This window comes from Rhodococcus sp. 5G237 (assembly GCF_053764735.1).
Genome location: NZ_JBSNCD010000002.1, coordinates 114,007 through 170,115 on the forward strand (window position 1 = coordinate 114,007; position 56,109 = coordinate 170,115).

The following is a 56,109-nucleotide window of genomic DNA, read 5'->3' on the forward strand; positions in this document are numbered from 1 at the left end:
GCAGCGACAGACCGCGCTCGTTGGACGCGGTGCTCATCGCGACCCGCCAGCCCTCGTTCACCGCACCGATCACTCCGGATTCGCCGGGGCGCTCGGGATCGTCGGGGACGAAGACGTCCTCGAGGAAGATCTCCGCGAAGCCCGGTTCGCCGTCGAGTTGCGGGATGGGGCGAACGGTGACCCCTTCGGCGCGCAGATCGAACATGAAGTACGTGATGCCCTTGTGACGTTGCGCCTCCGGATCGGACCGGAACAGGCCGAAGCCCATGTCGGCATAGGAGGCGCGCGAGCTCCACGTCTTCTGGCCGTTGAGCAGCCAGCCACCCTCGACCTTCGTCGCGGTCGAGCGCAGCGACGCGAGATCCGAACCGGATTCGGGCTCCGACCAGGCCTGCGCCCAGATGTCGTCGGCGCGGGCCATACGCGGCATGATGCGCGCGAGCTGCTCGGGATGAGCGTGCTCGAAGAGGGTGGGGGCGAGCAGGAAGATGCCGTTCTGGCTCACGCGTCCCGGGGCGCCCGCACGGTAGTACTCCTCTTCGAAGACCACCCACTGTTCGAGCGTCGCGTCGCGTCCGCCCAGTTCTTCGGGCCAGGAGACGACCGACAGTCGTGCGTCGGCCAGGCGCCGTTCCCACTCCCGGTGCTGTTCGAAGCCCTCCGCGGTGTCCATCGACTTCAGCGGTGTGCTCGGAACGTTCGCCTCGAGGAAGGCGCGCACTTCGTCGCGGAACGCGACGGTGGCGTCGTCGAGTTCGAGATTCACTACTTGGACCCTTCCTGGACCGGGCGCGCGCTCGCGGCCATCGACTTGGCGTTCATGCCGCCGAGGGAATCGGTGCCGACCTCGGCGTTGTAGGAGTGGGCGAAGTGGTGCAGGCCGAACACCGAGTCCATGCCGTTGCGCATGCCCATCTGGTCCTCGCACTGGTTGACCGCACGCTTGGTGAGCGCGAGCCCGAAGCGCGGCATCTCCGCGATGCGGGCGGCGAGGGCGAGGGTCTCGGACTCGAGCTCCTCACGCGGGACGACCCGGTTGACCATGCCCACCTCGTACGCGCGCTGCGCCGAGAACCGGTCGCCGGTGTAGAGGATCTCCTTGGCGAAACGAGTGCCGAGAACCCAGGGATGGGCGAAGTACTCGACACCGGGGATACCCATGCGCACCACGGGATCGGAGAAGAACGCGTCGTCGGAGGCGACGATGAGGTCGCACACCCACGCGAGCATCAGACCGCCGGCGATGCAGGCGCCCTGGACGGACGCGATGGTGGGCTTGGGGATCTCGCGCCAGCGACGGCACATCCCCAGGTACACCTCCATCTCACGGGCGTAACGCTGGTCGCCGCCTTCCTTGTCGACGTGGTCCCACCACATGACGGCCTTGTTGTCGTAGTGCACGTGGTGATCGCGTCCGGGGGTGCCCAGATCGTGACCGGCCGAGAAGTGCTTGCCGTTGCCGGCCAGCACGATCACCTTGACCTCGTCGTCCTCGACGGCCTTCTCGAACGCCGCGTCGAGCGCGTAGGTCATGACCGAGTTCTGGGCATTGCGATAGTCGGGGCGATTCAGGGTGACGATCGCGACGCCGTCACGCACCTCGTAGGTGACGACATCGGGCTCGAACGGGACGGTCATGACTTCTCCTCACGCAGAACGTTCTTCAGTACCTTGCCGGACGGATTTCGGGGCAGCGCGTCGACGAACCGAACCGAGCGCGGCGCCTTGAAGTTGGCGAGTTTGTCTCTGGCATACGCGATCACGTCGTCCGCGGTGAGCGGATGTCCGTCCAGCGGGACGACGAACGCCCTGCCGACCTCACCCATGCGCTCGTCGGGAACGCCGATCACGGCGACCTCGTGGACCCCCGGCAGGCGCAACAGCGCCGCCTCGACCTCGGCGGGATAGACGTTGAAACCGCCGCTGATGTACATGTCCTTGAGGCGGTCGGTGATGTCGAGATAGCCGCGGTCGTCGAGGACGCCCACGTCGCCGGTGTGGAGCCAGCCGTCCTCGTCGATCGTCTGCGCGGTGGCCTCGGGATCGTCGAGATAGCCCAGCATCACGTTGGGGCCGCGCAGCAGGATCTCGCCCTTGTCGCCGATACGCACCTCGAAGTCGGCCGTGGCGCGGCCCGACGAGTTCGACACGGTCACGGGGTCGTCGTCGATGCGGCACATCGTGGCGACTACGGCCTCGGTCTGTCCGTAGGCGGTGAGCACGGCGTCGAAGCTCAGTTCGTTCTGCATGCGTTCGACGAGCGAGACGGGAACCGGTGCGGCACCTGTGACGGCCACGCGCAGATTCGACATGTCGTAGTCGCCGCGGCGCGGGTGGTCGAGGATGCTCTGATAGATCGTCGGTGCGCCGGGCAGCACGCTGATGTTCTCCTGCGCGACGATCGCCATGACCTTCTCGGTGTCGAAGACGGCCATCGGGACGACGGTGGAGCCGGCGAGCAGTGCGGCGACGAAGCCCGCCTTGTAGCCGAAGCTGTGGAAGAACGGGTTGATGATCAGATAATTGTCGTCGGGGGTCAGCGCGGCGCAGTCGGCCCAGGCCTGTGCGACTCCGATGAGCTGGCGGTGTGCGCTCAGCACGCCTTTGCTGCGACCGGTCGTGCCGGAGGTGAAGAGGATGTCGCAGACGTCGTCGGGACGTACCGCCGATGCGCGCTCGTCCGCCTGCTCGAGCATTCCGTCCGTGGCGAGGGTGAGGAAATCCTCCCACCCGAACACGTCGTCGCTCGGGGTGTCGTTGCCGCCCAGCGGGATTCGTATCACCGTCGGAACATCGAGGTGAGGCGCGGCTTCGCGCAGGGCGGCGTACCGGTCGGTACCGAGGAAGTCGCCGGCGACGACGAGAGCGGCGGCCTGCACCCGCTCGACGATGTCGGCGGCCTCGCTGCCGGTGTAGCGGGTGTTGACGGGGACGAGGACCCCGCCCGCCCAGTGCACGCCCAGGGCGGCGATCTCCCAGTGGAACGTATTGGGTGACCAGACCGCGACGCGGTCGCCGTTCTTCAGGCCTTGTGCCACGAGCGCCGCAGCGAAGACCCGGACGCGTTCGTGCAGTTCGGTGAAGGTCAGCCGGGTGTCGCCGTCGACGAGGGCGAGCCGGTCCGCGTGGTCGCGAGCGGCACGGATGAGGGCGGCCGGCGTGGTTCCGGGTGTTGTGTTCACGTAGCTCCCTACCTAGCAATTGCTTGGTAGGTTATCGTACAGACGTGCACCAGAGCGAGAGCCAGGACAATGCGGAGTTCGCGGCCACCGTACGACAGTGGCTCGAAGACAATCTGACCGGAGAATTCGCCGAGCTCAGAGGCAAGGGCGGACCCGGCAGCGAACACGAATTCTTCGAACAGCGACTCGCGTGGGATCGTCACCTGGCAGAGTCCGGATGGACCTGCATCGGATGGCCCACCGAGTACGGCGGACGTGGCGCGACGATGGATCAGCGCGTGATCTTCCACGAGGAGTACGCGAAGGCGAATGCCCCTGCGCGCGTCAACCACCTCGGTGAAGAACTGCTCGGCCCCACCCTCATCGCCTTCGGGACCGAGGAGCAGAAGAAGCGCTTCCTGCCCGGAATCCGCAACGTCACCGAACTGTGGGCGCAGGGCTACTCCGAGCCCGGAGCGGGCTCCGACCTCGCCAACGTCTCCACCACTGCCCGTCTCGAAGGCGACAAGTGGGTGATCAACGGCCAGAAGGTCTGGACGTCGCTCGCACACGTCGCGCAGTGGGCCTTCGTCGTGGCCCGCACCGAACCGGGCTCGACGCGGCATCACGGACTGAGCTTCCTTCTCGTCCCGCTCGACCAGCCCGGCGTGACGGTCCGGCCCATCCAGCAGCTCACCGGCACCTCCGAGTTCAACGAGGTCTTCTTCGACGACGCCGTCACCGACGCCGACCTCGTCGTCGGTGCCCCAGGTGACGGGTGGAAGGTCGCGATGGGACTGCTGACCTTCGAACGTGGCGTCTCGACGCTCGGCCAGCAGATCGGCTTCGCCCGCGAACTCGACGGCATCGTCGAGATCGCCCGCGAAAACGGCGCATTAGACGACCCGCACATCCGTGAGCGGATCGCCCGGGCCCGGATCGGGTTGCGCGTCATGCGCGCTCACGCCCTGCGCACCCTGGGCGACGCCGATCCCGGCCAGGCCTCGGTGGCCAAGCTGCTGTGGGCCAACTGGCATCGCGACCTCGGTGAGCTGGCGATGGACGTGCAGGGCGCGTCCTCGCTCGTCGGACCCGACCACGACCACGCCGGGAATCCCTCCGACATCACCGATCCCGAACATCTCGAACTCGCGCAGTGGCAGCGACTGTTCCTGTTCACCCGCGCCGACACCATCTACGGCGGATCCAACGAGGTCCAGCGCAACATCATCGCCGAGCGCGTGCTCGGCCTTCCCCGGGAGGCACGTCCGTGACCGCTACACCCCAGACCACCTCGCCCCTCGCGACCCCGCCCGTCGAGACCCCCGGCCACGGCCTCCTCGCAGGCAAGAAGGTCGTCGTCACCGCCGCCGCGGGCACCGGGATCGGGTTCTCGTCCGCACGACGAGCACTGCTCGAGGGCGCCGACGTGCTGATCTCGGACTTCCACGAGCGTCGTCTCGGAGAAGCCGCGGACAAGCTCGCCGCCGAGTTCCCGGAACAGCAGGTCGCGTCGATCGTGTGCGACGTCTCGTCCACCGAGCAGGTCGACGCGCTCATCACCGGGGCGGCCGAACAGCTCGGCCGCATCGACGTCCTCATCAACAACGCGGGCCTCGGCGGTGAGACGCCCGTCGTGGACATGACCGACGACCAGTGGGATCGCGTCCTCGACATCACCCTCACCAGCACATTCCGCGCAACCCGCGCTGCGCTGCGGTACTTCCGATCGGTCGACCACGGCGGTGTCCTCGTCAACAACGCCTCGGTCCTCGGCTGGCGCGCGCAGCACTCGCAGGCGCACTACGCCGCCGCGAAGGCCGGCGTCATGGCCCTGACCCGCTGCTCGGCGATCGAGGCCGCCGAGTACGGCGTGCGGATCAACGCGGTCGCCCCGTCCATCGCACGTCACGCCTTCCTCGCGAAGGTCACCAGTGAGGAACTGCTCGATCGGCTCGCCTCCGACGAAGCGTTCGGGCGCGCAGCCGAGGTGTGGGAGGTCGCGGCGACGATCGCGATGCTCGCCAGCGACTACACCACCTATCTGACCGGCGAGGTCGTATCGGTCTCCTCCCAGCGCGCATGATCTCGCCCTCCTGTCGGCTTGAAAGGATGTCCGTATGACTCCTGCTCGTGACGACAACAGCGGCAAGTCCGGGCGCCGCGCGGAACTGCTCGACATCGCTGCCGAGCTGTTCGCCTCGCGAGGCGTCCGGGCGACGACCGTGCGCGATATCGCCGATGCCGCCGGCATCCTTTCCGGCAGCCTCTACCACCATTTCGATTCGAAGGAGTCGATGGTCGACGAGATCCTGCGCGCGTTCCTCGGCGACCTGTTCGACAGCTACCGCAAGATCGTCGCGTCCGACCTGCCGTCGCGTGACACGCTCGCAGCGCTGGTGACGACCTCCTACGAGGCGATCGACCGGTCGCACGCCGCCGTCGCCATCTACCAGGGTGAGGCCAAGCATCTCGAAGGCGACCGCTTCGCCTACATCGGTGAACTCAACATCGAGTTCCGCGACCTGTGGGTGGGCGTGATCGAACGCGGCGTCGCCGACGGTTCCTTCCGTCCGGATCTCGACGTCGAACTCGTCTTCCGGTTCCTGCGCGACACGGTCTGGGTCGCGGTCCGCTGGTACCGCCCGGGGGGCGCGCTCAGCATCGACCAGGTTGCCCAGCAATACCTTTCCATCGTTCTCGACGGACTGTCGAACCAGAATTCTTCCTAAGGAGACATCATGACCGAGGCCTACATCGTCGACGCGGTGCGCACCCCCATCGGCAAGAAGAAGGGTGGGCTCGCGGACGTGCACCCGGCCGACCTGGGCGCGCACGTGATCAAGGCGCTCGTCGAGCGCACGGGCATCGACCCCGCCGACGTCGACGACGTGGTGTTCGGTTGCGTCGACGCCATCGGCGGCCAGGCCGGCAACATCGCCCGCACCGCGTGGCTGGCCGCCGGTTACCCGCAGCACGTACCCGGCGTGACCGTCGACCGTCAGTGCGGGTCGAGCCAGCAGGCCCTGCACTTCGGCGCCCAGGCGATCCTCAGCAACACCGCCGACCTCATCGTCGCCGGCGGCGTGCAGAACATGACGCAGATCCCGATCTCCGCAGCCATGATCGTCGGACAGCAGTACGGCTTCGACACCCCCTTCGGCGGGTCGACCGGCTGGACCGAGCGCTACGGCAGCGACGAGGTCTCGCAGTTCAAGGGCGCTGAGATGATCGCCGAGAAGTGGGACCTCAGCCGCGAGGAACTCGAGAAGTGGGCGCTGCAGAGCCACGAGCGCGCCAAGGCTGCCATCGCCGAGGGACGCTTCGAGAACGAGATCGTGCCGCTCGGTGATGCGGCCGTCGACGAGGGCCCGCGCGAGACCAGCCTCGAGAAGATGGCGTCGCTGCAGCCGCTCGTCGAGGGTGGTCGTCTCACCGCCGCCGTCGCCAGCCAGATCTCCGACGGTGCGTCCGCGGTGCTGCTCGCCTCCGACGAGGCCGTGAAGAAGTACGGATTGAAGCCCCGCGCGCGCATTCACCACCTCAGCGCCCGCGGCGACGACCCGATCTTCATGCTCACCGCTCCCATCCCGGCGACGCAGTACGCCCTCGAGAAGACCGGCCTGACGATCGACGACATCGACCTCATCGAGATCAACGAGGCCTTCGCGCCGGTCGTCCTGGCGTGGATCAAGGAGATCGGCGCCGACCCGTCGAAGGTCAACGTCAACGGGGGCGCGATCGCCCTCGGTCACCCGCTCGGCGCGACCGGCACCAAGCTCATGTCGACGCTGCTCAACGAGCTCGAGCGCACCGGGGGCCGCTACGGCCTGCTCACCATCTGCGAGGGTGGCGGCACCGCCAACGTGACCATCATCGAACGCGTCTGATCCACCCCTTCACATCCGCGCGCCCGTTCGTCATCCGCTGCAGCAATTGCCGTAGCGGATGGACAGCGGGCGCGCGGATGTTCGGTTCGGCACTGTATGGTCCGGTCCTCGAGCGGCGTCTACCCTCGAAGCATGTGCCGGAACATCACGGAGCTGCGCGGGCTCGAGCCGGCTGCGACCGCCGAGGAGATCGAGGCGGCCGCGCGGCAGTACGTCCGTAAGGTCAGCGGGATCCACAAACTCTCCGACGCCACCCGGGAGTCGTTCGAACAGGCCGTCGCCGAAGTGACCGCGACGACGACGAGACTGCTCGAGTCCCTTCCCGAACGGCGGCAGCCACCGCCGACGGTTCCCCCGCTGCGTCGGCCCGAGGTGCAAGCCAGGATCGCCGCACGCGGCTGATCGATTCCGGTTCCTTCATCGACGCGCGCGGGTAGCGTGACGCTGGTCGAGATTCGAGCACGTTCGAGGCCCGTCGCGACCTCCGCGGATCCGCGGCGAGCCTGGTGAGGAGCCGATATGGCCGTGGACCCGGCGCCGCCGACCAGCAGCGAAGTGGAATATCTCCGGACCGACCCCGATCTTCCACCGGTCGGTGTCGTCGACCGGACACCGATATCACCCACCGCGCGGATCGTCTTTCTCGTACTCGCGATTCTGGGGGCGGTCGCCTGGTCGATGATCGCCCTGGTCCGCGGCGAGGAGATCAACGCCGTCTGGTTCGTCATCGCCGCCGTCTGCACCTATCTCGTCGCCTATCGCTTCTACGCGAAGTTCATCGAACGCAAGATCGTGCAGCCGCGCGACGACCGTGCGACACCCGCGGAGGAGCTCGAGAACGGCAAGGACTACATGCCGACGGACCGTCGGGTGTTGTTCGGCCATCACTTCGCCGCCATCGCCGGCGCGGGCCCGCTCGTCGGCCCGGTGCTCGCCGCACAGATGGGATATCTGCCCGGCACGATCTGGATCATCGTCGGCGTCGTCTTCGCCGGTGCGGTCCAGGACTTCCTCGTCCTGTGGATCTCGTCGCGGCGCCGCGGGCGCAGCCTCGGCCAGATGGCCCGCGAGGAACTCGGACCGATCGGTGGCGTCGCGGCGCTCATCGCGGTCTTCGTCATCATGATCATCCTGATCGCGGTGCTGGCATTGGTGGTCGTGAACGCGCTCGCCGACAGTCCGTGGGGCCTGTTCTCCATCGCGATGACCATTCCCATCGCGCTGTTCATGGGCGTCTATCTGCGCTACCTGCGACCCGGCAAGGTCGCGGAGGTGTCGCTGATCGGCGTCGTCCTGCTGCTCGTCGCGATCATCGCGGGCGGCTGGGTCGCCGAGACCGACTGGGGCGCCGACTGGTTCACCCTCTCCCCGGTGACGATCTCGTGGCTGATGATCGCCTACGGATTCGCCGCGTCGGTGCTGCCGGTGTGGTTGCTGCTCGCCCCGCGCGACTATCTGTCGACCTTCATGAAGGTCGGCACCATCGTGCTGCTGGCCATCGGCATCCTCGTCGCGCGTCCGGCCCTGGAGATGCCCGACGTCACGTCGTTCGCCATCGACGGTGACGGCCCGGCCTTCGCGGGGTCGCTGTTCCCGTTCCTGTTCATCACCATCGCATGCGGCGCACTGTCGGGATTCCATGCGCTCATCTCCTCGGGCACCACCCCGAAACTGCTGGAGAAGGAGAAGCAGACGCGGCTGATCGGCTACGGCGGCATGCTCACCGAGTCGTTCGTCGCGATCATGGCCCTGGTCACCGCGTGCATCATCGACCAGCACCTGTACTTCACGCTCAACGCACCGGCCGCCCTCACCGGCGGCACCCCGGAGACGGCCGCCGCCTACGTCAACGGACTCGGCCTGGGGTCGCCGGACATCACTCCCGAGCAGATCTCCGCCGCCGCGGAGGGTGTGGGGGAGGACTCGATCATCTCCCGTACCGGTGGTGCCCCGACGCTCGCGTTCGGCATGTCGCAGGTGCTCAGCGATCTGTTCGGCGGCGACAGCCTCAAATCGTTCTGGTACCACTTCGCGATCATGTTCGAGGCGCTGTTCATCCTCACGACCGTCGACGCGGGAACGCGTGTCGCGCGGTTCATGCTCTCGGATTCGCTCGGCAACTTCGGCGGTCCCGCTCGTCGCTTCAAGGATCCGTCCTGGCGTCCCGGTGCGTGGCTGTGCTCCGCCGTGGTCGTCGGCCTGTGGGGTGCGATCCTGCTGATGGGCGTCACCGACCCGCTCGGTGGCATCAACACTCTGTTCCCGCTGTTCGGCATCGCCAACCAGTTGCTCGCCGCGATCGCCCTGACGGTCGTGCTCACCATCGTCGTGAAGAAGGGTCTGGTGAAGTGGGCCTGGATCCCCGGTGTGCCATTGGTGTGGGATCTGATCGTGACCATGACGGCGTCGTGGCAGAAGATCTTCTCCGGCGACCGCGCGGTGGGGTACTGGGCCCAGCACCGGGCCTTCGTCGACGCGAAGAACTCCGGCGCAACCACATTCGGTTCGGCGAGGACGGTCGACGAAATCGACGCCGTCATCCGCAACACGTTCATCCAGGGCACCCTGTCGATCGTGTTCGCGAGCCTCGTGCTGATCGTCGTCGCGGCCGGGGTGGTGGTGTGCATCAGATCGATCCGCGCCGGAGGTATGCCCACCACCGAGACACCCGATGTCCCGTCGAAGATCTTCGCGCCCGCCGGCTTCGTGCCCACACCGGCCGAACGGGAACTGCAGAAGGAGTGGGACGAGCTGATCGCATCGGGCAAGGTCCGGGCTCCGGGGGCCGCGCACACCCATGCCTCGCACCACAAGGACGGAGACGGGTCGTGATCGCCGTGCTGCGTCGTGCGTGGTGGTGGATCGGTGCCGTCATGGGCGACCACGACTACACGCGGTACGTCGAATTGCACCGCCGGCAGCATCCGGATCGACCCCCGCTGAGCGAACGCGACTACTGGCGGGAGCGGCACGCCGCGGCCGACGCGAACCCGGGAAGCCGATGCTGCTGAGAGCATCGTCTCGATCCAGCCATGCTCGAGAGCCACCCGGAGGACGTCGGTCGAATCGATCCCGCAGTCCTGGCCGCGTGTATCGAGGCCTGCGCTGCGGCCTGCCGGGCGTGCGGCGACGAATGTGCCCGGCACAGCTCGCACCACGAGCACTGCCGGATCTGCGCCGAGGCGTGCCGTCGGTGTGAACAGGCGTGCAAGGAGTTGCTCTCCGTTCTGTAACAGGAATCCTGCAGACGGAGTCACGGCCGTCCGTCGGCGAGTAGGGTCGATTCCCGGATCATGGGAGGCGCCGTGAACGAGTTCCCTGCTGACGACTGGCCGAGTCTGCGCACGGCGGAATGGACGGCCACCCGGGACACCCTCCACATGTGGTTGCAGATCGTCGGCAAGATCCGGATCGCCCACGCGCCGATGATCAACCACTGGTGGCAGGCGACGCTGTACGTCACGCCGCGAGGGCTGAGCACCTCGTCGATCCCGTACCGGAACTCCGTCTTCGACATGGAGTTCGACTTCTTCGAGCACCGGCTGCACATTCGTGCGAGCGACGGTCGCAGTCGTTCGGTGCCCCTCGTCGCACAGCCGGTGGCGGAGTTCTACACCCGCACCCTCGGAGCGCTGGACGAGCTGGGCATCGCGACCCGCATCCACAGCACGCCCAACGAGGTGGATCCTGCGATCCCGTTCGCCCGGGACCATGAGCACGACAGCTACGACGGGGAGGCCGCTCACCTCTTCTGGCGGCAGCTCGTGCAGGCCCAGCGTGTCCTGCAGGTGTTCCGGGCGGAGTTCCTCGGCAAGGTCAGTCCGGTGCACTTCTTCTGGGGAGCGATGGACCTCGCGTGCACCAGGTTCTCCGGACGCACCGCCCCGCCGCATCCCGGTGGGATCCCGAACTGCCCCGACCGGGTGATGACCGAGGCCTACTCGCACGAGCTCAGCAGCTGCGGGTTCTGGCCGGGCGGCGGGGACGAAGGAGCGTTCTATTCCTACGTCTACCCGGGGCTCGACGGCTTCGGCGATTCCCCGGTGCGACCGGACGCCGCCCACTATTCCGCCGAGCTGGGGGAGTTCGTGTTGCCCTACGAGGCGGTGCGGACCGCGGCCGATCCCGATGCGGAACTGCTGGACTTCCTGCACAGCACCTACGAGACCGCTGCCCGGCTCGGTGCGTGGGATCGGGACACTCTCGAGCGTCGACCCGGCGACCGGTGACAGGTATCGTCACGAAACTCGGTGCAGCAGGGTAGGTTCGGGGCTGTCGGGACTTCAGAATTGCTGAACGGGAGAGGGCGGGAATGACGCAGTACGAGTCGATCCGCGTCGAGACACGCGACAGGGTGACGACCGTGATCATGACCCGTCCCGAGCGCCGGAACGCGGTCGACGGTCCGATGGCCGCCGAACTCGCCGACGCGTTCCGGGCCTTCGACACCGACCCCGACGCCGATGTCGCAGTCCTCTACGGCGACGGTGGGAACTTCTGTGCGGGAGCGAATCTCAAGGCCATCGGCACCGAGGAGCAGAACGTCCTCGATGAGGACGGCGACGGACCGATGGGGCCGACACGCATGACGCTGTCGAAACCGGTGATCGCGGCGGTGGAGGGCTACGCGGTGGCCGGCGGACTCGAACTGGCGATCTGGTGCGATCTGCGGGTGGCGTCCGCCGATGCGGTGTTCGGTGTCTTCTGCCGACGATGGGGCGTGCCGTTGATCGACGGCGGGACCGTTCGGTTGCCCCGCCTCATCGGCGAGAGCCGGGCCATGGACATGATCCTGACCGGCCGCCCGGTCGATGCCGCGGAAGCACTCGATTTCGGTCTGGCCAACCGCGTCGTCGAACCGGGAACCGCGCGCGAGGCCGCCGAAGACACGGCGCGGGAGATCGCCGGCTTCCCCCAGACGTGTATGCGCAACGACCGCCGGTCGGTCCGCGCCCAGTTCGGCCGCTCCGAATCGGAGGCGCTCGCCTTCGAGTTCACGGTCGGCATGGAGTCCCTCGAGAGCGATGCGGTCGGTGGGGCTGCCCGCTTCGCGTCCGGGGAGGGGCGGCACGGGTCGTTCTCCTGACTCCGATCCCTCGACCCGGCCGAGCGGAACGTCCCACCTGCTAACTCGCGACCGGAAGCGTCACGAAACTCGGCGCGGCAGGGTTCAGTTCGAGATGCTGTGGTCGCAGTCCGCTCTCGACCAGCATCGGACCGAGCGGCAGCGAGCGCGGGACGCTCGCGGCGTAGACGTCCACCCGGATGCGGTGGCCCGGTTGCAGGACCGCCTCGGTCGGCAGCGTGCTGATGTCGAGGGCCGTCGGTTGCCCCGGGACGATCGGCTGCCGGGACTCGAGGGTCAGCACCGGATGTGCCTGCGCGTAGTCGCCGTCGGTAGTGAACGTGCTCTTCGAATCGTCGATCGCCCGCAGCGACGAGACGAGGGAACCGGTGGTGAACACGGTGGACCGTCCGTCCGGAGCCACGTCGTTCACGGAGACCGACCAGAATCCGTCGGTGGCGTCGAGGACGGTCTCGAGGTGCACGTTGACCGGCCCCGACAGCACGGTCGGTTCGGCGACCGGCCCGCTGGTGAAGGTGAGGCCCTCGGCCTCGTTGAACCGGGCGTCCTTCGTGCATCCGGCGCCCAGCAGTACCGCGATTCCGGCGGTGCCCTGCGCGGCCTCGCGGGAGCAGAAGCCGCGCAGTCCCGGGGCGACGGTGAGTCGTTGCGCGGTCTCGGGCGCCGACGTCGCGAGCGTGCCGTCGTGGAGGGCGTGCCCGGCCGTGCCGCTCGGAGCCGCCGACAGGAAGAGCTTCTCGTGGTCGACGGTGCTGCGTGGGAACTCGTCGTTCGTGACCCAACCGCCGCCCTGCTGCAGCAGGGTGACCGGGCCGTACTCGTCGATACCGTTGTCGATGTCCTTGAGCCAGCGGTCGAACCAGGCGTGCTGGAGCGCTGTGATGTTCGGGGGATGTCCCGGTGTGCCGAATCCGGTGCCGAGGATCGCGTGGTAGCCGTCGCCCATCACCAGTTGCTTGCGGCCGGGTTCGACGGGAATCCGGTTGTAGATGCCGGGCTCGCTGTTGGCGAAGATGTCGTGCCAGTTCCCGAACACGAAGGTGGGCACCTCGATCGACTCGAGTCGGGCCTGCCGTTCCTGGTAGAACGGGCCGTCCTGAGCGACCGCGAGGGCGTCGGGGGAGACACCGTCGATGCTCGGTGCGGTGAGGACCTCGAAGAGTTCGGGGATCTTCGTGGCGGGGTCGGCGAGCCTGTCACGCAACCACTGCGCGTCGAACCGGCCCTGGAGGAGGGCTTCCATGTCGGGAACCCACTTGAGCCCGTTGACGAGCCCGAGCCAGGCGGGCATGAATCCCACACCCACGGCGCCGCCGGTGCCCACGATGTCGCGCAGCAGGTCGTTGCCGGGCTCGACGGCGAAGACCGCGTCGAGTGCCTCGGGCCGCAGACCGGCGGCCTGGATCTGGTTGATCGCCGAATAGGAGACACCGGTCGTTCCGACGCGTCCGTTCGACCACGGCTGCTTCGCCGCCCAGTCGATGACCTCGACGGTGTCCTGCTGCTCGCGCGGACCGAGGACGTCCCACTGTCCGTGGGAGAAACCGGTGCCCCGGACGTCGACAATCACCTGCGTGTACCCGTTCTGCACGAGATCGCGGTTGAGTCCGAAGGCGCGGCCGAGTTGCGATGCCGGGGCGGCGAGTTCGGTGATGCCGTCGAAGGGGGCACCGAAGTTCAGGACGGATCCGAGTTCGTCCACGAGCGGGGCGAACTGCGGGTCCTCCATCGCCACCGACGCCAGCGTCGACAGCAGTTTCGTGTACGGCGTGAGACCGAGGACGACCGGGGTGGGTTCGTCGATCGGGGTTCCGTCGGCATGTGCGGGACGGAAGACGTTGGCGCGGAGCACCGTCCCGTCGCTCAGCGTGATGGGTACGTCCCACTCGACGGCCGTGTTCGGATAGGCGTCGGGGGCATCGACGAGGCTCTGCCAGGATGCGCCGGAGGCGCCACCGCTGGGATCGGCGGTCGCCGGTGCTGTGGATGTGATGGTGCAGGCGGCCATTGCCGCCACGACGAATGCGACCGTGCGTGATCTCACCGGGCCCCCATGCCTGCGGTAAACAGTTCCGCGCACGGTAACGCGAGGTCGGCGGATCCGTCAACGACCGTAGTCGGTCGGATCGGAACCGACGTTGTTGTCGTTGATCCCGTGAAGGATCGACAACAACGTCGGTTCCGATCGTGGGAACTATCCGGACTCCGCCATCCAGAGTTCCTCGGGCAGGGGCGACCCCAGCGCGTACATCCGGACGCCGTGGATGTCGGAACTGTGGATCACCGACGGTGCCGCCCGCACGTACCAGATGCCGACGTCGAGATCGGCGAGTCGTTGCTGGACCGTCGTGTAGGCCTCGACCCGCTCGTCCGGTGAGGTCGCCAGTCGGCCGGCCTCGAGGGCGGCATCCAGTTCGGGGTCGGCGATACCTGCGACATTTCCCGACGACCCCGAATGGAACTGGTGCCACAGCGTGGTGTGCGGTTCCTGCACGTCGGCCGACCAGATGGTCGCATCGAAATCACGCGCTGCATACCGCGGCATGAAGGCCGCGTAGTCGAGTACTTCGACGTCGACCTCGACGTTGTCGTAGGCGGCGAGTTGCGCCTGAACCGTCTCCGCGACCGTTCGGATCTCGACGAGGGAGGTGGCCAGGAAGGTGAACTCCACCGGCTTGCCCTCAGCCGCGAGTTCGTCGAAGAGACGCTGCGCCTCCTCGGGATCGTGCTGCTGCAACGGTATGTCCGCGAAGAACGGGGACGACTCCTGGAACAGGGTGCCCGGCACTTCGCCGTTGCCTTCGAAGACCGCGCTGTTGATGCCGTCGAGTTGCACCGCGGCGGCCACGGCCTTTCGCGCTCGGACGTCGTCGAACGGTGCCCGGCGGGCGTTGAGGGCGATGTACTGCCCACCGCCTTCCGGGACGATCTGCGTCGGCAACCCGGCCTGCTCCGCCCGTGTCAACGCTGACCAGCTCGACTCCGCGACCAGATCCACTGCGCCACTGGCGAGCACGTTCGTGCGCTGGTTGACGTCGCTGACGGTGATCAACGTGATGTTGTCCAGGTACGGCCGCGGTGCATCCCAATAGTCCGGATTCCGTTCGAGTTCCATACGATCCTGGCGTGCCCACTCGGTCAGGACGAAGGGACCGGCGCCGACAGGTTCCGCATTGAACGCCTCCAGGCCCTTCGCGAGGGCGGTGGGGGAGGCGATCCAGTTCAGGGAACTCGACGTGATCGCGTGCGCGAAGTGGGGATTCGGCGAGCGCATGGTGATCGTCAGGGTGGTCTCGTCCACGACTTCGGTCGACGCGATCTGCGACGCCTGTGCAAGCGCATTCGACGCGACGGCCGGGTCCCGGTGCCGGTTCCAATTGAATGCCACCGCCTCCGCGTCGAGCGGAGTTCCGTCCGAGAAGACGAGATCCGGCCGGAGCGTCAACGTGAACGTGGCTCCACCGTCGGTGGTCGAGAAGTCGGTGGCGAGTTTGTGTTCCACCTCGAGTGTCGCCGGGTCGTCGACCATCAGTGTTCCGAACAACGCGTTGCCCAGCATCGACTGCCCGACCCAGTTGTTGGCGAGGACCGCCGGGTCGAGGCTGACCGGCTCGCGAACCTGGACGAGCCGCGCGGATCCGCCGACGACGGGGTCTCCGACGGGCTCGGCGGCGGCGGAGCCCGAGCCCGCACCGGAGCTGCCGCAGGCAGTGATGAGGAACAGCGTCGAGCACAAGGCGACGAGCGCGAGGTACGACGATCTCCGTCGACTCATATGGGTCCTTCCTGTGATCCGAGAACCGAACAGTTCGCCTACGCCCACCGGGCGGGTGTCGGCGTGTCCGCGAGCAGGGGGCGTCGATAGGACAGGTCGTCGGTGTCCCGCGTGCCCGTCGGGAAGCCCTGACGGAGGAAGTACGGCGACGCCAGGATCGAGGCGTCGGCGGCCGCGCTCCATTCGACGGTGGATCTGCGGACTGCGATCCGCCACGTGCCGTCGCGCTTCTCGAGCCGGTCGATGTACCGCCCGCTCATCAGCTGGACCGTGCGTGCGTCCGGTCCCAGCAGGCCGACGAGCACATAGCTCTCGCAGTGGGCGGTGTCGCCGTCGATCTCGCAGAGGTGGGTGGTGACGTTGTGGGTGTGTGCCCGTGAGGTGGCGGCGTGCACGGTGTTCGCCCACTGCGCGTAGTCCGGACCGCTGTTGACGGAAGTGCCGTGCTCGTCGATCCCGTCGTCGTGGTAGGTGCTGCAGAGCAGGTCGGCATCGTGCCGGTCGCATCCGCGGGCATGTGCTGCGATGCAGTCGAGGATGGCGGTGCGGTCGAGGAGGTACCGGACGTCGCGTTGGAGGGCGTCGAGACCGCTCACGCGACTGCCTCTTCACCGACGAGCGTGGTCCGGTGCATCAACCGAGGAGACGTGGGGGAGTAGGGGACTGCTCGATGCAGCATGCCGGTGTTGTCCCACAGCACCAGATCGCCCGGACGCCAATGGTGCCGGAGCGAGAAGCGCGGTTGTGTGGACCAGGCGAGAAGCCGGGCGACGAGGCGTCGTCCCTTCTCCTCCGGCCACCCCACCACATGGGATGCGGTCGCGCCGATCAGCAGCGACTTGCGCCCGTTGCGTCGGGTCCACACGAGCGGATGATCACGCTCGGGAACTCGCGCCCAGGCTGCTTCCTGCCTTTCGGTCGGGTCCGGGTTCGCGAGCCGCTGTGCGTTCGCGAAGCTGTGGACGACGCGAAGGTTCTCGAACTCCGCTTTGTCCCGGTCGGACAGTGCCTCGTACGCCGCATAGGTGTTCGCGAATTCGGTGTCGCCACCTTCGTCCGACACCCGGAGCGCGGTGAGCAGAGTTCCCTTCTGGGGGATCTCGTCGGTGGCACCGTCGATATGCCAGTGGAAGGTGCCCTGGTTGTACGACGCGAGCACGGTCTCGGCCGGGTCGAGGCTGATGGCCGATACCTCGGGATGATCCTGATGGCCACCCACCGGAGGGACGACGACCTCGCCGAGCATCCTGCTCAACGCCACGAGATCGGCATCGCCGATGCCGGTTTCGCGGAAGACGACGACACCGTATTCATCGAGGAGTTCACGGCATCGCTCGGCCACGCGTGAATGGTTGAGGGAGCGCCCGTCGACGCCGGAGATCTCGACGCCGATCTCTGCGGAGATCGGCTTGGTATCGGCAAACACGGTGGTCTCCTCTGTCCAGGAAGTAATACTCTCTTTCTGGGAGAGTACTGTTCTCGGCGTTGAATGGGAATGCGATTGCGGAGGTGTTCGATGCGAATCGGGCTCACGGGCGGAGCGTCGTCCACGGACAGGATCGTGAAGCAGGCGCAGAAGGCGGAGGCCGAGGGATTCACGTCCCTGTGGTTCGCGAGCACCGTCGTGGGCGACCCGCTGGCAGCTCTCGCGGTGGCCGGTCGAGAGACAGGATCGATCGAGCTCGGCACCGCCGTGCTCCAGACCTACCCGTGCCATCCGCTGCTGCAGGCGAACCGCGCCGCGGCCGTCGCCGAGGCCATGGGCCGGCCGGGCTTCACGCTCGGATTGGGACCGTCGCACGAAAGCCTGGTCCGGGACGTCTACGGACTGTCGTACGACACCCCGGGGCAGAACACCGAGGAGTACATCCGGATCGTCACCGCACTCCTGCGCGGTGAGGAGGTGGACTTCCGGGGAGAGGCCTGGTCCACCCGCAGCGCGGGACGGATGGTCGATGTCGCGCACGAGGTGCCCGTCCTGCTGTCCGCCATGTCGCCGCGGATGCTGCGGGTCGCGGGGGAGTGGGCCGACGGCACGGTCCTGTGGATGGCGGCGCCGAAGGTGATCGAATCGCGGATCGCCCCCGCGATCCACACGGCCGCCGCGCGGGTGGGCCGGCCGGAGCCGCGCATCGTGGCGGGACTGCCCGTCGCGGTCCACGACGACGCGGACGCCGCGCGTGATGCGGTCGCCGCGACCGCCACGTCCTACGCGGCGATGCCCAGCTATCGACGGGTCCTGGAGGAGGCGGGCGCGAGTACCCCGGCGGACATCGCGATCGTCGGCGACGAGGAGTCGGTGCGCCGGCAGCTGCAGGGCTTGCTCGATGCGGGCGTCACCGACGTCTGGGCGGCGGTCGTCCCCGTCGGCGACGACCAGCGAGCATCGCTCCGTCGCACCAGGGCTCTTCTGAGTGCACTCACCGCGGAATAGCAGCGACCCCGCCCATCCGCTTCCATTCCGGCCATCCGCTACGGAAATTCGCTGTAGCGGATGACGAATCGGCGAGCGGACGGGCGGGGTCGAAGGGAGAGCTCGGAATCAGGCGGCGGGACGCCCCTGATCACGCAGGGCCGAGAGGGCGTCGATGCGCTCGACGGCCTCGGCGACGATGCGGTCGATCAGCTCCTGGCAGCTCGGCAGGTCGTCGAGCATGCCCACGACCTGACCGGAGGCGAGCACACCGGCGGCGGTGTTGCCCTCCACCAGGCCGGCCTTGAGGAGCATGGGGGTGTTGGCGGCCATGATGATCTGCTGCCAGGTGCGGTCGCTCGCCTTCTTCATGGCGAGGCCGTCCTTGACGATGGTCGACCACTTCATGCCCGTCATCGACTTGAACTTCGTCGCGTTCCGCGCGGCCGCGAGCAGTCCCTTCGCGTAGCTGGACTTCTCGAGGCTGTTCACCAGGTCGGTGTTCAGGACCCGGTGCGGCATGCCGTCGACCTTGAGTGACACCGTGGTGTCCTGCAGTCCCCGCGAAAGGTACTGCTGCTTCACCGAATCGGGAACGGCGCTGTCGCTCGTGAGCAGGAACCGCGTGCCCATCGCGACGCCGGCAGCACCGTAGGACAGCGCGGCCGCGAGCCCGCGACCGTCGAAGAAGCCACCGGCCGCGATGACCGGGATGTCGACGGCGTCGAGGACGCTCGGCAGCAGCAGGGTCGTCGCAACGGGGCCGGTGTGGCCACCGCCCTCGCCGCCTTGCACGATCACCGCGTCGGCGCCCCACGAGGCGACCTTCACGGCGTGCTTGGCGGCACCGATCGACGGGATCACGACGATGCCGTGATCCTTGAGCTTGGCGATCAGCTCCTTCTTCGGTGCGAGCGCGAACGAGGCGACTTTCACCTTCTCGCGGATCAGCAGGTCGATGCGCTCTCCGGCGTCCGAAGCGTCGGCGCGCATGTTCACACCGAACGGCTTGTCGGTCAGCGACTTGGTCTTCGCCACCGCCGCTTCGAGCTCGGGATAGGTCATCGTCGCCGACGCGAGGATGCCGAGGCCACCGGCGTTCGACGTCGCGGCGGTCAGCCGCGGACCGGACACCCAGCCCATGCCCGTCTGGACGATGGGGTGCTCGATGCCCACGAGCTCCGTCAGTGCCGTGCGCAGGGTGGTCACAGCGCAACCTCGCGATCGCGGAGTCCCTTGGGGTCGATCACCTCTCGGATCAGACGCAGTTCCTCGGCGGTGGGTTCGCGGGTCCCACCGGCCTCGTCGAGACCGGCGACCTCGAAGGAGGTGTTCTCGGCGACGGTCTCGGCCTCGACACCCGGGTGCAACGAGAGCGCCCGGAAGCTGTGGCCGGGGCCGCCGAAGTCGAAGACACCGAGGTTGGTGACGACCCGCGCGATGTCCAGGAAGCGGTACGCCGGGTTCTCGGGATCGACCTTGTCGTATCCGACACCCGAGACGATGTCGACCGTGTCGACGAAGACACGCGAGGAATGCTTGCCGACCCAGTAGCTGGTCGCATGGTTGATCGTGTTGCCGGGAGCGCCGCGCACACCGAACATCTGACGCGTCGGCTGCTGGAGCGGACCGAAGGCCGACAGGTTCTGGTTGCCGTACCGGTCGATCTGGTTGGCGCCCATCACGACGTGACGGCGACCCGACGCGACGACGTCGAACACCTTGCGGAACGGCATCCAGCCTTCGATCGGTGCCTTCGCGCCGAGGGCCGGGACGTCGGCGAGGATGAGTGCTTCACCGTCGGTGATCAACAGGTCGGGCTCGGTGGTGAGCTTGGCCAGGCGTGCGCCGATCTGCGGCAGTGTCGCCATCGGGCTCGCCATGATCTCGCCGGCACCCGAGAAGATGTCGGCGCATGCGATCGCGCAGTACTCGGCGCGGGTCACGGTCTCGGTGGTGGTCATGCCTGCTCCTGTGCGAACTTCTGGACTGCGGCCTGGTAGTCGTCCTCGCTGCCCGAGAGGAAGCGGTCGACGAATGCCTGCCACGCCTCGGGGTCCTTGGCGGACTCGGCGTAGTGGCGCTGGAACTTCTCGTCGCGGCCGTAGCTGTCGCCCGCGAGAGTGAAGTGCGCCCCGTTCGGCGCTTCGACGATCCCGTCGACCATCATGCGGTTGAGCAGGAGCTGCTGGAGCGGAACCTCTTTCACGAGCTGCTCGGTCTCGACGATCTTCTCGACCGAGACGTAGCGCCGCTCGGCGGCCATGCAGTAGAGGTCGTCGAAGTACGGGTCGACACCCTGGTAGCCGGCGTTGCCGTGCTTGTCGCCGATGTTGAGGTGCACGAACGCAGCGTCGAGGTTCAGCGCCGGCATGGCGATGAGGGTCTCGGTGCCGTCCGGGCCGGGATACGGCGAGGTGACGGTCTTCAGTTCGCCTTCCCAGAAGTCGACGACGGCCGAGCCGAGTCCTGCGCGGATGGGCAGGAACGGCAGGCGTGCCGCGGCGGCCTCGAGACCGCACTTGATCATGCCCTCGTCCATCTCGCGGGCGACGATCTCGCCGCCCGTGCGGGCCTTGGCGAACCACGGATCGTAGAACGGTGCCGAGTCGAGCGAGACGAATCCGTAGTAGGCCTTCTTCACCTTGCCCGCCGAGCACAGCAGGCCCAGATCGGGGCCGCCGTAGGTGACGACGGTCAGATCCTTCACGTCCGAGCGGAGGATTGCCCGCACGAGGGCCATGGGCTTGCGGCGCGACCCCCAGCCACCGAGGCCGATGGTCATTCCGCTGCGCAGCTCGCCGACCACGTCGTCGAGCGACATTCTCTTGTCACGCATGGTGTTCCGAACTCCTGGTGGTGTGAGGCGTCAGCTGTTGCTGCGCGGCTTTCCTGTTGCGACGAACTCGTCGCGGTGCTCGTCGGCGATGCCGGCGAGATTCAGCTCGAAGGTGAAACCCTGCTCGAGGCGGTAGCTCGTCTTCACGTCGACGGGGTCGATGCGGTTGATGGCTTCCTTCGCGCGGCGGATGACGCGGGTGTCCTTCGCGGCGATCGTCTCGGCGACCTCGCGTGCGGTGGCGTCCAGTTCGCTGCGCGGCACGACCTTGTACACCGAACCGAAGTGCTCGAGCTGCTGCGCGGTGACGTTCTGCGCCGTGTAGTAGAGGGTGCGCATCATGTGCTGAGGGACGAGGCGCGCGAGATGCGTTGCGGCGCCGAGCGCACCGCGGTCGACCTCGGGCAGGCCGAAGACGGCGTCGTCGGAGGCGACGATGACGTCCGCGTTGCCGACGAGGCCGATGCCGCCTCCGACGCAGAAGCCGTTGACGGCGACGATCACCGGTACCTCGCAGTCGTAGACGGCGGCGAATGCGGCGGCGCACCCGTGGTTGGCGGCGATCAGGGCGTCGAACCCTTCGGTGGCCTGCATTTCCTTGATGTCCACACCCGCGTTGAAGCCTCTGCCCTCGGCGCGCAGGATCACCGCGTGGGTGTCGAGACTGCGCCCGGCCGTGGTCACGGCCTCGGCCAGGTCGAACCAGGCCTGTGAGGGAAGGGCGTTCACGGGCGGGAAGTCGACGGTGACCGTGGTGATACCGGCGCTGTCGGAGGTCGAGGTGATGCCCATGGCATGTTCCTAACGTCTGTACCGAACCAAGCGATTGCTTGGTAAGTTAGCACAGGATAGCCGCCGGACCCAGAGGGTCGAAGGGTCGTAGGGTCGAAGTACGACCGAACATCGAGGAGAGAAGATGCCCGAAGCAGTAATCGTGTCCGCAGTACGGTCGCCGATCGGCCGAGCGCGTAAGGGCTCGCTCGCGTCGATCCGTCCGGACGACCTCGCGACGCAGATGGTCGCCGCAGCGCTCGCGAAGGTTCCCGAGCTCGATCCCGCCGAGATCGACGACCTCATGCTCGGTTGCGGCCAGCCCGCAGGCCAGTCCGGCTTCAACATCGCGCGTGTCGTGGCGGTCCAGCTCGGCTACGACTTCCTGCCGGGTGTCACCGTCAACCGCTACTGCTCGTCGTCGCTGCAGACCACCCGCATGGCGCTGCACGCCATCAAGGCCGGCGAGGGCGACGTGTTCGTCTCGGCCGGCGTCGAGTCGGTGTCGAGCTTCGTCACCGGTAACGCCGACGGACTGCCGAATACGAAGAACCCGCTGTTCGACGACGCGCAGGCGCGCAGTGCGAAGCTCGCCGAGGGTGGCGTTGCGTGGACCGACCCGCGCAACGAAGGCCTGCTTCCGGACGTCTACCTCGGCATGGGGCAGACCGCCGAGAACGTCGCCTCGCACACCGGCATCTCCCGCGAGGACCAGGACCGCTGGGGCGTGCGTTCGCACAACCGGGCCGAGGAAGCCATCAAGAGCGGCTTCTTCGAGCGCGAGATCACCCCGGTGACCCTCGCCGACGGCACCGTCGTGTCCACCGACGACGGTCCGCGTCCGGGCACCACCTACGAGGCGGTCAGCCAGCTGAAGCCGGTCTTCCGCCCCGACGGCACCGTGACCGCCGGCAACGCCTGCCCGCTCAACGACGGTGCGGCCGCCCTGGTGATCATGTCCGACACCAAGGCGAAAGAACTCGGGCTGACTCCGCTCGCACGTGTCGTCTCCACCGGTGTCTCGGGCCTGTCCCCGGAGATCATGGGCCTCGGACCGATCGACGCGACTCGCAAGGCTCTGGCCAACGCGAACATGGGAATCGACGACATCGACCTGTTCGAGATCAACGAGGCCTTCGCCGTCCAGGTCCTCGGTTCCGCTCGCGAACTCGGCATCGACGAGGACAAGCTCAACGTCAACGGCGGCGCGATCGCGCTCGGTCACCCCTTCGGAATGACCGGTGCCCGCATCACCACGACACTCATCAACAACCTGCGCACCCACGACAAGCAGTTCGGTGTCGAGACGATGTGCGTCGGCGGAGGCCAGGGCATGGCGATGGTGCTCGAGCGGTTGAGCTGAGCCGACCCCGTTCGGGTGGGCCGGGCTCCGGCCCGGTCCACCCGGCGACGCTCGTGAGGCGCAGGCGTGCGGTTACCAGGGGCCGGACGTGTCGCGCCATCCCTTGCGGATGATCTTCCCAGTAGCGTTGCGCGGCAACAGGGAGGACGTCAGCGTCCACTGCGTCGGCACCTTGAAGTATGCGAGATGCTCGGAAGCGAAAGTCGTCAATTCCTCGACGGTGACCGTGGAGCCCTCGACGAGCACGACCACCGCCGCCACCTCCTGACCCCATTCCGGGTGGGGAGCGCCGGTCACCATGCATTCGCGGACCGCCGGGTGCAGGGAGAGGACGCGTTCGACCTCCGACGGGTAGACATTTTCGCCGTTCTGGTGGATGAGGTCGGCGCGCCGGCCCACCAGACGCAGCCGGCCGTTCTCCACAACTCCGAAATCGCCTGTGCGCAACCAGCGGTCGGGCGTGATCGCCTCGGCTGTCGCGGCTTCGTCATCCCAGTAGCCGAGCATGACGAAGGGGCTGCGCACACACACCTCACCCACGCGGCCGTCGGGCAGCCATGCGCCGGTCTGATCCCGGATCTCGAGGCTCACCGTGATGATCGGCGCGCCCACCGTGCCGGGGAACTCCTCGAGTTCGGCGGCAGAGGCCACCGCGATCGACGTGCTGCACTCGGTGATGGTGTAGCTGTCGACCATGGCGTGCTTGCCGAACGGGAGCCGCTCGCGCAGACGCTGCTTGAACTCGGGTGTCGACGGTTCCGAGGACAGGGTGAAGCGTGTCAGCGAGGTCAGGTCGTATCTGTCGAGGTCTTCGTCCTCGAGCATCCGCGCCGCCATCGACGGCACGGCCATCCAATGGGTGACCTGCTCCGCTTCGATGAGTTCGAGCACGGGATGTACCCCGTACCAGCCCTGATTCATCACCACGGTGCTGCCGGTGGCCAGGCGCGGCACGATCGTGTTGTGCAGGCTCGTGATGTGGAACAGCGAGGACGTCAGCAGATATCTGGAGTCCGACGGCACCGACCGGTCGTATGCAGCCCCGGTCCAGATCGTCGCGATCGCGTCGAGGTACCGGTGGTAGTCGACCACCGCCAGCAGATTCCGTTGCGAGTGCAACGCACCTTTGGGGTCGCCGCTCGTGCCCGAGGTGTACAGGAGAACGGCGGGATCGTCCTCGGCGACCCGCGGCGGCGGCGGTTGCGCGCCGTCGAACTCCGCGACCAGCCGCGGTAGATCCTCCTCGATCGACAACACCACGGTCTGCGCACGATCGATGCCGGCGACGGCCGCGGTACGCGGACCGTCGACGAACACCACCCGCGGTCGCGAATGGCGGATACCGAACTCCAGTTCCGGCTGGACCCACCAGGCGTTCAATCCCACCGAGATCGCGCCGAGGGCCTGTGTCGCCCAGAACGCGGTGACCCATTCGGGTCTGTTCGCCGACAGGATCGCCACGCGGTCGCCCGAGCGCACCCCGTACCGCTCGTGCAGGGCCGCGGCGAGGGCGTAGGACATGCGTGCGTTCTGGGCGAAGGTGATCCGGCGATCGGCGGTGACAAGGTACTCGCGGTCGCCCCAGACGAGGGACTGCGAGAGCAGATCCGCCACGGCGACGTCACGTTTACGCATGACGGGCATCGCGGTGCCCAGGACTTCCTGCACGACGATCTCGAACTCGCCGCCCGGGCCGGTGAGGCGCGATACCAGCTGATCGAGGAAATGGGAGGGATCGGACGGGATGGTCATCGCCTGTATCCCACCGGTGTCCCTGCACGCTTCACGAACGTCCCCTCCTCCATCGAGTGCGTACCGCCAGAATCTCACGACGGGTCACCCCGACCTCGAATGTACCGGTGAGTGGGACGGGCGGTGACGGTCACCACCGCTCTCCCTAGCCTGTGACCTGGGCGTCTGTGGAAAGCGAGGTCCTGTCTCCGTCGGGCCGCCGCCCGGCGCCCCCATGAGAAAGGACTGAGATCGAATGACCGCAACGACGTCGACGCCCGCGCAGTGGCGAGGCCACGACCTGGGTGCCCGCACGGTCCGATACGACGAACGGGACGCGATCCTGTACGCGCTCGCGGTGGGCGCCGGTACGACGGACCTCGACCTCGTGTTCGAGGAGCGGCTGCGGGTACTGCCGACGTTCGCTCTGACGCTGGCCCAGTGGGCACCGGATGCGCTCGGTGCGCTCGGTGCCTTCGACACGTCCACCGCGCTCCACGGCTCCCAGAGCCTCGAGGTGCTCGCACCGTTGCCGCGTTCCGGGGAGATCGCGATGTCGGCGCGCGTCGGTGAGGTCTGGGACAAGGGCCGGGCGGCGGTGTTCGAGGTCGTCGTCGAGAGCGAGTTCTTCGTCGCGACCTGGTCGTTGTTCGCACCGGGAGCGGGAGGTTTCGGCGGCGAGCGCGGACCGTCGGCGCCGGCTGCGCCGGAGGGGGAGGCCGACCTGGTCGGCACGCTCACCACCCACGCCGACCAGGCCGCGCTCTACCGGCTGACCGGCGACCGGCACCACATCCACATCGATCCCGAGGCCGCAGCGCGAATCGGACAGCCCCGCCCGATCCTGCACGGACTGTGCACGCTCGCCGCCGCGACGCTGCCCCTGGCCGACATGCTCGGAGCGCACCCGGCCGATCTGACGACGCTGTTCGGGCGGTTCGCGGCCCCCGTCTTCCCCGGCGATGCGGCACAGGTCCGCGCCTGGGGTGACGCAGCGGATGCCCGCTTCGACGTCGTCACGGAGAACGGCGCCGTTCTGTCCGGCGGTCGCGCCGCTTTCGCTTGATCGCCACAACCGTCTGGAGGAAAGACTTGGACACGTTCGCAGAAGTAGTGCGCGCTCGTCACGGTGACCCGAAGGTGGGGTTGCGTTTCGAGGACCAGCAGTGGACCTGGGGCGAGGTGGTCCAGGAAAGTGCCGATCGTGCCGCCGCGATCGTGGCGACCGTGCCCGCCCCGGCAGATCGGCAACGTCATATCGGGATACTTCTCGAGAACGTCCCGGATTTCGTGTTCTGGATCGGTGCGGGCGCTCTGGCCGGGGCGGCCGTGGTGGGTATCAACGCCAGCCGTAGCGGTCCGGAGATCGCCCGGGACATCCGGCACGCGGATATCGACCTCGTGGTCACCGAGTCCCGCCTCGCCCATCTCCTCGAGGGCACCGACCACGGGTTGCCCGCCGACAGAATCTACGACATCGACGACGCGCGGTACGGGCAGTTCCTCGAGCCGTTCCGCGGCGCGGACCTGCCGGGGACCATCCCGTCCGCCGACGACATCGCGCTGCTGCTGTTCAGCTCCGGGTCCACCGGTGCCCCGAAGGCCGTCATCGTCGGTCAGGGACGATTCGCCCGACTCCTCGGGCCGCTGACCGAGCGTGTGCGCATGCGCGAGGATTCGGTGGCCTATCTGTGCATGCCGCTCTTCCACGGGAACGCGCTCATGCTCAACCTCGGCACGGCCATGCATGCCGGCGCGACCGTCTGTCTGATCCGGAAGTTCTCGGCGAGCAGATTCGCCTCCGACGTCCACCGTTACGGCGCCACCTTCGTCAATTATGTCGGACGCGCCCTGTCGTACATCCTGAGCCGGCCGGAGGACCCCCGTGACCGCGCGAGCACCCTCGAACTCGCGTTCGGCACCGAGGCGTCCGAAGCCGACGTGGCCCGCTTCTCCGAACGCTTCGGCTGCACGGTCGTCGAGGGTTACGGCATGAGCGAAGGTGTCTTCCGCATCAACCGCACCCCCGACACTCCGACCGGATCGCTCGGCGTCGCCGTCGGAGGCGTCGACGTCCGGATCCTCGACGAGGACACGGGGCAGGAGTGCCCTCGCGCCCGTTTCGACGAGACCGGTCGTCTCCTCAACAGTGACGCCGTCGGTCAGATCGTCGCGTGTGGTGCCGCCCACACCTTCGAGGGCTACTACAAGAATCCCGAGGCGATGGCCGACCGGGTCAAGGGCGACGATTTCTGGTCGGGGGACCTCGGGTACCGCGACGAGAACGGCTTCTTCTACTTCGCCGGAAGATCCTCCGACTGGCTTCGCGTGGACAGCGAGAACTTCTCCGCCACCCCGGTCGAGCGCATCATCCTGCGGGTGCCGGGCGTTCTGTCCGCCCCGGTCTTCGCCGTGCCCGATCCCACGACCGGGGATCAGGTCATGTGCGCCGTCGAACTCGAGCCCGGTGCGGAGTTCGATCCGGTGGTCTTCGGGGCGACCCTCGCCGAGCAGCCCGACATGGGTGACAAGTGGTGGCCGCGATTCGTGCGCGTCACCGACCGGATCCCGCTGACGGGGAGCAACAAGGTGAACAAGGCTCCGTTGCGGGCGGTCGCGTGGAACACCTCCGACACGGTCTACGTGCGTGTCGGACGGACCTCCGAGTACGTGCTGCTCGACGACGCGGAACGCGCACGCATCGAGAAGGAGTTCGTCGCCAACGGCCGAGCGGCCCTGATGCCGACCGCCGAGCCTGCCCCGGTTGCGTGATCGCGGCCCGGCGCGGTCTCAGGACGGCGGAAGGTCTCGACCAGTGAGATGTCCTCATCAGGGGTGATACCGATCACCTAGCGTTTCGGTCGTATCGCGACGGAATGCTCCAGCGGACTCCGCCGCCTGACCTCCTCAACGCTTCCCTCCCGAAAGGACGGACGACCGTGAGCATCGGCACTTCCGAACAATCCGAGATCCGCGAGATCGTCGCCGGGTCGGCTCCCGCCCGCTTCGCCCGAGGCTGGCACTGCCTCGGTCTGTCGAAGGATTTCAAGGACGGCAAGCCGCACTCGATCGAGGCCTTCGGGACCAAGCTCGTGGTGTGGGCCGACAGCAACGACGAGATCAAGATCCTCGACGCGTACTGCCGGCACATGGGTGGGGATCTCAGCCAGGGCACGGTCAAGGGCGACGAGATCGCATGTCCGTTCCACGATTGGCGCTGGGGCGGAAACGGGCGCTGCAAGAACATCCCGTACGCGCGGCGCGTTCCTCCCATCGCCAAGACCCGTGCGTGGCACACCCTCGATCAGGACGGCATGCTCTTCGTGTGGCACGACCCTCAGGGGAACCCGCCGCCCGCCGACGTGACCATCCCGCGCATCGAAGGCGCGACGAGCGACGAGTGGACCGACTGGGTCTGGTACACCACCGAGGTCGACACCAACTGCCGGGAGATCATCGACAACATCGTCGACATGGCGCACTTCTTCTACGTGCACTACTCCTTCCCGGTCTACTTCAAGAACGTCTTCGAAGGCCAGGTGGCCAGCCAGTTCATGCGAGGCCAGGCCCGTGAGGACACCCGTCCGCACGCGGCAGGACAACCGAAGATGCTCGGAAGCCGCTCCGACGCAAGCTACTTCGGGCCGTCCTTCATGATCGACGATCTCGTCTACCAGTACGAGGGTTACGACGTCGAGTCGGTCCTCATCAACTGCCACTACCCGGTCTCCCAGGACAAGTTCGTCCTGATGTACGGCATGATCGTCAAGAAGTCCGACCGCCTCGAAGGCGAGCAGGCCCTGCAGACCGCCCAGCAGTTCGGGAACTTCATCGCGAAGGGTTTCGAGCAGGACATCGAGATCTGGCGGAACAAGACCCGTATCGACAACCCGCTCCTGTGCGAGGAGGACGGCCCGGTCTACCAGCTGCGACGCTGGTACGAGCAGTTCTACGTCGACGTCGAGGACGTCGAGCCGGCGATGACCGACCGCTTCGAGTTCGAGATGGACACCACCCGCCCGGTGGCCGCCTGGATGAAGGAAGTCGAGGAGAACATCGCCCGCAAGGCCCTCGAAGAGCAGTCCACCCCTGCGGGCTAGGAGCGGAGAACATGCAGAACCGGATGGCGCCGTTGCGGTGCGGTGAATGCGCCGCGCAGGTGCTCGTGCAGAAGAACAGCTGGGAGCACACGTCCATCCAGTGGAACACCGACGCGCGCCGTCGTTGCCCCGTCGTCCGGGACGACGACGGGCGCGAGGGCCGCCCCGGCGCGCCCCGGATGTCGTGCTCGAACCTCGACGCCGCGATCGCGAAGGCGGCCGCCTCGGGTGTCATCGAGGTCTTCGACGACACCCCGATCCGAGCCCCCATCGTGCAGTGACCGTTCCCTTCCGACCTTCCGCTCCCGACTACTTCTCGAAGGACCGACGATGCCAGAATCCCTCGACCTCGATCGCTCGTACTACGGCCCGTGGGCTGTCATCGCCGGCGGCTCCGAAGGCGTCGGCGCCGCGTTCGCCGACGAATTGAGCCGCGCCGGCTTCGATCTCGTGCTCATCGCGCGTAAGCCGGAACCGCTGGAGGAGACGGCGGACAAGGCGCGGAGCAACGGCGTGCAGGTGCGCACCCTCGCGCTGGATCTGCTCGACGACGACGCCGTCGAGCAGATCCGCACGGCCACCCAGGACATCGAGGTCGGCCTGTTCATCTTCAACGCCGGCGCGAACAGTTACGGCCACGAGTTCGTCACCGGCGACCTCGACGGGTTCCGCGGCGTGATCGACCTCAACGTCCACCGGCAGATCGAGTTGTCGCACCTGTTCGGTGGGCCGATGAAGGAGCGTGGCCGCGGCGGCATCATGCTGCTCGGGTCGCTCTCCGGATACATGGGTGCCGAACACCAGAGCATCTACGCGGCATCGAAGGCGTTCAGCCGCGTCTTCGCCGAGAGCCTCTGGCTCGAACTCGCACCGCACGGTGTGCATGTGGTCGAACTCGTGCTCGGTGTCACCCGCACCCCGGCGATGGTGCGTGCGGGTCTGAACTTCGACATTCCGGGGATGCTCGTCGCCGAGCCGGAGGATGTCGCACGTGAAGGTCTCGAGCACCTGACCGACGGCCCCGTATGGGTCGCCGGCGGCAACTACGAGGCCGCGGTCAAGCGCAGCGGGTTCCCGAGGAACAAGCTCGTCGAGGGTGCAGCAGCAGCGATGCGGGCCCTGCTGAACCGCTGATCAGCGCGATCCCCACCTACTCGTCCCCGGGTGCCGTACGGCACCCGGGGACGCTCCATTTCACGACGCTGCGTCGTACGCGGAGTGCATCCGTTCCCGCACGATCTCGCCCGGACGGACGAAGGCCCCGCACCGCAAGAGGCGGTACGGGGCCTTCGGTTCGATACGGCCGGTTCAGAAGTCGATGCGCACGTTCTTGCTCTTGGGCCTGGCCTGGCATGCGAGGACGTATCCGTTGGCGATGTCCTCCTCGTCGAGGATCGCCGACGGCGGGGTATCCACCTCTCCTTCGACGACGGTGCACGCGCACGAGCCGCACTCGCCCTCTCGGCAGGAGTAGGGCACGTCCAGGCCCTTCGACAGCATGATGTCGACCAGGGTGGCGCTGCGCGGCCACACGAGGTCGTGTTCCTCGCCGTCGAGCTGCACCGTCACGGAGGCGGCGTCGGTGTCCGACTCGTCGATCTCCACGGCGGGCACGTCGGCGAACGGATCGCCGGACAACGAGGTGAAGACCTCGGCGTGGATCCGGTCCTTCGGGACGCCGGCCAGCAGCAGGCCTTCGCGGACGGTGTCCATGAACGGCCCGGGTCCGCACATGTATGCGCGGTGATCGGCGAAGGAGGAGATCAGGGTCGCGAGCTGCTGCGGGGACGGCAGGCCCTGCACGCTCTCGAGCCAGTGGACGACGGTGAGGGCGTCGGAGTGGCGTGCGGCGAGCTCACGGAGTTCTTCGGCGAAGATGACGGATTTCTCGTCGCGATTGCCGTAGACCACCACCACATTGCGGTTTCCGCTGTGCAGTGCCGATTTGAGGATCGACATCACAGGGGTGATCCCGCTTCCGCCGGCGAACAGGACGAGCTTCTCGGTGAGGTCGACCGGGGTGAAGACTCCTGCGGGAGGCAGCACCTCGATACTCTGACCGGCGGTGACGTTGTCGCACAGCCAGTTCGAACCGTATCCGGCCGCGGTGCGCTTGACCGTGACCTTGAGGGGTTCGTCGGCGTGCGGTGAGCTCGCCAGGGAGTAGCACCGCGCAACGGAACCCGTCATGTCGCTCGGAATGCGCAGGGTGAGGAACTGTCCCGGTTTGTAGGTGAAGTCCGCTCGGCGGTCCTCGGGTACGTCGAACACCAGTGAAACGGCGTCGGCGGTTTCCTGGACGACTGCACTGACGGTCAGCACGATGGAGCGTGAGCCGACCGGTGTCTCAACGGCTGTCATCACAGTGGGTTCCCTTCGATACGAAAACTTCTCGATCGGACCACGGTAGAACGACGCCGACACCGACGCCCGTCTCCTCCCGGTAATCGGGACAGCGGGAGGAGACGGGCGTTCGGATCAGGCGGTGCGCGCGGTGCGCGGGATCAGCACGGTGATCCCGATGGTCACCACGGAAAGCGCGATGAGCATGCCGCCGACCATGTTGATCCCTGCGAGGGGGGTCGCAGCGAAGGCGAGCAGCATGGTCGCGATCGACGTTCCGACACCCTGGCCCGCGGTGCGCAGCACGGCGTTCGTGCCGGTCGTCTCGCTGGTGTTGTGCTCGGGCACGGACTCGACGATCAGGTTCGGAATCGCCGTGTAGGCGAAGGCGGTCGCGACCGACACCACGACGACCATGGCGGTCATGGCCACCACGGAGTGGTGGGCGGTGAGCATGACGACGACGCCGACGATGAACAGGGCGGTGCCGAGCAGCATCGAGGCGCGTGAACCCACTGCGGCGGAGATCCGGCCGCTCAGCGGGGTGCAGACGAATCCGAACAAAGAACCGATGAACGAGAGCCAACCCGCGTGTGTCGCGCTCAGGCCCAGGCCGAAGTCGCCGGTGGAGGGCGTCTGCATGATGATCGGGATGATCATGGTGACCACGCCCAGCGGACCCGCCGCGATCGCGACGGTCGCCAGCATCGTGAGCGAGAACTTGCGGTCGGCGAACAGTCGCACGTTGATGATGGGGGAGGGGGTGCGCAGTTCCCACCGCACGAGCAGGACGAGGGCGGCGGCGCCACCCAGGATGAGACCGAGGGTGCGCGGGTCCGACCAGCCCCATGCCTGGGACTTGTTGACACCGAGCAGGATCGCGGCGACCGCACCGGCGAAGGTGACCGCGCCGATGTAATCGATCTTCTCGGAGGTCCCGGTGGGCCGACGCCACGGCAGGACGAACCAGACGAGCAGCAGAGCGAAGATCGCATATGCGGCTGCGACGACGAAGATCATGTGCCAGCTGGCGTTGTCGATCAGCAGACCGGCGACGAGCAGCGACGCGGAACCTGCTGCGACTGCGGAGCCGGAGATCAATGCGACGGCAACGGGGACGCGGGAGGCGGGAAGGTGCTCACGGGCCAGCCCGATGCACAGCGGCAGGATCGCGCCGGCCACACCTTGGATCGCGCGGCCGATGATGATGCTGGTGAGACTGTCGCCGACGGCGCTGACGATCGAGCCGAGCGCCGCGACGGCGAGCAGGACCATCAGGATCCGTTCCCGGCCGTACATGTCGCCGAGTCGTCCGCACACGGCGGCCGAGGCAGCCGAGACGAGGAGGAAGGCCGTCACCGCCCATCCGACCGTCGATGCGTCGCTGTCGAATTCGGTGATCAACGTCGGGATCGCGGCGAACATCATCGATGTTTCGAACGCGCTGATGATCTCGACGGCGATCAGGACCGACACGATCACCCATACCGGTTGCTGCCGGTCGAACCGGCTCCGCCCCTTCGGGGTTGCGGCTTCCGGCTGGGAGAGTTCATTGGCGTAGGAAGTCAAAGCACATTCCAGACTCTCGGCGGCCCGAGCGCGGGCCGTGTTTCCCTGCCCCACGAATGGGAGTGGCTCGGATCACTTGGTATCGCAGGTGAGAGCTGTCACGCTGTGCTATCTCGCTGAGCGAGACCGCCTTCGGGATGTCAGATCAGCGCGGCCTCGTGTACCGAGCGGTCGAACTCGGGGAGTTCCGCGCCGTTGCGGAGGGTTGTCGCGAGAGAGGGGTCGGCGAGATGCAGACGTCCGATGGCGATCAGATCGAACTCGTCGTCGCCCAGCCGTCGTTCGAGTTCGGGAACGTTGTTGCGCGCGGGCGCGCTGCCCTGGAGGCGGCTCTCCCGCAAGGTCGTCGCGATTCCGACACTGCCCACGGCCATCGAATGTGCGCCGGTGACCTTCTTGGCCCAGCCCGCGAGGGTCAGGTCGCTGCCTTCGAATGCCGGAAGGTCGAAGCGGCGGATGCTCGCGTCGAACACGTCGACGCCGGCTTCCTTCAAGGGGGTGAGGACGGCCTTCAGTTCGTCGGGGGTGTGGGCGATCCGGGCCTCGTAGTTCTGCTGCTTGTGCTGCGAGAAACGGTAGAAGATCGGCAGGTCGTCACCGATGCGCGAGCGGATGGCGGCGACCACCGTCGCGGGGAAGCGGGTGCGGCGCTCGAGGTCGCCGCCCCATTCGTCGTCGCGGAGGTTGGTGCCTTCCCAGAGGAACGCGTCGAGCAGGTAGCCGTGCCCTCCGTGGAGTGCGATGCCGTCGAACCCGGCTTCGGCGGCAGCGGCGGCTGCGTCGGCGTAGGCAGCGACGACCTGTTCGATGTCCTCGGCGGTCATGGCTCGCGTGGGTGCGGAGGCTCGGGCGATGTAGTCCTCGCCGTAGGACGTCACGCCGAGCTCGCCCCAGATCCCGGACGGTCGCATGGGGACGAGGTCGGGGTCGACATCCGCGCTCATTGCGCCCCAGAGGGGGCCGACGTGCCAGAGCTGGGGAACGATGCGTCCGCCCTCGGCGTGGACCGCATCGACGACGCGACGCCAGCCTTCGAGAGCTGCTTCGCCGTACATGTGGGGCACGCGGGGGTTGTCGACTGCCGTCGGGTGCTCGATGGCGACGCCCTCGGTGACGATCAGGGCGGTGCCGCCCGCGGCGCGTCGCCGGTAGTACTCGACCACGTCCGGTCCGGGTACGCCACCCGGGGAGTGGGAGCGGGTCATCGGGGACATCACGATGCGGTTGCGGAGCTCGAGGGAGCGCACCGTCAGGGGGCGGAAGAGGGGGGACTCGGTTTCTGACATCTCGGTCTCGACTCTTTCGGCTCGGCGGGCGACGGGTGCAGGCAGATTCCGCCCACATCCGAGGTTGTACCCATCGCTCGGCCCGGGGGACAGGGACCTCCTGCTCAGTGAGACGTGTCGGCGGACGGTCGGCGAGGAAGGCACGGATCGCGCAATCGGCCCGGTCCGCTGATCGGGAATTGTGCAACAGGTCACTCGCCGAGTACTCTGGCATCCGCTCACAAGAATCAATTTCAGTTTTTTCTGTCGTGGGTGATCGGATTCCGGAGAAAGGGTGGCGATGTCCGAGGCGCAACGTACGCAGGTCTCCCAGGCACCGAAGCGCGAATTGCCTGCATCGATGGTCGAGAGAATGACCCTCATCCTCGATGCCTTCGACGATCTCTCATCGCGGCTCACCCTCGAGGAAGTCGCGTGCCGCACCCAACTTCCGCGTTCGACGGTCCACCGCATCCTCGACCAGATGGTGCGACTCGACTGGATCGACCATGCGTCGTTCGGCTACTGCCTCGGTCGCCGCGCAAAGGCCATGGGAGAGGGCGACAACGGACACATCCGTGTCCGCGAGGCCGCGGCACCGCTCCTCCACGAACTGCACATGACCACCGGGATGGTCGCGCACCTGTCCGTGCTCGACGGGCCCGATTGCGTCTACCTCGACAAGATCGGCGGCCAGCTCGCCGCGACGCTGCCGTCGCGGGTCGGTGGACGTGTACCCGCCTACTCCACGGCGGGCGGGAAGGCGCTGCTCGCCGGACTCGAGCCGGAACAGGTCGATGCTCTCTACCCCGGCCCGCACCTGCCGCGTCGCACCGAGCGGACCATCGCCGACCTGTCGACCCTGCACCTCGAACTCAATCGCATCCGCCGTCGTCACGGCCTGGCATTCGAGACCGGCGAGGCCACCACCGGTATGTCCTGTGTGGGCGCCGCGATCCGCAGCCCCGCATCGCCGGTCGCCGCGATCTCCCTGTGCGGTCCCACCCGTCCCGGCCACCTCGAGCGCATCGCACCCCTGGTCGCCGGCGCGGTTCGCGACATCTCGCACACGCTGTACCCGGAGCTGAGCGCACCTCGTCGCAATCGTGCCGCGCGGAACACTGCAGACTCGTGGTCTCCGCAGGTCATGGAGCAGATGCTCGCCACGCAGTCGGACGGCTGGATGTAACCTGCATACGCTCACCGGCCGCCGGCACGTCCGGAACATCCCGGTGATCGGGAGCGTCCGCGCGACGTGAGGGGAATCACTGGAAGCCTCGTCGGTATGACGACGGAATTCACTTTCGAGAACACGGCGCGGGAACTCGCGACCGACCGCGGCACCCTTCGCTACCACGAAGCCGGCACGGGCGAGCCGCTTCTGCTGCTCCACGGCTCCGGACCGGGCGTCACCGGCTGGCGGAACTACCGCGGTGTGCTCGCCGACCTCGCCGAGCACTTCCGGTGCCTCGTTCTGGAGTTTCCCGGCTTCGGAGTGAGCGACCCGTGCGAAGGACACCCGATGGCCATGGCGTCGGTGGCGGTCACCGATTTCCTCGACGGTCTCGGACTCGACCGCGTCTCGATCATCGGTAACTCGATGGGCGGCATCGTCGGAACGCAGTTCGCGATCGCGCACCCCGATCGGGTCGAAAAGCTCGTCACCATCGGGGGCGCGGGACGATCGGTCTTCGCGCCGGCACCCGGCGAGGGCATCCGGTTGCTCATGGAGTTCACCGACGATCCGACCCGCGACAAGCTCGTTCGCTGGCTGCGTTCCATGGTGTACGACCCCGCGGTCATCACCGACGAGCTCATCGAGGAGAGGTGGACGCTCGCCACCGAACCGAAGACCCTCGAGATCGCGCGGCGTATGTACAGCACTGCGGCCTTCGCTGCGGGGGCGAAGGCCGCCGCCGCGTCCGACGCCACTCCGTACTGGGCGCAGCTCCACAAGATCACGGCCCCGACCCTGCTCACCTGGGGTCGCGACGACCGGGTCAGCCCCGTCGACATGGCCATGCTGCCCATGCGCGAGCTGCGCCACGGCGAGCTGCACGTATTCCCCAATTGCGGCCACTGGACGATGATCGAGGCCCGTGAGGCATGGCTCTCGGCCGTCCTCGCGTTCCTCACCCGAGAAGACTCCTAGGCAGCGGTCGCCGGGGGTCGGTTCCTCGACCCCCGGCGAGCGCCAGGGTGTTCCCGCTCAGTGGAACTCCGGCAATGGAAGTGTTGTTCTCCTGCGACTGTAGGCACCAACGGAACCGACGCTCGCCACGCCGTATCGGGGGCGTCACCCTCACAGGTGGGAGAGATCATGGGACAGGTGCTCGACTCCGTTTCGGAGTTCGCAGACGAGATCCGCGCGGACGGTGCCGAAGGCGACACACTCATGCGTCTGACCGACCGCAGCGCCAAGCGGCTTCGTGATGCCGGCGTCATCCGGCTCCTGCAACCGAAGGAATTCGGGGGTCTCGAGGCGCACCCGCGCGAGTTCGCCGAGACCGCCATGGCCATCGGCGCGATGGACGGCGCGACGGGCTGGGTCAGCGGCATCGTCGGTGTCCACCCCTGGGAGATGGCCTTCTTCGACCCGAAGGCGCAGGAGGAGGTCTGGGGCGAGAACCCGGACACCTGGATCGCCTCCCCGTACGCGCCGATGGGTGTCGCAACTCCCGTCGACGGCGGATACATCCTCAATGGCCGCTGGTCGTTCTCCTCGGGCACGGACCACTGCGACTGGGTCATGATCGGCGCCGCCGTCGGCGACAAGGACGGCAATCGGCTGAGTCCCCCGCAGAGCCTGCACGTGCTGCTGCCGCGCTCCGACTACCGCATCGACCACGAGAGCTGGAACGTGGTCGGCCTGCGCGGCACCGGCTCGAAGGATCTGATCGTGGAGAACGCCTTCCTGCCCGAATACCGCACCCTGCGCGCCGAGCGTGTCATGGGCGGGGTGGCGTGGCAGGACGCCGGACGTGACGAGACGCTCTACAAATTCCCCTTCTCGTGCATCTTCCCGCTGGGGATCACCTCGTCGCTCATCGGCATCGCCGAAGGCGCCCTGAACTGCTACATCGAGTCGCAGCGTGAGCGGGTCACGGTCTCCGGCACCGCGATCAAGCAGGATCCGTACGTGCTCTCGGCCCTCGGCGGGGCCGCTGCGGAGATCGCCGCCTCGCGCGCCGCGATCCTCGAAACCGTCGATCGGTTCTGGGACATGACGGAGAAGGGCATCGAGGTCACCTTCGAGCAGCGCGCGATCGGTCGGCGCACGCAGACCGCCGCCGCCTGGCGGGCCGTGGCCGCGGTCGACGAGATCTTCGCCCGTGCCGGCGGCGGCGCACTGCAGTTGACCAACCCGCTGCAGCGCTTCTGGCGCGACGCCCATGCGGGTCTGAGCCACGCCATCCACGTGCCCGGATCGATCTTCCATGCTTCCACGCTCTGCCAACTCGGCGAGGAGCCGCAGGGCATGATGCGGTCGATGATCTGACACCACAACCCTTACGGCGAAGGAACTTTCGGATATGACGGACATCCGGGGCCTGGGTTATCTCAGGATCCAGACCACAGACATCGCGCGGTGGCGCGAACTCGTCGTCGACGGACTCGGTATGGCGATCGGTACCGGCCCCGAACCCGACGGCCTGTACCTGCGTGTCGACGAACGCCGGGCACGTCTGATCGTGCTTCCGGGCGAGATCGACAAGGCGCTCGCCGTCGGATGGGAGGTGCGGGACGAGTTCGCCCTGCGCCGTGTGCGCGAAGCGGTCGAGAAGGCCGGTATCGCGGTGGAGGTGCTCTCCGAGGAGGAATCGACCTACCGCGACGCCGAGCAGGTCATCGCATTCGACGATCCGGGCGGCACCCGCACCGAGGTGTTCTTCGGTCCGGTGCTCGACCACAGTCCGGTCGTGACGCCGTTCGCCGGTGTCTTCCACACCGGCGAGGAAGGTCTCGGCCATGTCGTCCTGCCCACCGCGGCGTTCGCCGAGTCGTACGAGTTCTACACCGAGGTACTCGGTTTCCTCCCGCGCGGCGCGACACGACTCGGTGGTCTGTCGGCACCGCCGCCGGTGCGGCGGGTGCGCTTCCTGGGTGTCAACCGTCGCCACCACAGCCTCGCGCTGTGCCCGGCCCCGCCCGGAACCGAGCCCGGTCTCGTCCATCTGATGCTCGAAGTCGACACGCTCGACGCGGTCGGCCAGGCCCTGGACAGGGTGAACAAGCTCGGGTTCTCGATCTCGTCGACGCTGGGCCGCCACACCAACGACAAGATGGTCTCCTTCTACGTGCGTGCCCCGGGCGGATGGGACATCGAGTTCGGGACCGAAGGGATGCTCGTCGACGAAACCTTCTACACCGCAGAAGAGATCACGGCGGACAGCTACTGGGGACACGACTGGTCCGGTTCCGAACCTCTCGCGGCGTTCTCGCCTCCCGCGGGCTGACCGCGACACTTCATGGTCGCCGACGACGTTCCGGGCGCGGTGCGGGACCTGATTCCCGCCATCGCCGACCGCGCGGCGGACACCGACCGGCTCGGCCGCATCTCCGACGAGACGGTGCGTGATCTGGTCTCCGCCGGCGTGTTCCGCATGCTGCAGCCGCGCCGATACGGCGGGTCGGAGACCGAGCCGACGCGTTTCTACGAGGTCGTACGCACCGTTTCGAAAGCCTGTGGTTCGACGGGCTGGGTCACATCCATCGTCGGCGTCCACCCCTGGCATCTCGCGCTGTTCGACGATCGAGCGCAGCAGGACGTCTGGGGTGAGGACGATTCGACACTCGTCTCGTCGGCGTATGCCCCGGTCGGCCGTCTCGTCCCGGTCGACGGGGGCTACCGGCTGTCCGGGACATGGATGTTCTCGTCCGGCTGCCGATTCGCGTCGTGGGCACTCCTCGGCGCGGTGGTCGTCGGCTCGGAGGGCAGGCCGGTCGACTTCGTCACGGTGCTCGTACCGCGGAGCGACTACACGATCCGCGACGTGTGGAACGTCGTCGGAATGCGGGGGACGAGCAGCGACGAGATCGTCGTCGACGAGGTGTTCGTTCCCGCCCACCGTGTCAAGCGCAACTACGAGACCTCGCAGCTGCGCGGTCCCGGGCAGAAGGTCAATACCGGACCGCTGTACCGGATTCCGTTCGCTGCGTTGTTCACCACCGCCGTCGCCGTACCCATCGTGGGGGTGGTCGCCGGCTGCTACGACGAGTACCTGTCGTCGATGCGCGAACGAGTGCGGCTGAGCCTGGGCGGAGGCCGGTTCGTGGACGACCCGTTCGCTCAGGTCGCCGTGGGACGCGCAGCATCGGACATCGACGCCGCGACACTGCAACTCGACCGCAACATCCGCGAACTGTGGGACCTGGCGCGGGCGGGCAGGGAGATTCCGTTGGACCTGCGTCTGCGCACCCGGCGCGACCAGGTACGCGCCACCGAGCGGGCGGTGGAGGCGATCGACCTGTTGTTCAAGACGGCCGGAGGCACGTCGCTGTTCCTCGGAGGAATCATCGAACGGGCCTGGCGCGACGCGCATGCCGGGAGCGTCCACGTCGCCAACGAACCCGAGCGTGCCTATGCGTTGTACGGCCGGAACGCCTTCGGCCTGCCGGTCGAGGACAACCTGATCTGAGCATCGGCGATGCCTTTTCGTAGGTGCTCGCTCCGAATTTCTCGAACAGCGGGAACTTCCCGACGTCGATCCGGAATGCCGTTTACGGTCCGGAGGGATCACCCGACCCCCGTGCGGAACAGTCTGCCGCGCATCGCTATCGGAAGGAACTTCCTCCCATGAGCACTTCCCCGGTCCGTCCCGTCCCCGTCCGCGACATCGGAAGCTGGGACCTCGAAGCCGATGTCGTGGTCGCCGGTTTCGGTATCGCCGGTGTCTCCGCCGCGATCGGTGCGGCCGAGAGCGGAGCGGACGTGCTGGTGCTCGAACGCACCGGCGGTGGCGGGGGAGCAGCCGCCCTGTCGGGCGGGATCGTCTATCTCGGCGGCGGCACCCGGTTGCAGAAGGCCTGCGGGTTCGACGACACCCCGGAGAACATGAAGACCTTCCTCGCCGCGGCTCTCGGACCGGGTGTCGACGAGGACAAGCTCGACGTCTACTGCCAGGGCAGCGTCGACCACTTCGACTGGCTCGAAGCGTGCGGGGTGCCCTACAAGGAGAGCTTCTGGTCGCAGCCCGGCTGGGAGTGCCCCGTCGACGATTCGCTGATGTACAGCGGTGGAGAGAACGCTGCGCCGTTCCACACGCTCGTCGAACCCGCTCCGCGCGGACATCTCGCCCAGGTGACCATGCCGCGCAACGGAGAGCAGGCCGCCGGCTACGTGCTCATGACCACCCTCATCGCCAAGGCGGCCGAGGTCGGCGTCCGCGTCGAATCCGACGTCCGGGTGCAGCGACTCGTCGTCGACGAAACCGGGCGGGTCGTGGGCATCGTCGCCACGCGGTTCGGTGGGACCATCGCGGTCCGGGCGCGCGGCGGCGTCGTGCTCGCCACCGGATCGTTCGCCTACAACGACGAGATGATGCAGGCGTACGCGCCGCGGCTCTACCAGCGCCCTGCGGCGACCGTCGAGGAACACGACGGTCGCGGCATCCTGATGGCCCAGGCTCTCGGCGCACGACTGGCACACATGGACGCGTGCGAGGTCGCCTTCTTCTGCGATCCCCAGCTGATCGCACGCGGCATCCTCGTCAACGGTCGCGGTCAGCGTTACGTCGCCGAGGACACCTATCCCGGCCGCGTCGGTCAGCTCACCATGTACCAGAACGACAACCAGGCGTTCCTCGTCCTCGACGAACAGGCCTACGAGGAGGGCATGGCGGCGCCGAGTTCGAGTCCGCAGCTGCGTCACCGGCCCACCTGGGTGTGTGAGACGGTCGCCGAACTCGAATCCGAGATGGGACTGCCCGCGGGTGCACTGACCGCGACGGTGGAGTTGTACAACAAGCACGCCGAGCAGAGGACGGATCCGGTCCTCGGGAAGAAGCCCGAGTGGGTGCGGCCGATCGGTTCCCCGATCGCGGCGATCGACCTGCGGAACATGACCGGCGGTTTCACCCTGGGCGGGCTGCAGACCTCGGTCGACTCGGAGGTCCTGCACGTGGACGGCGAGCCGATCCCCGGCCTGTATGCGGCGGGTCGCTGCACGTCCGGCCTGTCGGCCTGGGGTTACTGCAGCGGTATCTCGCTCGGCGACGGCAGCTTCTTCGGGCGGCGGGCCGGCATCCGCGCAGCCGCCTCGTAGACGACGGGATGTGCGTGCGGTGCTCGTCCATCGCACGCACACCTTCCCCGTCAGCGGCCGAGGTCGAACCCGCCGCGGTAGAACACCATCGGGCTCTCGTCGCCGAGGCATTCGAGTTCGGCGACGCGGCCGATGACGACATCGTGATCACCTGCTACGTGCACGTCCTCGATCGAGGCGTGCACCCGCATGAGCACACCCGGTAGGGACGGGGTGCCCCAGCGGGAGAGCTCCCAGTCGAGGCCGTCGAACTTGAGACCGCGGCTCGAACCGAACCGGGAGCACAGATCGGTCTGGTTCGCACCGAGCACGTTGACGGTGAACCGGCCGGTGCGGCGAAGTCGCGGCCAAGCTCGTCCGCGGTGATCGGCGCAGAACAGCACGAGGGGCGGCTCGAGCGAGACCGACGCGAACGACTGGCACGCGAAGCCGGTGGGGCCGTCCTCGTCGAGGCCGGTCACGACGGTGACGCCGCTCGCGAAGCGCCCCATGGCGCGGCGCATCTCGTCCGGGCCGGGCACGTCGACGTCGAACTCGGCTTCGTAGGTCGGTATCCGGGTCTGCATGTGACTCACTCCGATTCGCTCTGGTCGCTGCCTCCGGCGACGTCCTTCGAATCGAGCGTATGGGTGACGCGTGACACCTCGGAACGGCTTCTCGCTGAGTGGACTTCCTGCCGGAACGACCCGGGTCGGCGAGGCCCCGAGCTCCCACCGTTCGGGACCGCAGAAAAACCGCGATGCGACAATCTGCCCGACGGCGCGGGACAGAAACGACGGGCCGTCATCGTGGAAAGGGGAACCGGTGCCCAGAATCGGTAAGGCGCGGGACGGAGCCGAGCCGACCTCGGCGGAGCAGCGGCGACGGCAGGTGCGGATCCTCGAGGCCGCAGCACGGCTGGGATCCGAACACGAACTGGCCCGCGTGCAGATGACCGAGGTCGCCAAGAGTGCCGGGGTTGCGATCGGGACCCTCTACCGGTACTTCCCGTCGAAGACGCACCTGTTCGTGGCGGTGCTGCTCCACCGGCTCGAACTCGGCGCGGATCGGTTGCCGGCGCGGAAACCGGGTATGAGTGCCCGGGATGTGATCACCGAGGTGCTGATCGAGATGACCAGGCGGTTCGTCGACCGGCCTCTCCTGGCCTCCGCGATGTTGCTGTCCAACAGCACCGCCCCCGCGGCGGTGGTGCCGGATTCCGAAGAGGTGAGGCGGACGTTCCACCGCATCCTGTTCGACAAGGCGGGCCTCGACGACCCGACCGAAGAGGATCGGAACGCCGTGCGGCTGCTGTCGATGATGTGGTCCGGTCTGCTGGTCGCGTATCTCAACGGTGCAGCGACGCTCGAGGAGACCGAGGCGGACGTGCGGAGCAGCTGCGAGTTGTTGCTCGTCCATCTGACGGAGTAGCGACAGGTCCGGATACGACGCGAGTCCCTCTCCCGTGTGGGAAAGGGACTCGCGTCGTGAGTGCGGGCCGGCTATCCGGCGGCGCCGATCGAGGGTGCGGTGTCGAGGACGTCCCCGAGCGCAGCGGCGGTCGCGTCCGCCCCGCCGAAGGTGAACGCCAACTGCCGTCCCCACAGGAAGTAGCGGTGGATCGGGTAGTCGATGTCGGCGCCGATACCACCGTGCAGGTGCTGGCCGGTCAGACCGACCCGCACACCGCCGCGGGATGCCCACCACTTGGCGACCAGGGCCGCGGACTCGGCTTCGTCCTCGCGTCCGACGTCGATCAACCATGCCGCCTTGCGCACCGTGAGCCGGATCGCTTCGGTATCGAGGTAAGCGTCGGCCGCACGCACCGCGACAGCCTGGTTCGTCGACAGCGGGCGTCCGAACTGCACGCGTTCGGAGGTGTACTTGGCCGTCGCCCGCAGCGTCTCCTCGCACACCCCGAGCTGAACGGCAGCAAGAGCGATGCGGATACGACGACGGGTCCAGGCCGCGATCTCCTCACCGTCACCGGGCAGGACGTCCTCGGCTCCGATGTGCACGTCCGTGAAGCGCACCGCCGCTTCGGCGCCACGTCCGGTCACGGCGACCGGGACAGCCTCGACGCCGGTCGCGTCCACCGGCGCCACCACCACGGCGACCGAGTCGTCGTCACAGCGGACCGGGACGACGACGCCGGCGATGATGGGAGCCCACGGAACGGACGGAATCTCACCGCTGATGACGAGGTCGTCGCCCTTGCGGATCGCGGTCACGGTGGGGCTCGCGCCCGGAGTGTCGTCGAACGCGCCGGTCAGGACGACCGACCCGTCGATGAGCTTCGGAACGTAACGCTCGACCTGGGTTTCCGTGCCGAACTGTGCGAGCGGAAGAGCCGCACCGGCCACGGTGGACCATACGGGAACGGGGGCGACGCGACGGCCCTGCTGCTGCAGGATCGTCGTGAGCCCGAGCATGCCCATGCCGGCGCCGCCGACGGACTCGGGTAGAGCGAGTCCGAGGAGCCCGGCGTCGGCGAGTGCCTGCCACAGGGTGGCGTCGAAGCCGCCTTCCTTGCGCTCCACCTCGACCACACGCTCGACCTTGGCCAGCGAACCGAAGACCTGCGACGCGAGGTCCTCGACCGCGATCAGGTCGTCATCGAGTTCGAATTCCATGTCAGCTCCTCGTCTCGGCCGGCGTCTTCACCGCAGCCTGTGCCGTCGCGTCGGGGCGCCTACGGGCGCCCAGGGTCATTCCGAGGGTCTTCGCCGCCACGATCTCGCGCATCACCTCGTTGCTGCCACCACCGAAGGTGTTGTTCTGCGCGCGTCGGCCGAGCGCTTCGACGCGGCCTTCGATCACGGCGCCGTGGCTACCGGGACGCAGCAGACCGCGGGCGCCGAGCACTTCCTGCAACATGCCGTAGGCCGCGACCACGCCCTCGGTTCCGAACACCTTCGCCGCGGCGGAGTCACCACCGTCGAGGGTGTTGGCCGCGATGTCCGACACCAGACGCAGGTTCACCAGGTCGGCGGCCGACAACAGCGCGTAGACCTCGGCCAGAGTCGAGCGGACCCACGGGACGTCGAACAGCACGCCGGGGCCGAAGGGCTCCTGCTTCGCCCAGGCGAGAACCTCGTCGTACATCTCGTTGGCGATGCCACCGCGGGCGGCCAGCGCGACACGCTCGTGGTTGAGCTGGCTCGTGATCAGGGTCCAGCCGCCGTTGAGCTCGCCGACGACGTTGCTCAGCGGAACGCGGATGTTCTCGTAGTACGTGACCGCCGTGCTGATTCCGCCGACGGTCTGGATCTCGGTGGCGGAGAAGCCCGGCGACGAGGTCGGCACGAGAACGACCGAGATCCCCTTGTGGCGGGGCGCGTCCGGATCGGTGCGCACGGCGAGCCAGATCCAGTCGGCGAAGATGGCCGAACTCGTGAACAGCTTGTTGCCGTCGATGACGAGTTCGTCACCGTCGATGCGGGCCCGCGTCTGGAGCGCGGCGAGGTCGGTGCCGGCGCCGGGCTCGGTGTACCCGATCGCGAACTTCAGTTCACCCGTAAGGATCTTGGGAAGGAAGAAGTCCTTCTGCTCCTGCGTGCCGTACTTCATCAGTGCCGGGGCGACGGTGTTGAGCGTGACCAGCGAGACCGGCGCGCCGGCGCGGATCGTCTCGTCGTAGAAGACGTAGAGCGCCTCGGGGTCCTCACCACGTCCGCCGTACTCCTCGGGCCATCCCAGGCCGAGCCAGCCGTCGGCGCCCATCTGCCGGTAGATCTTGTCGAAGACCGGTCCACCCTCGGTCTGATCGACCAGGGCGCGTCGATCGTCGTCGTCGATGATGCGGGCGAAGTACTCCCGCAGTTCGGTGCGCAGCCGCCGTGACTTGTCGGACAGCTCGGGATGCATGTGGTCTCCTGAGAGGTGGTCGGGGCCCGGGTTGCGGGCCTAACGGTCGGCCGAGAGGACGATCGCGCTGTGCGGCACCGGCGATCCGCCTGTGACGAGCACGTTGTCGAGTGTCTTCGCCGGCTGGTTCACGGAGGTGCCGCGGATGAGCCGGACGCCTTCGGCGATGCCGTTGACGCCGTGGATGTAGCCTTCACCGAGCTGACCGCCGTGGGTGTTGATCGGCAGTCGCCCGTCCACCTCGAGGTTGCCGTCGGCGATGAAGTCCTTCGCCTCACCGCGACCGCAGAAGCCGTACTCCTCGAGCTGGAGCAGGACCATGGGGGTGAACGCGTCGTACAGGATCGCGGCGTCGATACCTTCGGGGCCGAAACCGGCCTGTGCCCACATCTGCCGGGCGACGAGCTCCACCTCGGGCATCGCGTCGATGTCCTCGCGGTAGTAGCTGCTCATCGAGATCTGCTGAGGGCCGACACCCTGCGCTGCAGCGGTGATGATCGCCGGCGGGTGCGGAAGATCCCGTGCGCGTTCGGCACTCACGATGACCAGTGCCTGGCCGCCGTCGCTCTCCTGGCAGCAGTCGAGCAGACGCAGCGGGTCGGCGAGCATCCGCGAGTTCTGGTGGTCGTCGAGGGTGATGGGCCGCTCGTAGAACCAGGCCTTGGGATTGTTCGCCGCGTGCTTGCGCGAGAGCACCGAGATCTGCCCGAAGTCCGCGCTGGTCGCCCCGTACTTGTGCATGTAGGTGCGGGCCAGGAAGGCCTCCTGCTGAGCGGGAGTGAGCAGACCGTACGGGTTGATCCAGTTCCGGTATTCCTGGTCGGTGCTGGAGTTGTAGGCGAAGGGCGGCGGCCCGGCGCCGAAACGGTGGCCCGAGCGCTCGTTGAAGGCGCGGTAGACGACCACGACGTCGGCGACACCGCTCGAGACGGCCAGCGCGGCCTGCTGCACGGGCGCGCAGGCGCCGCCACCGCCGTGCGGGATCCGGCTGAAGAACTTCAGTTCCGGGATGCCGAGCGCGCGGGCGACGGCGATCTCGGGGTTGGTCTCCATGGTGAACAGCGCGAAGCCGTCGACCTCTTCGACGCCGATCTGCGCGTCCTCGAGAGCGGCGAGGACCGACTCGCACGCGAGTTGCCATTCGCTGCGGCCGGAGTTCTTGGAGAACTCGGTGGCTCCGATGCCGGCGATAGCGGCGGCTCCGGAGAAGCCCTTGACGGTCATCGGCTCTTCCTCTCGTAGGGCTCCACCACGACCTCCGCGGTGACGTGGACGCCTCTGCTGTTGCGGCCCTGCACCTTCACGGTGACGGCCGCGCCGTCGACGGCGGTCACCTCACCGTTCATGTGCATGGGGTCGCCGGGGAAGCAGGGAACGCCCAGGCGCAGCGACGCGCGGCGCACCCGCGCCGACGGTCCGGTCCAGTCGGTGACGTACCGGTCGACGAAACCGTTGGTGGCGTTGATGCTCATGAACACGTCCGGGGTGCCGCGTCCGAGTGCGGCAGCCGGGTCGTGATGCACGTCCTCGAAATCCTGTGACGCGATCGCGGTGGCCACGATGGTCGTGCGGTCCATCGGCAGGACGAGTTCGGGAAGCTCCTGTCCGACAGTGCATTCGGTGAGGTTCATGCGTCTCCTCCGGGCTTGCGCAGCTGGGGCAGGATCTCACCGTGTGCGTGCTCGGAGAATCCCACCTCGAGTTCCATGCCGATCTCGAGGGTGTCGTGGTCGACGCCCGCGATGTCGGCGACGATGCGGATCCCCTCATCGAGGTCGATCAGTCCGACAGCGAGCGGATACTCGAAGGCGGGATCCTGCGGGTGGTGGATGATCGTCCAGCTGTGGAGCGTTCCGCGTCGCGAGGATTCGACGGTCTTCCACTCGAACGAGCGGCACGCGGGACAGGCCGGTCCTGGGGGATGGCGCAGAGTGCCGCAGTCGCTGCACTGCTGGATCTCGAGTCGGCCCTCACGGACGGCGTCGAACCAGAACTGGTTGTCCTGGGTGATGGTGAGCCGGGGGACGGCGGTCATCGCGTCTCCTTGTCGGTGTTCGGGTTGAACCGGAGCATCCGGAAGCGTTCCTCGGCGACGACTTCGCCGTTCTGGTCCTCGTAGCGCTTGTACAGCGTGAAGAATCGGCCGTCGCCGAGACCCGTTCGCTTGATCTCCGATACGGACTCGATCGTGTAGTGGGCAGTGATGTGATCGCCCGGGACGAGTTCGCGGTGGTAGTCCTGCTCGACGTTCGTCGCCACGACGGAGGTGAAACCCTCGCGATCGAGGTCGGCGAGCATCCGGGAGTACGCGAAATCCTCCACGACGCCCTCGGCCCGCTTGCGCTGCACATCACGCCAGCGGCGGTAGCCGGCCATGATCCAGGTGGAGATCATGGCGGGCGGGCAGACGATGGAGTCGCGCCCGGTTTCGCGGGCGGCCTCGGCGTCGACATAGATCGGGTTGAAGTCGTCGTGGGCCTCGACCCAGTTGCGGATCATGGCGTCGTTGACGGCGTACCGGGCCACGCGGGGTGGTTCGGCCACCTGCCCGACGTATTTCTCGTAATCCTGCTCGACGGTCTGCATGGCCCAGTCACTCCTCTTCGACACGCGCGTTCGTCGTCACGCTAAGTGGGGCCGACAAGCAAGTTCCCGTGATTCCCACTGAGCAGGAGCAGCGGCGGAGGGCGAGGGGGAGCAGTACCAAACCAAGCGATTGCTTGGTAAGTTGTCAACGCGAGACCCGCGCATCCTGCGGGGTGAACGACGTGGAGGCAGCGAATGGATCTGGGACTCGACGGCGCGGTCGTGCTCGTCACCGGGGGGATACGAGGAGTCGGTGCGGGCATCACCAGGGTGTTCCTGCGCGCCGGAGCGACCGTCGTGACATGCGCACGCAACGAACCCGAACAGCCTGTCGAAGTGGACGGGCGGACCGCGGAGTTCCTGAAGTGCGACGTTCGCGACGCCGATCAGGTCGGCACGTTGATCGAGACCATCGTGGAGCGTCACGGTCGGCTCGACGCCGTGGTGAACAACGCCGGCGGGTCGCCGTACGCACTGGCGGCCGATGCCAGCCCGAAGTTCCACGCCAAAATCGTGGAACTGAACCTGCTGTCCCCGCTGCTGGTCGCGCAGGCTGCCAACGCGGTGATGCAGAAGCAGGACACCGGCGGCTCGATCGTCAACATCTCGAGCGTGAGCGGATCGCGCCCCTCGCCGGGAACCGCGGCCTACGGTGCGGCCAAGGCGGGCGTCGACAGTCTCGCACAGTCGCTCGCCGTCGAGTGGGCACCGAAGGTACGGGTGAACTCGGTGGTGGTCGGGCTCGTCGAAACCGAACAGTCGCATCTGTTCTACGGCGACAAGGCAGGCGTCGCCGCAGTCGGCGAGACCGTCCCGCTGGGGCGGCTGGCCCAGCCCGAGGACATCGGCCACTGCGCCGCATTCCTGGCCTCTCCGCTGTCGGCCTACGTCAGCGGATCGACATTGACCGTCCACGGCGGCGGTGAACGCCCTGCCTACATGGCAGCGGCCGAAACGAAGGAGACGAAGTGAGTGGACTGCTGGACGGGCGCGTCGTCATCGTGACCGGCGCCGGGCGGGGACTGGGCCGTGCCCACGCCCTCGCCTTCGCCGCGGAGGGTGCGAAGGTCGTCGTCAACGACATCGGTGTCGGCAGCGACGGAACGGCGACGGGGGAGAGCCCCGGCGAACTGGTCGTCGAGGAGATCCGGGCTGCCGGCGGCGAAGCCGTCGTCAACGGTGACGACGTCGCCGACTGGGCCGGTGCCGAGAACCTCGTGAAGACGGCGCTGGACAACTTCGGCCGCCTCGACGTGCTCGTCAACAACGCGGGCTTCCTGCGCGACCGCATGCTCGCCAACATGAGCGAAGAGGAATGGGACGCGGTCATCCGCGTGCACCTCAAGGGGCACTTCGCGCCGATGCGTCACGCCATGACCTACTGGCGCGCCGAGTCCAAGGCCGGCAACCCCGTCGACGCCCGCATCATCAACACCAGCTCGGGCGCCGGACTGATGGGCAGCATCGGTCAGGGCAACTACGCCGCCGCCAAGGCCGGCATCGCGACGCTCACGATCCAGGCCGCCGCCGAATTCGGCCGCTACGGCGTGACCGTCAACGCGATCGCACCCTCGGCGCGCACCCGCATGACCGTCGGTGCCGGTGGCGCGATGGCCGAGATGATGGCCGCGCCCGAAGAGGGTTTCGACGCCATGGCGCCGGAGAACGTCTCGCCGCTCGTCGTATGGCTCGGCAGTGCCGAAGCGAAGGACGTGACCGGGCGCGTGTTCGAGGCCGAAGGTGGCAAGGTGTCGCTGGCCGACGGATGGCGCCACGGTGAGGCGATCGACAAGGGCGACCGCTGGGATCCGAAGGAACTCGGTCCCGTCGTCGAGAAGCTGATCGCAACGTCGCAGCCGCCGACGCCGGTCTACGGAGCGTGATGTCCCCGTGCGCGTTTCCGGTGATCGTCACCGGAAACGCGCACGGACGGCGTCGTCGATCTAGGCGGGCGTACGGACGATGAGGGTGGAGCCGGGGAAGTAGGCGGCGAGTTCGGAACGCGCCTGCTTGAGCGTGGCGGTGCCGTAACCCTGCTTGCGGAACTCGGGATGCACCCAGATCCGCACGTCGACCTCGTTGCCTGTCAGCTCGCCGAACGCGAACCCGATGGCCTTCGGCTCGTCACCCGAAAGGTCTTCGGCCACAAGCCACATCCCGGATTCGTCGTCCATCAGCTCGGTGCCGCGCTGCCGCTCGGACTCGACCCGCTCGTCGCTGTCGTCACCCAACTGGTCGGCGCAGCGCTGCTTGAACAGCGCGGTGTCGGCGGCGCTGTGGGAGATGGGCCGCAACCGGAAATGCGCGCCGGTCGCGTACGGACGCGCCGCCGTCGTCCACTGCAGCACCGCATCGAGATCGTCGAGTTCTTCACGGATCTTCTTCCGCTCCGCCTGCGTCAGGCGGCGGAACGGAAGGTTCAGCACGGCCTCCGCGCAGAACTCGTCGGTGTCGAGCAGCGAGGCCAGCTTCGCGACCGCGTCGCCCCGATCCTTGCTCTCGACGATCACGTCGAGCACCTCGTGGCGTCGTTCGAGCGCCCGGAGCAACGCGGCCGCGATCTCCCGCCGGTCGAGCACCTTGTCGTGATTGGTGGTTGCCATCGTGCGACATCCCTTCGTCGAGAACCTGGACGTACGAGACTCAGTATTCCCGCACGGGACCGTCCCGGCGAACCGTGCCGGCCGGGACGGTTCACTCGCACACGACGACGGGAATCACACGGTCGGTCCACGACTGGTAGTTGTCGAAGTCCGGGTACATCGCCGTCAGACGCGGCCAGTAGGCCGCTCGTTCCTCGTCGCTCGCGACCCGCGCCCGCATGGTCCGGATGCGCGACTTGATCTGCACCATGACTTCCGGGTTCGCCTGGATGTTGCGGAACCACAAGGGGTGCTTGGGCAGTCCTCCCTGGGAGGCGACGAGGACCACCTTGTCGCCGTCCTCGAGGAACAGCAGCGGTGCCGTCCGCGGCTGCCCGGTCTTCCGGCCGACCGTGGTCACCAGGCACACCGGGATGCCCCACGGGAAGGCGCTTCCCACGCGCCACTTCCCACCGATGCGACCGCCGGTCGCCCGGTACGCCGCGACGTTGAACCGCGACATCCACTTGATGATCGAGATCGTGGCCTTCGAGTCGAGGCCCTTCGGTGCCGCTTCGGTGCCCATGTCAGATGCGCTCGATGATGGTGCCCGTCGCCAGCGCGCCGCCGGCGCACATCGAGATCAGAGCGGTCGATGCATCGCGGCGCTCGAGTTCGTGCAGCGCGGTGGTGATGAGACGGGAACCGGTCGATCCGACGGGGTGGCCGAGCGCGATCGCGCCGCCGTTGACGTTGACCTTGTCCATGTCGGGTCCGTGCACCTGGGCCCAGGACAGCAGCACCGATGCGAACGCCTCGTTGACCTCGAACAGGTCGAGATCGCCGATGTTCATGCCCGCCTTCTCGAGAACCTTCGCCGTGGCCTGGACGGGGCCGTCGAGGTGGAACTCGGGTTCGGCGCCGACGAGTGCCTGCGCGACGATCCGCGCCCGCGGCTTCAGTCCGAGCGCCTTCGCGCGGTCGGAGTCCATGAGCAGCACGGCTGCGGCTCCGTCGGAGATCTGCGAGGAGGTGCCGGCCGTGTGGATGCCGCCCTCGAGTACGGGCTTCAGCTTCGCCAGCGACTCGGCCGACGTCTCGCGCAGACCCTGGTCGCGGGTGACGGTCGCCTTCTCGCCGGTGCGGTTGCCCTCCTTGTCGACGACGGGAGCGACGACCGGCAGCACCTCGCGGTCGAACCGGCCCTCGTCCCAGGCCTGCTTCGCGAGTTGCTGCGACCGCACGCCGAGCGCGTCGACGTCCTCGCGGGTGATGCCGCGGCGCCGCGCGATGCGCTCGGCGGCCTCGAACTGGTTGGGCATGTCGATATTCCACGACTCGGGGCGACGCGGGCCGGCCTGATCGCCGACGTTGGCGCCGAGGGGCACCTGGGTCATCGCCTCGATGCCGCACGCGATGCCCACGTCGATGGCGCCGGTGGCGATGAGACCCGCGATGAGGTGGTTGGCCTGCTGCGCCGATCCGCACTGGGCGTCGATGGTGGTCGCGCCGACCTGCCAGGGCAGGCCCGCGTTGAGCCACGCGGTGCGGGTGATGTTGTTGGACTGGGCGCCTGCCTGGGTGACGCAGCCACCGATGACCTGTTCGACGAGCTCGGCGTCGATGCCGGCGCGTTCGACGAGTCCGGCCTGGACGGCGCCCAGGATCTCGGCAGCGTGCAGGCCCGCGAGCCATCCACCCCGCTTGCCGATCGGGGTCCGTGCGGCCTCGACGATGACTGGTGTGCCCACTTCGGGCTCCTTTCTCCTACGTTCTTCGCAAAATAGAACAGGTTTCTCCGAGAGGCAACAGAACTTGATTATCCCACGGACGTGCGGATCTCTTGGTCGCACGGCGCACCTGTGTTTGAATGGTTCTAGAACGTGTTCCAAATCACGCGAGCGGTACTCGCCAGGGCAGGAGAGATATCAGTGGCGCAGCCGAACATCCCCGAAGACATCGACTTCACCGATCCCGATCTGTACGCAGACCGTATGCCGTTCGAAGAGTTCGCGGAACTGCGCAAGACGGCACCGGTGTGGTGGAACAAGAAGTCTCCCGACGTCGGTGGTTTCCACGACGAGGGTTTCTGGGTTGTCTCCCGGCACGAGGAGGTCCGTGAGGTCTCCCGCCGGAGCGACGTGTTCTCCAATTGGGAGAACACTGCGATTCCGCGGTTCAACGACGACATTCCGCGCGAGGCCATCGAACTGCAGCGTCACGTCCTGCTCAACAAGGACGCCCCCGAGCACACCAAGCTGCGCAAACTCGTCGCCCGCGGTTTCACGCCCCGTGCGATCAACGGCCTGCGCGACGAGCTCGACCGTCGCTCCAAGATGATCGTCCAGGAGGCCTGCCAGGCCGGTCAGGGTGACTTCGTCACGCAGATCGCCGCGGAACTGCCGCTGCAGGCGATCGCCGATCTCATCGGCGTCCCGCAGGAGGACCGCGCGAAGATCTTCGAGTGGTCCAACCAGATGACGGGCTACGACGATCCGGACAACACCGCCGATCCGGCGGCCGCCTCCATGGAGGTGCTGGGCTACGCCTACCAGATGGCCGCCGCCCGCAAGGAGAACCCGGCCGACGACATCGTCACCACCCTCATCGAGGCCGACATCGACGGCGACGAGCTCGCTCCCGAGGAGTTCGGCTTCTTCTTCATCGTCCTCGCGGTGGCCGGCAACGAGACCACCCGCAACGCCATCACCCATGGCATGGCGGCCTTCCTCGACAACCCCGAGCAGTGGGAGATCTTCAAGCGCGACCGGCCGAAGACCGCCGCCGACGAGATCATCCGCTGGGCCACTCCGGTCACCTCGTTCCAGCGCACGGCGCTCGAGGACACCGAACTCGGCGGACAGACGATCCGCAAGGGCGAGCGCGTGGTCATGCTGTACGCCTCGGCCAACAACGACGAAGAGGTGTTCGAGAACCCCCGCGAGTTCGACATTCTCCGGGATCCCAACCCGCACGTCGCCTTCGGTGGCACCGGTGCGCACTACTGCCTCGGCGCGAACCTCGCCCGCATGGAGATCGACCTGATCTTCAACGCCATCGCCGACCACATCCCCGACATCACCAAGATCGGCGACCCGCACCGTCTGCGGTCGGGCTGGCTCAACGGCATCAAGGAGTTCCAGGTCGACTACAAGACCTCGGGAGGATGCCCGGTCAAGCACTGATCGGACCACAGCGCAGGTTCCCGGACGCCGTCAGGTGTCCGGGAACCTCGTCGTTTTCGTACCCCACTGCCGGGAGGGAGATCTACGCCAGGAGGCGGTACTCCTGGTGATGCCCCCGGTCGCGTACGACGACGCCGAGTTCCTGCAGTTGCTCGTGCAGTGCGGTGGCAAGATGTGTGTTCTTGCCGGACAGCGCTTCCCGTCGCTCCCGCAACAGGGTGTGGGTCTGCTCGTCCAGGCCGGGGTGCCCCTCGATCCACCGGGTGAACGATTCCTCGTGGGTGTTCTTCTCGCTCCACGGATAACCGTGCGCCGTGAATGCGTCGGCGACGGCTCGGTCGTTCAGGTCGTCGGCCTTGCGTCGCGCGAGTTCTCGCTCCGCAGAATCGAGCAGGACGAGATCGCGGCCTTCGCGGAACACCGACCCGACCTTCGCGCGCGGCACGTACAAATCGCGCTCGTCCTGGGTCAGCAGCACTCCTTCGGAATCCACGGTCAGTGCCAGGGACTCGTGGATCGCCGTCGAGGCGAGGAAGAGTCCTGCGCCGATGCCGACGACGGTGAGGAGCGGGATCGTCCACGCCGTGGTGAGACCGGCCAAGAGTTCGAGCGGGCCGGGAACCGCCGGAAGGGTGTCGACCGCCCACGTCGACACGGCCGGCGCGACGAAGCCGAGTCCGAGACCGGCGAGAGCGCACAGGATCCCCAGCGCCCCCGGAACGACGGGGGAGACGGTTACGCGAGTGGCATCGTCGTGCATCCTCATGATCGTGGTCCTTTCGTGTGTCCGGTGAGATAGCGCTGCACGATCGTCCGGATCGTCCCGACCGGATCGACGGCCGCGGGATTGTCCGCGTACAGGAACGCCGAATCCTTGATCGCGCTGATCCAGGTCGCGGCGGCCACCGGATCGAGCGACGGGTCGATCCGGTCACCCGCTCTGCGCAGGAGGTGGGTGAGCCCCTCGATCACGATGCCGTCGTCCTCGTCGAGGATCTCGGCGAGGACGGGGTCGTGGCCGACCTGGCGGATCACCTCGACCACGAGTCCTCCGGCTGCAGGATCCGTGGCCTGCCCGACGAGTTCGGCGACCATGTCGAGGAGGGCCTCCAGGGGATCGTCGGCGTCACGATGACGCTCCACGAGGGCCCGGGTCTCGGGTAGGCCCTGCTCGAAGATCGCGCGGAACACTCCGCGCTTGTCGCCGAAGTAGTGGAAGACCGTGCCGGAACTGACACCTGCCGCCTCGGCGATCGCCGTCACCGGGGTGGCGTCGAAGCCGCGCTCGGCGAACAGGGTGGCGGCGGAGTCGATGATCGCGGTGCGGCGGCGGGCTCGGAGTTCTGGGTCGACGGTGCGTGCCATGACTCCAATGTATTAATTGATCGACTCGTCAGTCAATTAATTGGCCAAAGCCGAGCGGGCTCGGTGTCGCGAGGCGGCCTCAGCGCAGGCGCCGAAGATCCTCGGGCGTATCCACGTCGCCGGCCTCGGCGAGGTCGCTGCAGTCCACCCGGCGTACCCGATCCCGGTTGCGGGCGAGGAACGACCGCGCCCCTTCGTCGCCGGTGGCCTCGCCGGCCGCGGTCAGCGCGTCGTCGAGGTCGAACACCACCGGATGACCGGGACGATCCCCGAAGACGGGAAGAGTGACCGTGCCCGGCCGGTGCTCGTCCAGGACGTGGCGCACCAGGTCGGCCGTGATGCCGGGAAAGTCGACGACGGTGAGCGCGACCCGGTCGTGGGTGCGCGCAGCGTCGACCCCACGGCGCAGGGAGGTAGACATGCCGTCGGGCCAGTCGGGATTGTGCACCGCCGTGGCGCCGGCCGGGCAGACGGCGGCGACCTCGTCGCCGAACGCACCGACCACCACCACGACCTCGTCGCAACCACCACCGAGCAGCGCATCGACGACGGTATGCAGCAGGGGACGGCCACGGTGGGGGAGCAGCGCCTTCGCACGTCCACCCAACCTCGAGCCGTCCCCTGCTGCGAGAACGATTCCGGCGGTCGGCATACCGCCGATGCTACGAGACCGGTCGCAGAGTTTTCATCGCGCGATCCACTTCCCAGAACGCACGCAGCGACACGATCTTCCCGTCGTCGTCGACCCGGTAGACGAACACGCCCTCCGCGTCGATGAGATTGCCCGCCATCGTGGTGCGGATCGTGCCGATGTTGACGCACTCGCTGCCGCATACCAGTACGTCGTCGACGAGGAACTCGAGCTTGTCGGTGTTCGCGATGGTCATGTCGTAGAACTTCGCGATCGCCTCGTGCCCGTGGTGTCCCTTGCCCTCGGGGTCGAAACCGGACGGGCCGACGGGATCCTCGACGCAC

General features: G+C 67.5%; 55 protein-coding genes and 1 pseudogene (2 of these 56 cut by a window edge). 27 read left to right on the forward strand and 29 right to left on the reverse strand.

The genetic code is table 11. The features are described 5' to 3' along the window. The 3 genes in view from ACWPOC_RS03880 to ACWPOC_RS03890 are tightly spaced (each overlapping or abutting the next) and all read right to left on the reverse strand, a layout consistent with a single transcriptional unit that may run on beyond the window. On the reverse strand, nt 1-766 hold the 5' portion of the coding sequence (locus ACWPOC_RS03880; protein WP_120281322.1) for an acyl-CoA dehydrogenase family protein. It extends 395 nt beyond the left edge of the window; only the first 766 of its 1,161 coding nucleotides appear in the window; the start codon lies at nt 764-766; the stop codon falls past the left edge of the window. Beyond that, nucleotides 766-1,638, reverse strand: a complete 873-nt coding sequence (locus ACWPOC_RS03885; RefSeq protein WP_120281323.1) for an enoyl-CoA hydratase — start codon at nt 1,636-1,638, stop codon at nt 766-768. Before ACWPOC_RS03885 ends, ACWPOC_RS03880 begins: the two co-directional genes overlap by 1 nt. After that, nucleotides 1,635-3,182, reverse strand: a complete 1,548-nt coding sequence (locus ACWPOC_RS03890; protein ID WP_120281324.1) for a FadD3 family acyl-CoA ligase — start codon at nt 3,180-3,182, stop codon at nt 1,635-1,637. Before ACWPOC_RS03890 ends, ACWPOC_RS03885 begins: the two co-directional genes overlap by 4 nt. A 44-nt stretch (nt 3,183-3,226) precedes the next feature. Here ACWPOC_RS03890 and ACWPOC_RS03895 point away from each other — a divergent pair, with 44 nt between their 5' ends. From ACWPOC_RS03895 to ACWPOC_RS03940, 10 genes and pseudogenes are all read left to right on the forward strand, one after another. Then, complete coding sequence (locus ACWPOC_RS03895; protein ID WP_120281325.1) at nt 3,227-4,435, forward strand: acyl-CoA dehydrogenase family protein; 1,209 nt, start codon at nt 3,227-3,229, stop codon at nt 4,433-4,435. After that, nucleotides 4,432-5,247 carry an SDR family oxidoreductase gene (locus ACWPOC_RS03900; protein WP_120281326.1) on the forward strand — a complete coding sequence of 272 codons (816 nt, stop codon included), beginning with the start codon at nt 4,432-4,434 and terminating at the stop codon, nt 5,245-5,247. Before ACWPOC_RS03895 ends, ACWPOC_RS03900 begins: the two co-directional genes overlap by 4 nt. 34 nt (nt 5,248-5,281) lie before the next feature. Further along, on the forward strand, nt 5,282-5,893 hold the full coding sequence (locus ACWPOC_RS03905) for a TetR/AcrR family transcriptional regulator (protein WP_230788416.1): 612 nt from the start codon (nt 5,282-5,284) through the stop codon (nt 5,891-5,893). Nucleotides 5,894-5,902: 9 nt separating this feature from the next. Next, complete coding sequence (locus ACWPOC_RS03910) at nt 5,903-7,051, forward strand: acetyl-CoA C-acetyltransferase (protein ID WP_455408039.1); 1,149 nt, start codon at nt 5,903-5,905, stop codon at nt 7,049-7,051. A 132-nt stretch (nt 7,052-7,183) separates the two neighbouring features. Beyond that, nucleotides 7,184-7,453: a DUF2277 domain-containing protein gene (locus tag ACWPOC_RS03915; RefSeq protein WP_120281328.1), complete on the forward strand. Its 270-nt coding sequence runs from the start codon at nt 7,184-7,186 to the stop codon at nt 7,451-7,453. A gap of 117 nt (nt 7,454-7,570) precedes the next feature. Then, entirely contained in the window at nt 7,571-9,883 is a 2,313-nt protein-coding gene (locus tag ACWPOC_RS03920; RefSeq protein ID WP_120281329.1) for a carbon starvation CstA family protein, read from the forward strand. Continuing rightward, complete coding sequence (locus tag ACWPOC_RS03925) at nt 9,880-10,062, forward strand: YbdD/YjiX family protein (protein WP_183070637.1); 183 nt, start codon at nt 9,880-9,882, stop codon at nt 10,060-10,062. The genes ACWPOC_RS03920 and ACWPOC_RS03925 overlap by 4 nt, the downstream gene beginning before the upstream one ends. Before the next feature lie 81 nt (nt 10,063-10,143). Beyond that, a pseudogene (locus tag ACWPOC_RS03930) lies at nt 10,144-10,284 on the forward strand (four-helix bundle copper-binding protein); the annotation flags it as partial. 60 nt (nt 10,285-10,344) lie between these two features. Then, nucleotides 10,345-11,280: a DUF5996 family protein gene (locus tag ACWPOC_RS03935; protein WP_120281331.1), complete on the forward strand. Its 936-nt coding sequence runs from the start codon at nt 10,345-10,347 to the stop codon at nt 11,278-11,280. 83 nt (nt 11,281-11,363) lie between these two features. Beyond that, nucleotides 11,364-12,137: a crotonase/enoyl-CoA hydratase family protein gene (locus tag ACWPOC_RS03940; protein WP_120281332.1), complete on the forward strand. Its 774-nt coding sequence runs from the start codon at nt 11,364-11,366 to the stop codon at nt 12,135-12,137. 40 nt (nt 12,138-12,177) lie between these two features. On the opposite strand, the gene ACWPOC_RS03945 is transcribed toward ACWPOC_RS03940, so the two are convergent. The 4 genes from ACWPOC_RS03945 to ACWPOC_RS03960 form a co-directional block, all read right to left on the reverse strand. After that, nucleotides 12,178-14,145 carry a CocE/NonD family hydrolase gene (locus ACWPOC_RS03945; protein ID WP_455408240.1) on the reverse strand — a complete coding sequence of 656 codons (1,968 nt, stop codon included), beginning with the start codon at nt 14,143-14,145 and terminating at the stop codon, nt 12,178-12,180. Nucleotides 14,146-14,331: 186 nt separating this feature from the next. Further along, the gene (locus ACWPOC_RS03950) at nt 14,332-15,912 is read right to left on the reverse strand and encodes an ABC transporter substrate-binding protein (RefSeq protein ID WP_120281333.1); all 1,581 of its coding nucleotides are present in this window, start codon (nt 15,910-15,912) and stop codon (nt 14,332-14,334) included. A 38-nt stretch (nt 15,913-15,950) separates the two neighbouring features. Continuing rightward, nucleotides 15,951-16,508, reverse strand: a complete 558-nt coding sequence (locus tag ACWPOC_RS03955) for a nuclear transport factor 2 family protein (protein ID WP_120281334.1) — start codon at nt 16,506-16,508, stop codon at nt 15,951-15,953. Then, nucleotides 16,505-17,338, reverse strand: a complete 834-nt coding sequence (locus ACWPOC_RS03960) for a TauD/TfdA family dioxygenase (RefSeq protein ID WP_120281335.1) — start codon at nt 17,336-17,338, stop codon at nt 16,505-16,507. Before ACWPOC_RS03960 ends, ACWPOC_RS03955 begins: the two co-directional genes overlap by 4 nt. Before the next feature lie 90 nt (nt 17,339-17,428). On the opposite strand from ACWPOC_RS03960, the gene ACWPOC_RS03965 reads away from it, so the two are divergent. Next, the gene (locus ACWPOC_RS03965; RefSeq protein WP_455408040.1) at nt 17,429-18,346 is read left to right on the forward strand and encodes a TIGR03564 family F420-dependent LLM class oxidoreductase; all 918 of its coding nucleotides are present in this window, start codon (nt 17,429-17,431) and stop codon (nt 18,344-18,346) included. Between the two features lie 108 nt (nt 18,347-18,454). Here ACWPOC_RS03965 and ACWPOC_RS03970 read toward each other — a convergent pair whose 3' ends face one another. The 4 genes from ACWPOC_RS03970 to echA20 are packed head-to-tail and all read right to left on the reverse strand — an operon-like array spanning nt 18,455 to nt 21,956. Then, nucleotides 18,455-19,534, reverse strand: coding sequence for an NAD(P)H-dependent flavin oxidoreductase (locus tag ACWPOC_RS03970; RefSeq protein ID WP_455408041.1), 1,080 nt, complete (start codon nt 19,532-19,534; stop codon nt 18,455-18,457). Then, complete coding sequence (gene ipdB / locus ACWPOC_RS03975; protein ID WP_455408042.1) at nt 19,531-20,289, reverse strand: cholesterol ring-cleaving hydrolase subunit IpdB; 759 nt, start codon at nt 20,287-20,289, stop codon at nt 19,531-19,533. Before ipdB ends, ACWPOC_RS03970 begins: the two co-directional genes overlap by 4 nt. Beyond that, nucleotides 20,286-21,164 carry a cholesterol ring-cleaving hydrolase subunit IpdA gene (ipdA, locus tag ACWPOC_RS03980; protein ID WP_183070638.1) on the reverse strand — a complete coding sequence of 293 codons (879 nt, stop codon included), beginning with the start codon at nt 21,162-21,164 and terminating at the stop codon, nt 20,286-20,288. The genes ipdB and ipdA overlap by 4 nt, the downstream gene beginning before the upstream one ends. Before the next feature lie 30 nt (nt 21,165-21,194). Beyond that, a complete protein-coding gene (gene echA20 / locus ACWPOC_RS03985; protein ID WP_120281339.1) occupies nt 21,195-21,956 on the reverse strand; it encodes a (7aS)-7a-methyl-1,5-dioxo-2,3,5,6,7,7a-hexahydro-1H-indene-carboxyl-CoA hydrolase in 762 nt (253 codons plus the stop codon). Between the two features lie 124 nt (nt 21,957-22,080). Here echA20 and ACWPOC_RS03990 point away from each other — a divergent pair, with 124 nt between their 5' ends. Further along, complete coding sequence (locus ACWPOC_RS03990) at nt 22,081-23,298, forward strand: acetyl-CoA C-acetyltransferase (protein WP_120281340.1); 1,218 nt, start codon at nt 22,081-22,083, stop codon at nt 23,296-23,298. Nucleotides 23,299-23,370: 72 nt separating this feature from the next. On the opposite strand, the gene ACWPOC_RS03995 is transcribed toward ACWPOC_RS03990, so the two are convergent. Next, on the reverse strand, nt 23,371-25,050 hold the full coding sequence (locus ACWPOC_RS03995; RefSeq protein ID WP_159416777.1) for a class I adenylate-forming enzyme family protein: 1,680 nt from the start codon (nt 25,048-25,050) through the stop codon (nt 23,371-23,373). Nucleotides 25,051-25,285: 235 nt separating this feature from the next. Here ACWPOC_RS03995 and ACWPOC_RS04000 point away from each other — a divergent pair, with 235 nt between their 5' ends. The 5 genes from ACWPOC_RS04000 (at nt 25,286) to ACWPOC_RS04020 (ending at nt 30,263) form a co-directional block, all read left to right on the forward strand. Then, a complete protein-coding gene (locus ACWPOC_RS04000) occupies nt 25,286-26,095 on the forward strand; it encodes a MaoC/PaaZ C-terminal domain-containing protein (protein ID WP_455408043.1) in 810 nt (269 codons plus the stop codon). Nucleotides 26,096-26,121: 26 nt separating this feature from the next. Further along, the gene (locus ACWPOC_RS04005) at nt 26,122-27,801 is read left to right on the forward strand and encodes an AMP-binding protein (RefSeq protein ID WP_159416776.1); all 1,680 of its coding nucleotides are present in this window, start codon (nt 26,122-26,124) and stop codon (nt 27,799-27,801) included. Between the two features lie 167 nt (nt 27,802-27,968). Further along, complete coding sequence (locus tag ACWPOC_RS04010) at nt 27,969-29,129, forward strand: Rieske 2Fe-2S domain-containing protein (RefSeq protein ID WP_160877748.1); 1,161 nt, start codon at nt 27,969-27,971, stop codon at nt 29,127-29,129. Between the two features lie 11 nt (nt 29,130-29,140). Further along, nucleotides 29,141-29,410, forward strand: a complete 270-nt coding sequence (locus ACWPOC_RS04015; RefSeq protein WP_120281345.1) for a hypothetical protein — start codon at nt 29,141-29,143, stop codon at nt 29,408-29,410. A 49-nt stretch (nt 29,411-29,459) separates the two neighbouring features. Further along, entirely contained in the window at nt 29,460-30,263 is an 804-nt protein-coding gene (locus ACWPOC_RS04020; RefSeq protein WP_120281346.1) for an SDR family NAD(P)-dependent oxidoreductase, read from the forward strand. A 174-nt stretch (nt 30,264-30,437) separates the two neighbouring features. On the opposite strand, the gene ACWPOC_RS04025 is transcribed toward ACWPOC_RS04020, so the two are convergent. From ACWPOC_RS04025 to ACWPOC_RS04035, 3 genes are all read right to left on the reverse strand, one after another. Then, nucleotides 30,438-31,490, reverse strand: coding sequence for a 2Fe-2S iron-sulfur cluster-binding protein (locus ACWPOC_RS04025; RefSeq protein ID WP_455408044.1), 1,053 nt, complete (start codon nt 31,488-31,490; stop codon nt 30,438-30,440). A 117-nt stretch (nt 31,491-31,607) separates the two neighbouring features. Continuing rightward, nucleotides 31,608-32,954, reverse strand: a complete 1,347-nt coding sequence (locus ACWPOC_RS04030) for an MFS transporter (protein ID WP_120281348.1) — start codon at nt 32,952-32,954, stop codon at nt 31,608-31,610. A gap of 227 nt (nt 32,955-33,181) precedes the next feature. After that, the gene (locus ACWPOC_RS04035; protein WP_455408045.1) at nt 33,182-34,327 is read right to left on the reverse strand and encodes an oxidoreductase; all 1,146 of its coding nucleotides are present in this window, start codon (nt 34,325-34,327) and stop codon (nt 33,182-33,184) included. Nucleotides 34,328-34,607: 280 nt separating this feature from the next. Here ACWPOC_RS04035 and ACWPOC_RS04040 point away from each other — a divergent pair, with 280 nt between their 5' ends. From ACWPOC_RS04040 to ACWPOC_RS04065, 6 genes are all read left to right on the forward strand, one after another. Continuing rightward, nucleotides 34,608-35,495, forward strand: coding sequence for an IclR family transcriptional regulator (locus tag ACWPOC_RS04040; RefSeq protein WP_159419045.1), 888 nt, complete (start codon nt 34,608-34,610; stop codon nt 35,493-35,495). A 96-nt stretch (nt 35,496-35,591) separates the two neighbouring features. Continuing rightward, the gene (locus ACWPOC_RS04045; protein ID WP_120281351.1) at nt 35,592-36,458 is read left to right on the forward strand and encodes an alpha/beta fold hydrolase; all 867 of its coding nucleotides are present in this window, start codon (nt 35,592-35,594) and stop codon (nt 36,456-36,458) included. A 168-nt stretch (nt 36,459-36,626) separates the two neighbouring features. Continuing rightward, entirely contained in the window at nt 36,627-37,805 is a 1,179-nt protein-coding gene (locus ACWPOC_RS04050) for an acyl-CoA dehydrogenase family protein (RefSeq protein WP_159416772.1), read from the forward strand. A 34-nt stretch (nt 37,806-37,839) separates the two neighbouring features. Beyond that, nucleotides 37,840-38,763, forward strand: coding sequence for a biphenyl-2,3-diol 1,2-dioxygenase (gene bphC, locus ACWPOC_RS04055; RefSeq protein WP_120281353.1), 924 nt, complete (start codon nt 37,840-37,842; stop codon nt 38,761-38,763). Nucleotides 38,764-38,775: 12 nt separating this feature from the next. Next, on the forward strand, nt 38,776-39,945 hold the full coding sequence (gene hsaA, locus ACWPOC_RS04060) for a 3-hydroxy-9,10-secoandrosta-1,3,5(10)-triene-9,17-dione monooxygenase oxygenase subunit (RefSeq protein WP_159416770.1): 1,170 nt from the start codon (nt 38,776-38,778) through the stop codon (nt 39,943-39,945). Between the two features lie 158 nt (nt 39,946-40,103). Next, a complete protein-coding gene (locus tag ACWPOC_RS04065) occupies nt 40,104-41,570 on the forward strand; it encodes an FAD-dependent oxidoreductase (protein ID WP_120281355.1) in 1,467 nt (488 codons plus the stop codon). 50 nt (nt 41,571-41,620) lie between these two features. On the opposite strand, the gene ACWPOC_RS04070 is transcribed toward ACWPOC_RS04065, so the two are convergent. After that, a complete protein-coding gene (locus tag ACWPOC_RS04070; RefSeq protein WP_120281356.1) occupies nt 41,621-42,136 on the reverse strand; it encodes a flavin reductase family protein in 516 nt (171 codons plus the stop codon). A 238-nt stretch (nt 42,137-42,374) separates the two neighbouring features. Between ACWPOC_RS04070 and ACWPOC_RS04075 the strand changes: the two genes are divergently transcribed. After that, nucleotides 42,375-42,980: a TetR family transcriptional regulator gene (locus ACWPOC_RS04075; protein ID WP_455408046.1), complete on the forward strand. Its 606-nt coding sequence runs from the start codon at nt 42,375-42,377 to the stop codon at nt 42,978-42,980. A gap of 71 nt (nt 42,981-43,051) precedes the next feature. On the opposite strand, the gene ACWPOC_RS04080 is transcribed toward ACWPOC_RS04075, so the two are convergent. The 6 genes from ACWPOC_RS04080 to ACWPOC_RS04105 are packed head-to-tail and all read right to left on the reverse strand — an operon-like array spanning nt 43,052 to nt 48,002. Next, nucleotides 43,052-44,182 (reverse strand): acyl-CoA dehydrogenase family protein, encoded by a 1,131-nt coding sequence (locus ACWPOC_RS04080; RefSeq protein ID WP_159416768.1) that lies wholly within the window; start codon nt 44,180-44,182, stop codon nt 43,052-43,054. A gap of 1 nt (nt 44,183) precedes the next feature. Next, on the reverse strand, nt 44,184-45,416 hold the full coding sequence (locus tag ACWPOC_RS04085) for an acyl-CoA dehydrogenase family protein (protein WP_016694679.1): 1,233 nt from the start codon (nt 45,414-45,416) through the stop codon (nt 44,184-44,186). Between the two features lie 39 nt (nt 45,417-45,455). After that, nucleotides 45,456-46,640 (reverse strand): lipid-transfer protein, encoded by a 1,185-nt coding sequence (locus tag ACWPOC_RS04090; RefSeq protein ID WP_088897563.1) that lies wholly within the window; start codon nt 46,638-46,640, stop codon nt 45,456-45,458. After that, on the reverse strand, nt 46,637-47,047 hold the full coding sequence (locus ACWPOC_RS04095) for a hotdog family protein (protein WP_120281358.1): 411 nt from the start codon (nt 47,045-47,047) through the stop codon (nt 46,637-46,639). The genes ACWPOC_RS04090 and ACWPOC_RS04095 overlap by 4 nt, the downstream gene beginning before the upstream one ends. Beyond that, nucleotides 47,044-47,451: a Zn-ribbon domain-containing OB-fold protein gene (locus ACWPOC_RS04100; protein ID WP_088897562.1), complete on the reverse strand. Its 408-nt coding sequence runs from the start codon at nt 47,449-47,451 to the stop codon at nt 47,044-47,046. The genes ACWPOC_RS04095 and ACWPOC_RS04100 overlap by 4 nt, the downstream gene beginning before the upstream one ends. Next, a complete protein-coding gene (locus ACWPOC_RS04105) occupies nt 47,448-48,002 on the reverse strand; it encodes an FAS1-like dehydratase domain-containing protein (protein WP_016694676.1) in 555 nt (184 codons plus the stop codon). The genes ACWPOC_RS04100 and ACWPOC_RS04105 overlap by 4 nt, the downstream gene beginning before the upstream one ends. Nucleotides 48,003-48,197: 195 nt before the next feature. Here ACWPOC_RS04105 and ACWPOC_RS04110 point away from each other — a divergent pair, with 195 nt between their 5' ends. Together ACWPOC_RS04110 and ACWPOC_RS04115 are read left to right on the forward strand one after the other, a co-directional pair. Then, the gene (locus tag ACWPOC_RS04110; RefSeq protein ID WP_088897560.1) at nt 48,198-48,974 is read left to right on the forward strand and encodes an SDR family oxidoreductase; all 777 of its coding nucleotides are present in this window, start codon (nt 48,198-48,200) and stop codon (nt 48,972-48,974) included. Next, complete coding sequence (locus ACWPOC_RS04115) at nt 48,971-49,885, forward strand: SDR family oxidoreductase (RefSeq protein WP_120281359.1); 915 nt, start codon at nt 48,971-48,973, stop codon at nt 49,883-49,885. The genes ACWPOC_RS04110 and ACWPOC_RS04115 overlap by 4 nt, the downstream gene beginning before the upstream one ends. 60 nt (nt 49,886-49,945) lie before the next feature. On the opposite strand, the gene ACWPOC_RS04120 is transcribed toward ACWPOC_RS04115, so the two are convergent. The 3 genes from ACWPOC_RS04120 to ACWPOC_RS04130 form a co-directional block, all read right to left on the reverse strand. Continuing rightward, on the reverse strand, nt 49,946-50,605 hold the full coding sequence (locus tag ACWPOC_RS04120; RefSeq protein WP_120281360.1) for a GNAT family N-acetyltransferase: 660 nt from the start codon (nt 50,603-50,605) through the stop codon (nt 49,946-49,948). 91 nt (nt 50,606-50,696) lie between these two features. Further along, a complete protein-coding gene (locus tag ACWPOC_RS04125) occupies nt 50,697-51,170 on the reverse strand; it encodes a nitroreductase family deazaflavin-dependent oxidoreductase (protein ID WP_120281361.1) in 474 nt (157 codons plus the stop codon). Between the two features lies 1 nt (nt 51,171). Further along, a complete protein-coding gene (locus ACWPOC_RS04130; protein ID WP_120281362.1) occupies nt 51,172-52,335 on the reverse strand; it encodes a steroid 3-ketoacyl-CoA thiolase in 1,164 nt (387 codons plus the stop codon). Nucleotides 52,336-52,515: 180 nt separating this feature from the next. On the opposite strand from ACWPOC_RS04130, the gene ACWPOC_RS04135 reads away from it, so the two are divergent. After that, nucleotides 52,516-53,769, forward strand: coding sequence for a cytochrome P450 (locus ACWPOC_RS04135; RefSeq protein WP_455408047.1), 1,254 nt, complete (start codon nt 52,516-52,518; stop codon nt 53,767-53,769). 82 nt (nt 53,770-53,851) lie between these two features. Here ACWPOC_RS04135 and ACWPOC_RS04140 read toward each other — a convergent pair whose 3' ends face one another. The 4 genes from ACWPOC_RS04140 to ACWPOC_RS04155 all read right to left on the reverse strand — a co-directional run. Next, nucleotides 53,852-54,535: a YqeB family protein gene (locus ACWPOC_RS04140; protein ID WP_159416766.1), complete on the reverse strand. Its 684-nt coding sequence runs from the start codon at nt 54,533-54,535 to the stop codon at nt 53,852-53,854. Continuing rightward, nucleotides 54,532-55,134, reverse strand: a complete 603-nt coding sequence (locus ACWPOC_RS04145; RefSeq protein ID WP_268655119.1) for a TetR/AcrR family transcriptional regulator — start codon at nt 55,132-55,134, stop codon at nt 54,532-54,534. The genes ACWPOC_RS04140 and ACWPOC_RS04145 overlap by 4 nt, the downstream gene beginning before the upstream one ends. A 79-nt stretch (nt 55,135-55,213) precedes the next feature. Beyond that, nucleotides 55,214-55,786: a nucleotidyltransferase family protein gene (locus tag ACWPOC_RS04150; RefSeq protein WP_455408048.1), complete on the reverse strand. Its 573-nt coding sequence runs from the start codon at nt 55,784-55,786 to the stop codon at nt 55,214-55,216. Between the two features lie 10 nt (nt 55,787-55,796). Beyond that, nucleotides 55,797-56,109, reverse strand: partial view of a nuclear transport factor 2 family protein gene (locus tag ACWPOC_RS04155; protein ID WP_455408049.1) — the 3' portion only. It continues 101 nt past the right edge of the window; 313 of the gene's 414 nt are visible here — the last part of the coding sequence; its start codon lies beyond the right edge, outside the window — the gene reads right to left on this strand; its stop codon occupies nt 55,797-55,799.

Bases quoted from the DNA above. Each gene is read 5' to 3' on its own strand.
- ACWPOC_RS04045 (WP_120281351.1), top strand. From the start codon at position 35,592: ATGACGACGGAATTCACTTTCGAGAACACGGCGCGGGAACTCGCGACC.
- ACWPOC_RS04050 (WP_159416772.1), top strand. From the start codon at position 36,627: ATGGGACAGGTGCTCGACTCCGTTTCGGAGTTCGCAGACGAGATCCGC.
- ACWPOC_RS03885 (WP_120281323.1), bottom strand. From the start codon at position 1,638: ATGACCGTCCCGTTCGAGCCCGATGTCGTCACCTACGAGGTGCGTGAC.
- ACWPOC_RS04110 (WP_088897560.1), top strand. From the start codon at position 48,198: ATGGATCTGGGACTCGACGGCGCGGTCGTGCTCGTCACCGGGGGGATA.
- ACWPOC_RS04140 (WP_159416766.1), bottom strand. From the start codon at position 54,535: ATGAGGATGCACGACGATGCCACTCGCGTAACCGTCTCCCCCGTCGTT.
- hsaA (WP_159416770.1), top strand. From the start codon at position 38,776: ATGGTCGCCGACGACGTTCCGGGCGCGGTGCGGGACCTGATTCCCGCC.
- ACWPOC_RS04040 (WP_159419045.1), top strand. From the start codon at position 34,608: ATGTCCGAGGCGCAACGTACGCAGGTCTCCCAGGCACCGAAGCGCGAA.
- ACWPOC_RS04090 (WP_088897563.1), bottom strand. From the start codon at position 46,640: ATGACCGTCAAGGGCTTCTCCGGAGCCGCCGCTATCGCCGGCATCGGA.
- ACWPOC_RS04025 (WP_455408044.1), bottom strand. From the start codon at position 31,490: ATGACAGCCGTTGAGACACCGGTCGGCTCACGCTCCATCGTGCTGACC.
- ACWPOC_RS04125 (WP_120281361.1), bottom strand. From the start codon at position 51,170: ATGGGCACCGAAGCGGCACCGAAGGGCCTCGACTCGAAGGCCACGATC.
- bphC (WP_120281353.1), top strand. From the start codon at position 37,840: ATGACGGACATCCGGGGCCTGGGTTATCTCAGGATCCAGACCACAGAC.
- ACWPOC_RS04085 (WP_016694679.1), bottom strand. From the start codon at position 45,416: ATGCATCCCGAGCTGTCCGACAAGTCACGGCGGCTGCGCACCGAACTG.
- ipdB (WP_455408042.1), bottom strand. From the start codon at position 20,289: ATGACCACCACCGAGACCGTGACCCGCGCCGAGTACTGCGCGATCGCA.
- ACWPOC_RS03990 (WP_120281340.1), top strand. From the start codon at position 22,081: ATGCCCGAAGCAGTAATCGTGTCCGCAGTACGGTCGCCGATCGGCCGA.
- ACWPOC_RS03935 (WP_120281331.1), top strand. From the start codon at position 10,345: ATGGGAGGCGCCGTGAACGAGTTCCCTGCTGACGACTGGCCGAGTCTG.
- ACWPOC_RS04105 (WP_016694676.1), bottom strand. From the start codon at position 48,002: ATGCAGACCGTCGAGCAGGATTACGAGAAATACGTCGGGCAGGTGGCC.
- ACWPOC_RS04080 (WP_159416768.1), bottom strand. From the start codon at position 44,182: ATGGAATTCGAACTCGATGACGACCTGATCGCGGTCGAGGACCTCGCG.
- ACWPOC_RS03950 (WP_120281333.1), bottom strand. From the start codon at position 15,912: ATGAGTCGACGGAGATCGTCGTACCTCGCGCTCGTCGCCTTGTGCTCG.
- ACWPOC_RS04150 (WP_455408048.1), bottom strand. From the start codon at position 55,786: ATGCCGACCGCCGGAATCGTTCTCGCAGCAGGGGACGGCTCGAGGTTG.
- echA20 (WP_120281339.1), bottom strand. From the start codon at position 21,956: ATGGGCATCACCTCGACCTCCGACAGCGCCGGTATCACCACGGTCACC.
- ipdA (WP_183070638.1), bottom strand. From the start codon at position 21,164: ATGCGTGACAAGAGAATGTCGCTCGACGACGTGGTCGGCGAGCTGCGC.
- ACWPOC_RS04100 (WP_088897562.1), bottom strand. From the start codon at position 47,451: ATGACCGCCGTCCCCCGGCTCACCATCACCCAGGACAACCAGTTCTGG.
- ACWPOC_RS03905 (WP_230788416.1), top strand. From the start codon at position 5,282: ATGACTCCTGCTCGTGACGACAACAGCGGCAAGTCCGGGCGCCGCGCG.
- ACWPOC_RS03945 (WP_455408240.1), bottom strand. From the start codon at position 14,145: ATGGCCGCCTGCACCATCACATCCACAGCACCGGCGACCGCCGATCCC.
- ACWPOC_RS04035 (WP_455408045.1), bottom strand. From the start codon at position 34,327: ATGTCAGAAACCGAGTCCCCCCTCTTCCGCCCCCTGACGGTGCGCTCC.
- ACWPOC_RS04120 (WP_120281360.1), bottom strand. From the start codon at position 50,605: ATGGCAACCACCAATCACGACAAGGTGCTCGACCGGCGGGAGATCGCG.
- ACWPOC_RS04065 (WP_120281355.1), top strand. From the start codon at position 40,104: ATGAGCACTTCCCCGGTCCGTCCCGTCCCCGTCCGCGACATCGGAAGC.
- ACWPOC_RS04000 (WP_455408043.1), top strand. From the start codon at position 25,286: ATGACCGCAACGACGTCGACGCCCGCGCAGTGGCGAGGCCACGACCTG.
- ACWPOC_RS03910 (WP_455408039.1), top strand. From the start codon at position 5,903: ATGACCGAGGCCTACATCGTCGACGCGGTGCGCACCCCCATCGGCAAG.
- ACWPOC_RS03915 (WP_120281328.1), top strand. From the start codon at position 7,184: ATGTGCCGGAACATCACGGAGCTGCGCGGGCTCGAGCCGGCTGCGACC.
- ACWPOC_RS04095 (WP_120281358.1), bottom strand. From the start codon at position 47,047: ATGAACCTCACCGAATGCACTGTCGGACAGGAGCTTCCCGAACTCGTC.
- ACWPOC_RS04015 (WP_120281345.1), top strand. From the start codon at position 29,141: ATGCAGAACCGGATGGCGCCGTTGCGGTGCGGTGAATGCGCCGCGCAG.
- ACWPOC_RS03920 (WP_120281329.1), top strand. From the start codon at position 7,571: ATGGCCGTGGACCCGGCGCCGCCGACCAGCAGCGAAGTGGAATATCTC.
- ACWPOC_RS04020 (WP_120281346.1), top strand. From the start codon at position 29,460: ATGCCAGAATCCCTCGACCTCGATCGCTCGTACTACGGCCCGTGGGCT.
- ACWPOC_RS03965 (WP_455408040.1), top strand. From the start codon at position 17,429: ATGCGAATCGGGCTCACGGGCGGAGCGTCGTCCACGGACAGGATCGTG.
- ACWPOC_RS03940 (WP_120281332.1), top strand. From the start codon at position 11,364: ATGACGCAGTACGAGTCGATCCGCGTCGAGACACGCGACAGGGTGACG.
- ACWPOC_RS04070 (WP_120281356.1), bottom strand. From the start codon at position 42,136: ATGCAGACCCGGATACCGACCTACGAAGCCGAGTTCGACGTCGACGTG.
- ACWPOC_RS04145 (WP_268655119.1), bottom strand. From the start codon at position 55,134: ATGGCACGCACCGTCGACCCAGAACTCCGAGCCCGCCGCCGCACCGCG.
- ACWPOC_RS03995 (WP_159416777.1), bottom strand. From the start codon at position 25,050: ATGACCATCCCGTCCGATCCCTCCCATTTCCTCGATCAGCTGGTATCG.